The sequence below is a fragment of the Sphingobium sp. DEHP117 genome, assembly GCF_030867385.1.
Classification (GTDB): Bacteria; Pseudomonadota; Alphaproteobacteria; order Sphingomonadales; family Sphingomonadaceae; genus Sphingobium.
Window position 1 is genome coordinate 56,802 of sequence record NZ_JAPFBJ010000004.1, and the last position, 55,602, is coordinate 112,403.

The 55,602-nt window shown below is 61.7% G+C and carries 56 protein-coding genes, 3 pseudogenes and 1 other annotated feature (2 of these 60 running past the window's edge); of the genes and pseudogenes, 41 read left to right on the forward strand and 18 right to left on the reverse strand.

Going from position 1 to position 55,602, the window contains the following annotated elements:
• A protein-coding gene (gene moaA, locus OOT33_RS16250) for a GTP 3',8-cyclase MoaA (protein WP_373690598.1) crosses the window boundary here: on the reverse strand, nt 1-581 show its 5' portion. It extends 313 nt beyond the left edge of the window; only the first 581 of its 894 coding nucleotides appear in the window; the start codon lies at nt 579-581; its stop codon lies off the left edge, out of view.
• Between the two features lie 101 nt (nt 582-682).
• On the opposite strand from moaA, the gene istA (OOT33_RS16255) reads away from it, so the two are divergent.
• From istA (OOT33_RS16255) to OOT33_RS16265, 3 genes are all read left to right on the forward strand, one after another.
• Nucleotides 683-2,182: an IS21 family transposase gene (gene istA / locus OOT33_RS16255; RefSeq protein WP_184081891.1), complete on the forward strand. Its 1,500-nt coding sequence runs from the start codon at nt 683-685 to the stop codon at nt 2,180-2,182.
• A 20-nt stretch (nt 2,183-2,202) separates the two neighbouring features.
• A complete protein-coding gene (gene istB / locus OOT33_RS16260) occupies nt 2,203-3,018 on the forward strand; it encodes an IS21-like element helper ATPase IstB (RefSeq protein WP_037556858.1) in 816 nt (271 codons plus the stop codon).
• A 389-nt stretch (nt 3,019-3,407) separates the two neighbouring features.
• Nucleotides 3,408-4,382 carry an alpha/beta fold hydrolase gene (locus OOT33_RS16265; RefSeq protein WP_307751046.1) on the forward strand — a complete coding sequence of 325 codons (975 nt, stop codon included), beginning with the start codon at nt 3,408-3,410 and terminating at the stop codon, nt 4,380-4,382.
• Between the two features lie 88 nt (nt 4,383-4,470).
• On the opposite strand, the gene OOT33_RS16270 is transcribed toward OOT33_RS16265, so the two are convergent.
• Both OOT33_RS16270 and OOT33_RS16275 read right to left on the reverse strand, forming a co-directional pair.
• Entirely contained in the window at nt 4,471-5,595 is a 1,125-nt protein-coding gene (locus OOT33_RS16270; RefSeq protein ID WP_197423807.1) for a serine hydrolase, read from the reverse strand.
• Between the two features lie 287 nt (nt 5,596-5,882).
• Nucleotides 5,883-6,431, reverse strand: coding sequence for a MarR family winged helix-turn-helix transcriptional regulator (locus OOT33_RS16275; RefSeq protein ID WP_052182396.1), 549 nt, complete (start codon nt 6,429-6,431; stop codon nt 5,883-5,885).
• A 192-nt stretch (nt 6,432-6,623) separates the two neighbouring features.
• On the opposite strand from OOT33_RS16275, the gene OOT33_RS16280 reads away from it, so the two are divergent.
• From OOT33_RS16280 to istB (OOT33_RS16310), 7 genes and pseudogenes are all read left to right on the forward strand, one after another.
• The gene (locus OOT33_RS16280; RefSeq protein ID WP_307751047.1) at nt 6,624-9,533 is read left to right on the forward strand and encodes a Tn3 family transposase; all 2,910 of its coding nucleotides are present in this window, start codon (nt 6,624-6,626) and stop codon (nt 9,531-9,533) included.
• Nucleotides 9,534-9,674: 141 nt separating this feature from the next.
• Nucleotides 9,675-10,541, forward strand: coding sequence for a recombinase family protein (locus OOT33_RS16285; RefSeq protein ID WP_006953933.1), 867 nt, complete (start codon nt 9,675-9,677; stop codon nt 10,539-10,541).
• A gap of 88 nt (nt 10,542-10,629) precedes the next feature.
• Nucleotides 10,630-10,977 carry a hypothetical protein gene (locus tag OOT33_RS16290; RefSeq protein WP_037556848.1) on the forward strand — a complete coding sequence of 116 codons (348 nt, stop codon included), beginning with the start codon at nt 10,630-10,632 and terminating at the stop codon, nt 10,975-10,977.
• A gap of 37 nt (nt 10,978-11,014) precedes the next feature.
• Complete coding sequence (locus OOT33_RS16295) at nt 11,015-11,194, forward strand: hypothetical protein (protein WP_037556847.1); 180 nt, start codon at nt 11,015-11,017, stop codon at nt 11,192-11,194.
• Nucleotides 11,195-11,313: 119 nt separating this feature from the next.
• Nucleotides 11,314-11,903: pseudogene (locus tag OOT33_RS16300) on the forward strand (IS3 family transposase); the annotation flags it as partial.
• Nucleotides 11,595-11,709, forward strand: a sequence feature (AL1L pseudoknot). It overlaps the preceding pseudogene by 115 nt.
• 115 nt (nt 11,904-12,018) lie before the next feature.
• Nucleotides 12,019-13,512 carry an IS21 family transposase gene (gene istA / locus OOT33_RS16305; protein ID WP_011950768.1) on the forward strand — a complete coding sequence of 498 codons (1,494 nt, stop codon included), beginning with the start codon at nt 12,019-12,021 and terminating at the stop codon, nt 13,510-13,512.
• A complete protein-coding gene (gene istB, locus OOT33_RS16310) occupies nt 13,509-14,276 on the forward strand; it encodes an IS21-like element ISSsp5 family helper ATPase IstB (RefSeq protein WP_007686288.1) in 768 nt (255 codons plus the stop codon). The genes istA (OOT33_RS16305) and istB (OOT33_RS16310) overlap by 4 nt, the downstream gene beginning before the upstream one ends.
• Before the next feature lie 123 nt (nt 14,277-14,399).
• Here the strand turns inward: istB (OOT33_RS16310) and OOT33_RS16315 are convergent.
• The 4 genes and pseudogenes from OOT33_RS16315 to OOT33_RS16330 all read right to left on the reverse strand — a co-directional run.
• Nucleotides 14,400-14,978, reverse strand: a pseudogene (locus OOT33_RS16315) (radical SAM protein); the annotation flags it as partial.
• A gap of 62 nt (nt 14,979-15,040) precedes the next feature.
• Complete coding sequence (locus OOT33_RS16320) at nt 15,041-15,523, reverse strand: MarR family winged helix-turn-helix transcriptional regulator (RefSeq protein WP_017184796.1); 483 nt, start codon at nt 15,521-15,523, stop codon at nt 15,041-15,043.
• Nucleotides 15,524-15,698: 175 nt separating this feature from the next.
• Complete coding sequence (locus tag OOT33_RS16325; RefSeq protein WP_017184795.1) at nt 15,699-16,691, reverse strand: PhnD/SsuA/transferrin family substrate-binding protein; 993 nt, start codon at nt 16,689-16,691, stop codon at nt 15,699-15,701.
• A 2-nt stretch (nt 16,692-16,693) separates the two neighbouring features.
• Entirely contained in the window at nt 16,694-17,881 is a 1,188-nt protein-coding gene (locus tag OOT33_RS16330) for a Gfo/Idh/MocA family protein (RefSeq protein ID WP_017184794.1), read from the reverse strand.
• A gap of 183 nt (nt 17,882-18,064) precedes the next feature.
• Between OOT33_RS16330 and OOT33_RS16335 the strand changes: the two genes are divergently transcribed.
• The 9 genes from OOT33_RS16335 to istB (OOT33_RS16375) all read left to right on the forward strand — a co-directional run bounded on the left by OOT33_RS16335 (nt 18,065) and on the right by istB (OOT33_RS16375) (nt 25,681).
• Complete coding sequence (locus OOT33_RS16335) at nt 18,065-19,348, forward strand: Rieske 2Fe-2S domain-containing protein (RefSeq protein ID WP_225900033.1); 1,284 nt, start codon at nt 18,065-18,067, stop codon at nt 19,346-19,348.
• Complete coding sequence (nadC, locus tag OOT33_RS16340; protein ID WP_017184792.1) at nt 19,348-20,211, forward strand: carboxylating nicotinate-nucleotide diphosphorylase; 864 nt, start codon at nt 19,348-19,350, stop codon at nt 20,209-20,211. Before OOT33_RS16335 ends, nadC begins: the two co-directional genes overlap by 1 nt.
• A gap of 80 nt (nt 20,212-20,291) precedes the next feature.
• Complete coding sequence (locus OOT33_RS16345) at nt 20,292-20,606, forward strand: 2Fe-2S iron-sulfur cluster-binding protein (RefSeq protein ID WP_037478039.1); 315 nt, start codon at nt 20,292-20,294, stop codon at nt 20,604-20,606.
• 106 nt (nt 20,607-20,712) lie between these two features.
• Nucleotides 20,713-21,945, forward strand: coding sequence for an NAD(P)/FAD-dependent oxidoreductase (locus OOT33_RS16350; protein ID WP_017184790.1), 1,233 nt, complete (start codon nt 20,713-20,715; stop codon nt 21,943-21,945).
• A 235-nt stretch (nt 21,946-22,180) separates the two neighbouring features.
• On the forward strand, nt 22,181-22,465 hold the full coding sequence (locus tag OOT33_RS16355; protein ID WP_230461513.1) for a hypothetical protein: 285 nt from the start codon (nt 22,181-22,183) through the stop codon (nt 22,463-22,465).
• A gap of 10 nt (nt 22,466-22,475) precedes the next feature.
• Nucleotides 22,476-22,874 carry a hypothetical protein gene (locus OOT33_RS16360; protein WP_225900034.1) on the forward strand — a complete coding sequence of 133 codons (399 nt, stop codon included), beginning with the start codon at nt 22,476-22,478 and terminating at the stop codon, nt 22,872-22,874.
• A 139-nt stretch (nt 22,875-23,013) separates the two neighbouring features.
• On the forward strand, nt 23,014-23,283 hold the full coding sequence (locus OOT33_RS16365) for a hypothetical protein (protein ID WP_017184787.1): 270 nt from the start codon (nt 23,014-23,016) through the stop codon (nt 23,281-23,283).
• A gap of 168 nt (nt 23,284-23,451) precedes the next feature.
• Nucleotides 23,452-24,966 carry an IS21 family transposase gene (gene istA / locus OOT33_RS16370; RefSeq protein WP_041378971.1) on the forward strand — a complete coding sequence of 505 codons (1,515 nt, stop codon included), beginning with the start codon at nt 23,452-23,454 and terminating at the stop codon, nt 24,964-24,966.
• Nucleotides 24,953-25,681: an IS21-like element helper ATPase IstB gene (gene istB / locus OOT33_RS16375; protein WP_011950403.1), complete on the forward strand. Its 729-nt coding sequence runs from the start codon at nt 24,953-24,955 to the stop codon at nt 25,679-25,681. Before istA (OOT33_RS16370) ends, istB (OOT33_RS16375) begins: the two co-directional genes overlap by 14 nt.
• A gap of 131 nt (nt 25,682-25,812) precedes the next feature.
• Here istB (OOT33_RS16375) and OOT33_RS16380 read toward each other — a convergent pair.
• Nucleotides 25,813-27,102: pseudogene (locus tag OOT33_RS16380) on the reverse strand (hypothetical protein); the annotation flags it as partial.
• A 110-nt stretch (nt 27,103-27,212) separates the two neighbouring features.
• Between OOT33_RS16380 and OOT33_RS16385 the strand changes: the two are divergent.
• Nucleotides 27,213-28,178 carry a lytic transglycosylase domain-containing protein gene (locus OOT33_RS16385; RefSeq protein ID WP_037515329.1) on the forward strand — a complete coding sequence of 322 codons (966 nt, stop codon included), beginning with the start codon at nt 27,213-27,215 and terminating at the stop codon, nt 28,176-28,178.
• Nucleotides 28,179-28,216: 38 nt separating this feature from the next.
• On the opposite strand, the gene OOT33_RS16390 is transcribed toward OOT33_RS16385, so the two are convergent.
• Together OOT33_RS16390 and OOT33_RS16395 are read right to left on the reverse strand one after the other, a co-directional pair.
• Nucleotides 28,217-28,711 carry a hypothetical protein gene (locus tag OOT33_RS16390; RefSeq protein WP_017184784.1) on the reverse strand — a complete coding sequence of 165 codons (495 nt, stop codon included), beginning with the start codon at nt 28,709-28,711 and terminating at the stop codon, nt 28,217-28,219.
• Between the two features lie 151 nt (nt 28,712-28,862).
• Nucleotides 28,863-29,303 (reverse strand): hypothetical protein, encoded by a 441-nt coding sequence (locus OOT33_RS16395; RefSeq protein WP_242496067.1) that lies wholly within the window; start codon nt 29,301-29,303, stop codon nt 28,863-28,865.
• Between the two features lie 369 nt (nt 29,304-29,672).
• Between OOT33_RS16395 and OOT33_RS16400 the strand changes: the two genes are divergently transcribed.
• The 19 genes from OOT33_RS16400 to OOT33_RS16490 all read left to right on the forward strand — a co-directional run bounded on the left by OOT33_RS16400 (nt 29,673) and on the right by OOT33_RS16490 (nt 49,061).
• Complete coding sequence (locus OOT33_RS16400) at nt 29,673-29,993, forward strand: TrbC/VirB2 family protein (protein ID WP_017184782.1); 321 nt, start codon at nt 29,673-29,675, stop codon at nt 29,991-29,993.
• A 59-nt stretch (nt 29,994-30,052) separates the two neighbouring features.
• On the forward strand, nt 30,053-30,343 hold the full coding sequence (gene traL / locus OOT33_RS16405; protein WP_017184781.1) for a type IV conjugative transfer system protein TraL: 291 nt from the start codon (nt 30,053-30,055) through the stop codon (nt 30,341-30,343).
• Between the two features lies 1 nt (nt 30,344).
• Nucleotides 30,345-30,926 (forward strand): type IV conjugative transfer system protein TraE, encoded by a 582-nt coding sequence (locus OOT33_RS16410; protein ID WP_017184780.1) that lies wholly within the window; start codon nt 30,345-30,347, stop codon nt 30,924-30,926.
• Nucleotides 30,923-31,759 (forward strand): type-F conjugative transfer system secretin TraK, encoded by an 837-nt coding sequence (locus OOT33_RS16415; protein ID WP_017184779.1) that lies wholly within the window; start codon nt 30,923-30,925, stop codon nt 31,757-31,759. Before OOT33_RS16410 ends, OOT33_RS16415 begins: the two co-directional genes overlap by 4 nt.
• 4 nt (nt 31,760-31,763) lie before the next feature.
• Nucleotides 31,764-33,101 carry a TraB/VirB10 family protein gene (locus tag OOT33_RS16420; protein ID WP_017184778.1) on the forward strand — a complete coding sequence of 446 codons (1,338 nt, stop codon included), beginning with the start codon at nt 31,764-31,766 and terminating at the stop codon, nt 33,099-33,101.
• Nucleotides 33,088-33,963 (forward strand): DsbC family protein, encoded by an 876-nt coding sequence (locus OOT33_RS16425; RefSeq protein ID WP_017184777.1) that lies wholly within the window; start codon nt 33,088-33,090, stop codon nt 33,961-33,963. The genes OOT33_RS16420 and OOT33_RS16425 overlap by 14 nt, the downstream gene beginning before the upstream one ends.
• Entirely contained in the window at nt 33,960-34,970 is a 1,011-nt protein-coding gene (locus OOT33_RS16430; RefSeq protein ID WP_017184776.1) for a TraV family lipoprotein, read from the forward strand. The genes OOT33_RS16425 and OOT33_RS16430 overlap by 4 nt, the downstream gene beginning before the upstream one ends.
• Nucleotide 34,971: 1 nt before the next feature.
• Nucleotides 34,972-37,557: a type IV secretion system protein TraC gene (traC, locus tag OOT33_RS16435; RefSeq protein WP_017184775.1), complete on the forward strand. Its 2,586-nt coding sequence runs from the start codon at nt 34,972-34,974 to the stop codon at nt 37,555-37,557.
• Between the two features lie 3 nt (nt 37,558-37,560).
• Entirely contained in the window at nt 37,561-37,914 is a 354-nt protein-coding gene (locus OOT33_RS16440; RefSeq protein ID WP_017184774.1) for a hypothetical protein, read from the forward strand.
• Entirely contained in the window at nt 37,907-38,596 is a 690-nt protein-coding gene (locus OOT33_RS16445; protein WP_026002700.1) for a type-F conjugative transfer system protein TrbI, read from the forward strand. The genes OOT33_RS16440 and OOT33_RS16445 overlap by 8 nt, the downstream gene beginning before the upstream one ends.
• Entirely contained in the window at nt 38,577-39,110 is a 534-nt protein-coding gene (locus OOT33_RS16450) for a S26 family signal peptidase (RefSeq protein WP_017184772.1), read from the forward strand. Before OOT33_RS16445 ends, OOT33_RS16450 begins: the two co-directional genes overlap by 20 nt.
• A complete protein-coding gene (traW, locus tag OOT33_RS16455) occupies nt 39,107-39,763 on the forward strand; it encodes a type-F conjugative transfer system protein TraW (protein ID WP_017184771.1) in 657 nt (218 codons plus the stop codon). The genes OOT33_RS16450 and traW overlap by 4 nt, the downstream gene beginning before the upstream one ends.
• On the forward strand, nt 39,763-40,032 hold the full coding sequence (locus tag OOT33_RS16460) for a hypothetical protein (protein WP_017184770.1): 270 nt from the start codon (nt 39,763-39,765) through the stop codon (nt 40,030-40,032). Before traW ends, OOT33_RS16460 begins: the two co-directional genes overlap by 1 nt.
• Nucleotides 40,032-41,051, forward strand: coding sequence for a conjugal transfer pilus assembly protein TraU (traU, locus tag OOT33_RS16465; protein WP_026002699.1), 1,020 nt, complete (start codon nt 40,032-40,034; stop codon nt 41,049-41,051). Before OOT33_RS16460 ends, traU begins: the two co-directional genes overlap by 1 nt.
• Before the next feature lie 11 nt (nt 41,052-41,062).
• Nucleotides 41,063-41,809, forward strand: coding sequence for a type-F conjugative transfer system pilin assembly protein TrbC (gene trbC / locus OOT33_RS16470; protein ID WP_017184767.1), 747 nt, complete (start codon nt 41,063-41,065; stop codon nt 41,807-41,809).
• Nucleotides 41,806-43,671, forward strand: coding sequence for a conjugal transfer protein TraN (locus OOT33_RS16475; RefSeq protein ID WP_017184766.1), 1,866 nt, complete (start codon nt 41,806-41,808; stop codon nt 43,669-43,671). The genes trbC and OOT33_RS16475 overlap by 4 nt, the downstream gene beginning before the upstream one ends.
• 271 nt (nt 43,672-43,942) lie before the next feature.
• Nucleotides 43,943-44,758: a conjugal transfer protein TraF gene (locus OOT33_RS16480; protein WP_026002698.1), complete on the forward strand. Its 816-nt coding sequence runs from the start codon at nt 43,943-43,945 to the stop codon at nt 44,756-44,758.
• Nucleotides 44,759-44,823: 65 nt separating this feature from the next.
• Nucleotides 44,824-46,224 (forward strand): conjugal transfer protein TraH, encoded by a 1,401-nt coding sequence (locus OOT33_RS16485; protein ID WP_037515325.1) that lies wholly within the window; start codon nt 44,824-44,826, stop codon nt 46,222-46,224.
• A 29-nt stretch (nt 46,225-46,253) separates the two neighbouring features.
• Nucleotides 46,254-49,061, forward strand: a complete 2,808-nt coding sequence (locus tag OOT33_RS16490; protein ID WP_017184763.1) for a conjugal transfer protein TraG N-terminal domain-containing protein — start codon at nt 46,254-46,256, stop codon at nt 49,059-49,061.
• Nucleotides 49,062-49,064: 3 nt separating this feature from the next.
• Here OOT33_RS16490 and OOT33_RS16495 read toward each other — a convergent pair whose 3' ends face one another.
• Nucleotides 49,065-49,274 carry a hypothetical protein gene (locus tag OOT33_RS16495; protein ID WP_017184762.1) on the reverse strand — a complete coding sequence of 70 codons (210 nt, stop codon included), beginning with the start codon at nt 49,272-49,274 and terminating at the stop codon, nt 49,065-49,067.
• A gap of 115 nt (nt 49,275-49,389) precedes the next feature.
• On the opposite strand from OOT33_RS16495, the gene OOT33_RS16500 reads away from it, so the two are divergent.
• Nucleotides 49,390-50,565 carry an AAA family ATPase gene (locus OOT33_RS16500; RefSeq protein WP_026002697.1) on the forward strand — a complete coding sequence of 392 codons (1,176 nt, stop codon included), beginning with the start codon at nt 49,390-49,392 and terminating at the stop codon, nt 50,563-50,565.
• Nucleotides 50,566-50,607: 42 nt separating this feature from the next.
• Here OOT33_RS16500 and soxR read toward each other — a convergent pair whose 3' ends face one another.
• From soxR to OOT33_RS16535, 7 genes are all read right to left on the reverse strand, one after another.
• The gene (soxR, locus tag OOT33_RS16505) at nt 50,608-51,177 is read right to left on the reverse strand and encodes a redox-sensitive transcriptional activator SoxR (protein WP_081095122.1); all 570 of its coding nucleotides are present in this window, start codon (nt 51,175-51,177) and stop codon (nt 50,608-50,610) included.
• Between the two features lie 167 nt (nt 51,178-51,344).
• Nucleotides 51,345-51,545, reverse strand: a complete 201-nt coding sequence (locus tag OOT33_RS16510; RefSeq protein WP_017184759.1) for a hypothetical protein — start codon at nt 51,543-51,545, stop codon at nt 51,345-51,347.
• A 149-nt stretch (nt 51,546-51,694) separates the two neighbouring features.
• Nucleotides 51,695-51,970, reverse strand: a complete 276-nt coding sequence (locus tag OOT33_RS16515) for an HU family DNA-binding protein (RefSeq protein ID WP_017184758.1) — start codon at nt 51,968-51,970, stop codon at nt 51,695-51,697.
• Between the two features lie 378 nt (nt 51,971-52,348).
• On the reverse strand, nt 52,349-53,413 hold the full coding sequence (locus tag OOT33_RS16520; protein ID WP_011950412.1) for a PIN domain-containing protein: 1,065 nt from the start codon (nt 53,411-53,413) through the stop codon (nt 52,349-52,351).
• A 99-nt stretch (nt 53,414-53,512) separates the two neighbouring features.
• Nucleotides 53,513-54,487, reverse strand: coding sequence for a CBASS cGAMP-activated phospholipase (locus tag OOT33_RS16525; RefSeq protein WP_011950413.1), 975 nt, complete (start codon nt 54,485-54,487; stop codon nt 53,513-53,515).
• Between the two features lies 1 nt (nt 54,488).
• Nucleotides 54,489-54,908: a hypothetical protein gene (locus OOT33_RS16530; RefSeq protein ID WP_011950414.1), complete on the reverse strand. Its 420-nt coding sequence runs from the start codon at nt 54,906-54,908 to the stop codon at nt 54,489-54,491.
• Nucleotides 54,909-54,914: 6 nt separating this feature from the next.
• Complete coding sequence (locus OOT33_RS16535) at nt 54,915-55,217, reverse strand: hypothetical protein (protein WP_156842021.1); 303 nt, start codon at nt 55,215-55,217, stop codon at nt 54,915-54,917.
• A 320-nt stretch (nt 55,218-55,537) separates the two neighbouring features.
• Between OOT33_RS16535 and OOT33_RS16540 the strand changes: the two genes are divergently transcribed.
• Nucleotides 55,538-55,602: the 5' portion of a hypothetical protein gene (locus OOT33_RS16540; RefSeq protein WP_017184756.1), read on the forward strand. 550 nt of this gene lie beyond the right edge of the window; the window shows 65 of its 615 coding nt (coding positions 1-65); it begins with the start codon at nt 55,538-55,540; its stop codon lies beyond the right edge, outside the window.

A 55,602-nucleotide genomic window follows, 5' to 3' on the forward strand; every position in this document is an offset into this window, starting at 1 on the left:
AGCGACGGAATCAGGACATATTCGCGCGCCAGCCGACGTTTCACGAGGTCGAGGGGCAGATAATGATTGGTCCGGTCTTCTTCCACCGCACCCAACGGCATCGTCTCGATCAGCGAGAGATCGAATCCCCGTTCGCCGCACCAGCCAACCATTGTTCCGATTTCATCTTCGTTGAGCGCCTTGAGCGCAACCATGTTGATCTTCACGGCGAGGCCCGCGTCTTGCGCGGCGGCGATCCCGGCCAACACCTGGTCCAGGTCGCCGCGCCGGGTGATCGCCCGGAAGCGCTCGTGGTCGAGGCTGTCGAGGCTGATGTTGAGTCTGCGAATGCCATATCGATGGAGGTCGCGCGCGACTGTGGCGAGCTGGGTAGCGTTGGTTGTCATCGTCAGCTCATCAAGGCCGTTGCCGATGTGTTGGCCGATCGCCTCCACCAACCCGACGATGCCGCGACGGACCAGAGGCTCGCCACCGGTCAGGCGGATGCGTCGCACACCTCGCGCGATCAGGGCATCGGCCAGTTCCGCCAGTTCCTCCAGGGTGAGGAGGTCCTGGCGCGGCAGGAACTCCATGCTGTGCATGGCGGTGACAAACCAGGCCAATGGAGCGCCGGCGTTTTGCTGAGCGCGGCGGTGTAAAAACCGGCCATTGGATAAGGTTGCTCTTTTTGGAGCGGCCAGGGATGTTTGCCGTGGAGGTCTACGCAGCGGTTCGCCGTTTTGTGTTTGTGGAAGGGAACAGTCAGCGTGAGGCGGCGAAGGTCTTTGGCCTGAGCCGTGATACGATTGCCAAGATGTGCCGGTTCTCGCTGCCGCCGGGCTACACGCGCACGAAGCCGGTGGCGAAGCCGAAGCTGGGGCCGTTGCTGCCGGTGATTGACCGGATCCTGGCGGAGGACCGGATAGCGCCGGTGAAGCAGCGGCACACGGCCAAGCGGATATTCGAGCGTTTGCGCGACGAGCATGGCTATGGCGGTGGCTACACGGTGGTGAAGGATTACGTTCGGCAGTGCCGAGCGCGCAGCCGCGAGACGTTCGTACCGCTGGCGCATCCACCGGGCCACGCGCAGGTGGATTTTGGCGAGGCGGTGGGGGTGATCGGCGGCGTCCGGCAGAAGGTGCATTTCTTCTGCATGGACCTGCCTCAGTCGGATGCCTGCTTCGTGAAGGCCTATCCGGCGGAGACGACCGAGGCTTTCCTCGACGGGCACGTTTCGGCATGTGCGTTCTTCGGCGCCGTGCCGTGCTCGATCCTGTACGACAACACGAAGATCGCGGTCGCGAAGATCTGCGGTGACGGCAAGCGCGAGCGCACCCAGGCCTTCACCGGACTGGTCAGCCACTACCTGTTCACCGATCGCTTCGGGCGCCCCGGCAAGGGCAATGACAAGGGAAAGGTCGAAGGGCTGGTCAAGCACGCGCGGACACACTTCATGGTGCCGATCCCGCAGGCGGCGAGCTACGACGACTTTAACGCGGAATTGGAACGCCGCTGCCGCGCTCGGCAGGAAGAGCGGGCCGGACGGCACAGCCAGACGATCGGCGAGCGGCTCGTGGCCGACCTGGCTGCGATGCGTCCCTTGCCGTCAGGGACGTTCGAGCCGTGCGAGACGCGGATCGCCCGCGTATCGTCGACAGCATTGGTGCGCTACCGGACCAACGACTACTCGGTTCCGACCCGCTACGGCTTCCAGGACGTGGTGGTGAAGGGCTTCGTCGATCAGGTCGTCATCCTGTGCGGCAGCGAGGAGATCGCCCGTCACCCGCGCTGCTATGGCGAGGCCATGTTCGTGGCGAACCCGCTCCATTATCTGGCGCTGATCGAGACCAAGCCAGGAGCACTCGACCAAGCTGCCGCGTTGCAGGGCTGGGACTTGCCCGAGGTGTTCCAGCATCTGCGTCACCTCCTGGAGGCGCGGATGGGCAACAAGGGCAAACGCGAGTTCATCCAGGTGCTGCGTCTTCTGGAGGCCATCCCGATGGAGGTGGTCACCTTGGCGATAAACGAGGCGATCCATATCGGCGCGATCGGCTTCGATGCGGTCAAGCAGATCGCGCTGGCGCGCATCGAGCGCAGACCCGCCCGGCTCGATCTGGCCTCCTATCCGCACCTACCCAAGATGGAGGTAAAGACGACCCGCGCCGCCGACTATGCCACGCTCCTGCCGGAACTGGCAGCATGAGCAGGGCAACGGACGACAAGATGCCGGCCGGCACCACGGCAGGCACGCCTCAGGTTCTGCTGACGCATCACCTCAAGCAGCTCAAGCTGCCGACGGTACTGCGCGAGTATGAGAAGCTGGCCCGGGAATGCGCGCGTGATGGCGTCGATCATACCCGCTACCTGCTGCGCCTCATCGAACTGGAGCTGATCGACCGGGAACGCCGCACGGTCGAGCGCCGGATCCGTGCCGCCCGGTTCCCGGCGGTGAAGAGCCTCGATACCTTCGACTTCACGGCCATCCCCAGCCTCAACAAGATGCTCGTCCTGGAGCTGGCGCGTTGCGAATACATCCTGCGGCGGGAAAACATCATCGCGCTGGGTAACAGCGGCACCGGCAAGACCCACGTCGCGCTCGCGCTGGGCCTGGCGGCCTGCCAGAAGGGCTTCACCGTCGCGTTCACCACCGCCGCGGCGCTGGTGAACCAGTTGATGGAAGCCCGCGACGAAAAGCGGTTGCTCAAGATGCAGCGCGACCTTGCCGCCGTGAAGCTGCTGATCGTTGACGAACTGGGCTACGTTCCGCTCTCGCCCACGGGCGCGGAACTGTTGTTCGAAACCTTCTCGCAGCGTTACGAGCGGGGATCGACGATCGTCACCTCCAACCTGCCGTTCGAGGACTGGACCCAAGTTCTGGGGTCCGAGCGGCTCACCGGAGCGCTGCTCGACCGGCTCACCCACCACGTCAGCATCCTCACCATGAACGGCGACAGCTACCGCCTCAAGCAGTCCGCCCACCGCCGCCGCGCTGCCGGGGCGGAGCAAAACCAGGCCACTCCCGCCCACGCCACCGACTGACCCGCCGCAAAACGGCAAATATGCAAAGGGCCCCGATCGGGGCCCTTTGCATATCATCCGCGCTCATCTTCAATGGCCTGCTTTTACTCCGCCATCATGGCCTGGAATCCGACCGCCGTTGACACCTTGACTGGAGTACGGTAATACGCAATTATAGTTGGATAACTAAGGATATGGCCATGGAGAGAGGATTGCCGACAAAGGCGCTATGGGATCGCCTTCCCGAAATCGTTCGCTTCCGCGATCAACCGGGGATGACGGAGACCTACAGTTTTGCGGGCGCCGAGGGCACGACCGAGCTGGAAGGCCAGCTGTTCCGGCAGAGAGCGCGGCCATCTAAGGCGGTCTATTTGTTCATGCACCCCACAGCCACGGCCCAGCTGCTCCCAATGCCTGAGGCGCTTGCCGATGCGGGGTTGCACGTACTTTGCGCGTCGAGTCGCTACCCGAGAAACGATAGTGCGCTGATTATGGAAAAGGTCGCCTACGACATGGGCCAGTGGGTGCGCCACGCGCGCGAGTCGCTGGGTTATGAAAAGGTGATCCTGGTGGGATGGTCGGGCGGCGGCTCGCTATCGCTGTTTTATGCGGCCCAGTCTGAACATCCGACAATCACCCACACGCCCGCCGGCGACCTTTATGACCTGACAGCAGCGCGGCTGCAGCGGGTTGACGGAATAGTCCTCATCGCCGCCCACCTCAGCCGGGCGGAAGTGCTGACCGAATGGCTTGACCCCTCCGTCATCGACGAATTCGACCCGGACACGCGCGATCTCGAATTCGATATCTATAGTCCGGACTGCCCGAACAAACCACCATTCACCGCTGACTTCATCGCCGCCTTCCGCGAGAGGCAGCGGGCCCGCAATCGCAGAATTACCGCCTGGGCCGAGGAAATGCTTGCCACGCTCCGTCGTCGCAACGACGGCGAAACCGAACGCGCCTTCGTCACGCACCGCACGATGTGCGACGTGCGCTGGATTGATCCGACGATCGACCCCAATGGACGCGCGCCGGGGGCATCCTATCTTGGCAATCCACGCACGGTGAACGTGGGACCCGCTGGTTTGGCGCGATTCTCAACCCTGCGCTCGTGGCTGTCGCAATGGTCCTACGACCTATCCAACTCCAAGGCTGCCGTTAACGCGACAAAGATCCATCGGACCCCTGTGCTGCAGATCGAGAATGAAGCGGACGACGCGGTTCCCGCGAGCCATAATCCGATCATTCACAACGCGCTCACCGTTGCGAACAAGGAATTTGTGAGCATCAAGGGCGCGACCCATTTCTACCAGGGCCAGCCCGAACATGTCAGCGCTTGTATCGACGGGATCATCGACTGGAGCCACCGCAACGATTTGTGATCTGGCCGCCGCGATCGACGCGGCGCCTCCGCATTTTCGCTGCGGCGCGGCCGGCTTACGCCGGCCGGTCGCGGATTCCTTGCGGGGATCAGTTGTAGACGGCGTCCCGGATGTCGGACACGAACTTCCCCGACATACCCTCAAAGGCCGTGTTGGTCATGGCCACGACCGTCAGCGCGTTTGCACGATCGATGAACCAGCTATTGCCGTATCCGCCGGCCCAGTGAAGCGTTCCGGGAGACTGCGGCGACGGGACGGCGTGCGGATCTGCAAGCACTGCCCAGCCGAAGCCGAAGCCCCAACCCGGCCCGCAGGCCGCAGCCTGAGGTCCGAGCTGATCGGTCGCCATCATCTCGACTGTTTCAGGCTTCAGGATCGGACCACCCCCGAGCCGGATGGTTTCCAGAAAGTGCAGGACGTCGCCCGCAGTCCCCACCATCCCACCCCCGCCTGACGGATAGGAGTTTGGATCCAGGATACGGCTCGGCGCGAACGTTAGCGACCCGTTGAAGGCATCCAGAGGCACTACCATGCCGTCCGTGATGCGGACGGGAACGGATTCGCTGTTGAAGTAATTCGTCGCGAGCCGCTCAACATCCGCAACGGCAAAGCCGGTATCGACGATACCCAGCGGATCCGTGACCAGTTTGCGCACAGCATCGCGTAGCGAACCACCGGTAACGCTCTCAACCACCCCTCCCATCACATCCATGCCAAGGGAATAGCGAAAACCCGACCCCGGTGCGGCGGTAAGCGGGGCGGCAGCCAGGCGCCGAAGATTCTCGGATAGCGACAATCCCGGTTGATCCAACCCGTCGGAGACGTCGAGGCGACGATAATGGCCATCGCTCCCTTCCTGAAACGGATAGCCGAGCCCCGATGTGTGCGTGAGCAGATGGCGGATCGAGATGACCGGAACCGATCCATCGGACAGGCGCGGCTGAAAGTCGGGCAGGAAGCGCGTCACTGGATCGTCCAGCCTCACAACACCATCCTCGATCAGGCGCATCACGGCGGCGGTGACAAAGGGTTTGGTCACCGATGCAAATCGGAAAATGCTATCCGTTTGCATCGGCTTTTGCGATTCACGGTCTGCAAATCCCGCCGCGCGGCGATAGGCGATCTTGCCGCCCCGGGCGACGATCACGACCGTTCCCACCAAACGATTGTCGGCGAGAGCATTGTCTATCGCGCGATCCAGGCGATCGGACACATCCGCGCCTTTAAAGGCTGATGAACTCATAAGTTCAAACTCTCCCGATACTCTCGCAGACCGGACGCGGCCCGCACCTAAGCGATTGCAGTCATCAACCGCGCGGTGGAGAGCGACGACGATTCGGTCGGAGGCAAGGCCTGACCATCAGCACACCTCTCCACGCAACCTTCACGTCGCAGACCGCCACCGTGCAGTTCCTTAGTTATCTAACCATTAGTGATGTAAGTATCGGCGCGCAACATTGATGTGGGGCATCCATGGTGGCGAGGACACCCACTATCGCATCAGTCGCCTGCCTCATGAGTGATGCCGGCGACCCCTCGGTCCTCTCGGCGCCGCCGACCCGGCTTCGCGTCGGGCTCCTCGGGGGAGAGGCTCCGAATCGCAGCTTCTAGATTGGTCTGCAGCTCGCCCAATAGGGCGATCTGGAGATCCGCTTCGCGGCGCGAAATGCCGGTCTTAGCGATATCCCCAACTTCGATGCCAATGGGCAGAAGCTTCCTTTTCAGCTCGTGACCGTAAGGGGTGAGGAAGATGTTGATCTTCCGCTTGTCCGCCGCGTTGCGGACCCGGGCAACGATTCCCCGTTGCTCCATGGAAGCGATCGCCGAAAGCGTGGTCGGCTCCATCGTTCCAACAAGGTCGGACAGTTCCTTCTGGGTTAAGCCGTCCTGGTCCCACAGGACGCGCAAGAAGTACCACATGCCCAGGGTGACGCCGAACTGCTCGATCTTCAGCTGTAGCAGCTTTTGCATAAGTCGATGCGTGAGTCGGATTTGATATCCGATACTCAGGTCGAACGGCAGGTTGATTTCCCCGCTATCTCCGCTCATCGAAATCGGCCCTGCATGACCCGAACCATCGGGCCTGTTGAATGTCGAAACCAGCGTGCATTCCTTCTTGGCCCAGTCGGCCCCAAGCTGCGATTTTGGCCAAGTCGGAGAACGTTTTGGGAACGTGGCATTCGGTATTGACGATGGAAATCATAGAAGAGGACAGTTCGCTCCATCATAGGGAGTGGGTTGATGGATCGGAGTATTCCGGGCGGGGATTTGATCGGACGATGGAGCCTGAGCTTTGCCGATATTGATTTTGTAAATTCGAAGCCGGCCCTGACGCGCCTTGGCCTCGCCGCGCAGCTGAAATTCTTCGCTTCCCTGGGGTTTTTCGCGATCGATCCCGGCTCAATCCCTACCGATGGCCTCTCGTATCTGGCCGAGCAACTCGGTGTCGAGGCTGGCGAGATAGCCGGTTATGACTTTTCCAGTCGGACAGCACGACGGCATTGTGCGGAGATCCTGATCCATCTTGGATATCACCGCATGAAGCGGGTGGATCGCGCGCAATTGACGGAATGGATTGCTGGCGAGCTGTGCCCGGGCGGCCAGTCGATCAATGCCATGCTTGAGCATGTTTTCCTGTGGTGCCGGGACCGGCGTATTTATGGGCCGTCGCGCAAGGAGCTTGAACGTGTCGTTCGCTCACAACGGCAAGATTATCTGGACACCTGGCTGATCGGAACCAGTGATCGGCTTTCGTCAGATGCGGTGGCGTTATTGGAAGCCTCGCTTGCCGATCCGGACAGCTCGACCGGATTCAACAGGATGAAGGGTGACGCCGGACAGGCAACGCTCGACAACATTCTCGACGTGACCGAGAAACTCGCCTTTATCCAGAGACTTGATCTTCCCCATGATCTCCTGACGGCTACGGGCAAGCCATGGGTCGATCAGATTGTTCGCCGCGTTGCCGGTGAAAAGGCCTCGGAGATGCGCCGGCATGCGCCGGCGCGACAGCTCGGCCTTTATGCGATTTATCTAATGTCGCGGGAGGCGCAACTCACTGACGCGATGATCGACCTGCTGATCGAAACCGTTCACAAGATCGGAACGCGCTCGAAACGCAAGGTGGTGGGCGATATCGCGAAAGACATCGAGCGGGTCTATGGAAAGGAGCGCCTGCTGGTCGAGATCGCCAGCGCCTCGATCAATGAACCATCGGGGCGCATCTGCGATGTCATTTTCCCGATCGCCGGTAAGGCCAAGCTGGCGGCGATCGTCAAGGAGAGCCATGCGAAGGGCGCTCTGGACCGGCGCATCTACAAGGTGATGCGTGGTTCCTGGGCCAATCATTACCGGCGCATGCTGTCAAGCCTGCTTTCCGTACTTGAGTTCCGGTCGAACAACGCGGTGTGGCGGCCGGTCCTGGCGGCCCTCGACTGGATCAGGAGCAAGGTGGATGGCGGATGCCGCTTCGTGCCATTGCAGGATGTTCCGATCGATGAGGTGATTCCAGCGCGATGGCGCAGTTCCGTCATTGATGACGATGGGCGGGTAAACCGGATCAGCTATGAGCTTTGCGTCCTGACGCAACTGCGCGACCGCATCCGCTCCAAAGAAATCTGGGTGGTCGGGGCGGATCGCTATCGCAATCCCGATGACGATCTTCCCAAGGACTTCGAGATCAGGCGAGATGCGTACTATTCCGGCCTCAGCCTGACGCCAGATGCGCAGGCGTTTTGCGCCTCGATCCGGGAGGAGCTTGAACGGGAACTGTTGCTCCTCAATGCCAATATTCCACAAAACGACAAGGTCCGGCTCCTGTGGCGCGGCGACAACCGGATATCGATTACACCGTTCAAGCCCTTGCCCGAACCGAAGGGTCTCGCTTCGATCAAAAGCGAGATCGGTCAGCGCTGGCCGATGACCGGACTGCTGGACGTGTTGAAAGAGGCTGCTCTGGACACGGGATTGATGGATGCTTTCGAAACGTCGGCCTCGCGGGTTACCCTGTCGAAAGCAGCCTTGGCTCAGCGTCTTTTGCTGTGTCTCTATGGCTTGGGCACGAACGCCGGGCTCAAGCGGGTCGCTGGCGCAACACCCGATGTCAGTTACGAGGAATTGCTGCATGTCCATCGCCGTTTCATCCACGCGCCAGCGCTGAGGGAGGCGTGCGCGCGGGTAGCAAACGCGACACTGGCAATCCGCAATGCCGCAGTATGGGGAGATGCGGGCACGGCATGCGCGTCCGATTCAACGAAGTTCGGCGCGTGGGACCGCAACCTGATGACGGAATGGCACGCCCGCTATGGCGGCCGTGGCGTCATGATCTACTGGCATGTGGAGAAGCGCGCGACCTGCGTTTATTCCCAGCTCAAGCGGTGCTCTTCCTCGGAGGTCGCCTCCATGATCGAAGGCGTGCTACGCCATTGCACCGACATGGAAATCCAGCGCCAGTACGTCGATAGCCACGGCCAGAGCGCAGTCGGCTTTGCGTTCTGCCGACTCCTTGGATTTGAGCTTGCCCCGCGGCTGAAAGCAGTGGCACGCCAGAAACTGGCCCTTCCCCAAGCCGGCATGCGCACGCGGCTTTCCAATTTACTGCCGATCCTCTCCAGCCCGATCGACTGGGACGAGATCGAGCAACAATATGACGAAATGGTCAAATATGCCGCTGCCATGCAATCGCGCACCGCCGATCCGGAAGCGATCCTGCTCCGGTTTGCCAGAGCCGAAGTGATGCACCCGACCTACAAGGCGCTGAGTGAACTCGGCCGCGCGGTCAAAACAATCTTCCTATGCCGGTATTTGCGTCAGGAGGCATTCCGCCGCGAGATCCACGAAGGGCTGAATGTGGTTGAGAACTGGAACGGCGCTAATGGTTTCGTGTTCTTCGGCAAGGGCGGCGAGATCGCCACCAACCGCATCCATGAGCAGGAAATCTCCGTTCTGGCGCTACACCTCCTGCAAGCGTCGCTGGTGTATGTGAACACCCGCATGCTTCAGACCGTACTGGTTGAGCCGAAGTGGGCGGGGCGGATGACGCCGGAAGATTATCGTGGTCTCACGCCGTTGATCTACAGTCATGTGAACCCTTATGGCCGCTTCGACCTCGACCTGAACGACCGGATTGATTTTGGACGGCTTGCAGCGTGAGGCGGCTGATCGGCCTATAACATTTGGGTACACCCAGAGTGATAGGGCCGAGTGACACCATTCGTCTGTCACAAAAGGGTGGGTTTGCGCTCAATGTGACGATACACTGCAAGAGCCACCCTAATGTGACGGATTTTGCACTTGGCTCGTATCGGATATGCCCGCGTCAGCACCACGGACCAGGATCTGGATATCCAGATTGGCCGCCTCAAGAATGCAGGTTGCGAAATTATCCGTTCCGAGACCGGATCGGGGGCCTCGCGGAGCGGGCGCACGGAACTGGAAACGATCATGCAGTTTATGCACACCGGCGACGAGCTGGTCGTGCTGCGGCTCGACCGGCTCGGCCGCTCCACGCGCGATGTCCTGAACCTGGTGCATGAGCTTGATGAAAAGGGAGCTTCGCTGCGCATCCTTGAGCCAGAGGTGACGACGGCGGGCGACATGGGGCGAATGGTCATCACCATACTCGGCATGGTCGCCGATATGGAGCTGAAGTTCATCAAGGATCGTCAGCGCGCCGGGATCGAAGCGGCGCGCGCCGAAGGCGTTTACAAAGGCCGGAAGAAGAACGTCGATGACGATGAAATCCGCCGTCGCCTTGCCGCCGGCGCCAGCAAGGCCCGCGTTGCCCGCGACCTGAAGGTCTCACGAATGACCGTCTATCGGGCGCTCGACATTATTCCGTCACAGACCAAACTGCCGGAAAAGCCGCCCACTGCCAGCATCGCCCTGCATCTGATTATCGAGAACTTCAACAAGCGTGGAAGAGGTAGAAAACCCGCTCGGGAGCGGATTGAGGCGATGCTGGAACGCGACTACGCCATGGTAAAAAACGGCAATTGTGATTACAAACTGACCGTCGCCTATGACCCCGATCCGGATGGCATTTCCCTTGATGAGGAAATCCAAAGCCTCCTCTCCGAGATGTTCAACATCGCAGAGAGCTACAATTGCTCCATGGAAGCCGATATCTACGAGGTCGGTGGTCAGCAACGGTCCTGGTAGAATCAATCAAGCGTTCAGTGTTCGTTCTTCAACCTGGCCAAAATCGCAGCTTCGGGCCGACTGGGCCCAATTGTCTAAACGCAAGGTAATGATGCTTCGCGCTTTCCCGCTCCCCACCCTCGCGCGCACGGCGCTGTTCGCCGTGTTGGCATTGATGCTGGTCTTGCGGGTCGGGCCGCTCTGCGAGGCCGTTGCCGTCGCGGCCGTTCCGAGCGCGGCGACGATGGTCGATTGCGAGGGCAAGAGTCATCGCGCACCAGACAACAAAGCACCCGCGCCAGCCTGCTCGATGCCCTGCGCCAGTGCCTTTCAGGGCGAGCCGATCGCTCACGTAGCGCCGCTCCCCTTCGCCGCTATCGTTCCCTGGCCCGGGCGCCAGGCCAATCTGGCCGGGCTGGCCCGCGCGCCGGCGACGCCCCCTCCGCGAGCTGCGTGACACCGACCAACGCACTCAATCAATTTCGGAGATATTAATGACCACGATCAAGATCATCGGCGCGGCCATCGCGCTGACTCTCTCGACCACCGCGATGGCCGCTACGGCCACTTGTTGCGCCGATATGGCGTGCTGTAAGGAGGGCGCGGACTGCTGCAAGGATGCCAAGAAGGCCGGCGATCATGCCGACCATTCGGGCGAAGCGCAGCACCGCTAAGGATATGGGGATGGGGGCGGGCGACCGCCCCCATCCTTCTCCCGCTAATCCTTGCAGGCCGAGGAGTGAAGCGCCCCGGGTTTTCCGGAGGCTCCGATTTATGAGAAGGAGCTTTCGTTATGAGTAGAACCCGGAACAAGTTTTCACCTGAGATCCGCGATCGTGCAGTGCGTATGGTTGGCGAACATCGCGCCGATTACGGTTCGGAGTGGGAGGCGATGTCTTCGATTGCCGCCAAGATTGGCTGTACGGCCGAGACGCTGCGCCGCTGGTGCCGCGAGGAGGCGAGCCGACGAGCGGGGCCAGCGGCGCTTGCCGCTGATGAGAAGGCCAGGATCAAGCTGCTCGAGCGCGAGGTAAAGGAGCTGCGGCGCGCGAACGAGATCCTGCGCAAGGCATCGGCGTATTTTGCGCTGGCGGAGCTCGACCGCCGCGAGAGGTGATGATGTCGTTCATCGACGCGCATCGCGAGGACTTGGGTATCGAGCCGATCTGCCGCGAACTGGCGATCGCCCCGTCCTCCTATCGTGAACATGCTGCCCGTCTGGCCGACCCCGCCAGGCGTTCAGCACGTGCCCGGCGCGATGACGACATGCGCGAGCATATCAAGCGCGTGCACGAGAACAGCTTTGGCCTCTACGGCGCGCGCAAGGTCTGGCATCAACTGCGCCGCGAGGGTATTTCGATTGCCAAGTGCACGGTGGTGAGAACGGCGGAGCAATATTCGACCACGGTAGCGGCGGGATAGTCCTGCTGCGGGCGGCGTAAAAGTCGTCCACCTTGAAGCCTTTCTGCCGAGTCAGGGAGGTGTGGGGATCTACAGCGTGGAACTTTATCTTCAGGTCCGTCTGGCTTGCGCGGATGGCATGAGCCAACGGGCGGCGGCGAAGCGTTTCAATGTGTCGCGCGAAACGGTACGCAAGATGCTGTCGTTTTCATCGCCGCCGGGTTACCGGCGCCAGTCCGTACCGCAGCGCCCGAAGCTGGACGGGTTTGTGGCGATCATTGATGGATGGCTTGAGGGTGACCGCAGTGTCCCGCGCAAGCAACGCCATACGGCGAAGCGGGTATTCGACCGTTTGCGCACCGAGCATGGTTTCACCGGCGGCTATACGATCATCAAGGATTACATCCGGGAGCGCGAACAGCGCAGCCGGGAGATGTTCGTGCCGCTGGCGCACCCTGCGGGAGATGCGCAGGCCGATTTCGGGGAAGCGCTGGTGGAGATCGGCGGGGTGGAGCAGAAGGCCTACTTCTTCGCGCTCGATCTGCCGCACAGTGATGCCTGCTATGTGCGGGCCTATCCGGCGGCGGTGGCGGAGGCCTGGGTGGACGGACACGTGCATGCCTTCGCGTTTTTCGGCGCGGTACCGCGCTCGATCGTCTATGACAACGATCGCTGCCTTGTGACGAAGATCCTGCCCGACGGCACGCGGCAGCGTGCCACGCTGTTCAGCGCTTTCCTGTCACATTACGTGATCCGCGACCGCTATGCTCGCCCGGGCAAGGGGAACGAGAAAGGCAATGTGGAGGGGCTGGTAGGCTATTGCCGGCGCAACTTCATGGTGCCGATCCCGAAGTTCCCGACCTGGGAGGCGTTCAACCTGTGGCTGGAGGAGCAATGCCGCAAGCGCCAGCAGGACAAGGTGCGCGGGCAGAGCGAGACGATCGGTGAGCGGCTGCAGCGCGATCTCGCGGCCATGCAGCCTCTGCCCGCTACACCCTTCGAGGCCTGCGATCAGAAAGGCGGGAGGGTCTCCTCGCAATCCCTGGTGCGCTACAGGACCAACGATTATTCGGTTCCGGTGGCCTGGGGCCATCAGGAGGTCTGGATCAGGGCCTATGTCGATGAGGTGGTGATCGGCTGCCGCAGCGAAGTCATCGCCCGTCATCCTCGTTGCTATGCCCGCGAGGAGGTTGTCTTCGACCCGCTCCATTATCTCCCGCTGATCGAGCAGAAGATCAACGCATTCGACCAGGCTGCGCCTTTGCAGGGCTGGGACCTGCCCGAAGCGTTCACGACACTGCAGCGGTTGATGGAAGGGCGCATGCACAAACATGGCAGGCGCGAATATGTGCAGGTACTGCGCCTGCTGGAAACGTTCACCCTCGCCGATCTCCAGGCGGCGGTCGAACAGGCCATCGATCTTGGCGCCATCGGCTTCGATGCCGTCAAGCACCTCGTCCTGTGCCGGATCGAACGCGTACCGCCCAGGCTGGACCTGGACGTCTATCCCTTCCTGCCACGCACCACGGTCGAGAAGACCTTTGCCAGAGCCTATCTGAGCCTGCTCTCCGACCGGCAGGAGGCCGCATGAGCGATCAGGCCCCGGAGATCCTTCTCGCTCACCATCTCAAGGCGCTCAAGCTGCCTACGTGCCTGCGTGAGCATCACAAGCTCGCGCGGCAATGTGCCGCTGAAGGCGTCGATCATATCCGCTTCCTCGCCCGCCTCGTCGAGATGGAAATGATCGACAGGGAGCGTCGCATGGTCGAGCGGCGCATCAAGGCCGCGCGCTTCCCCGCCGTCAAAAGCCTCGACAGCTTCGACTTCGCCGCCATCCCCAGGCTCAACAAGATGCAGGTGCTCGAGATGGCGCGCTGCGAGTGGATCGAGCGGCGTGAGAACGCCATCGCTCTGGGGCCATCAGGCACCGGAAAGACGCACGTAGCGTTGGGGCTCGGACTGGCAGCATGCCAGAAAGGACTGTCGGTGGGCTTCACCACCGCGGCAGCGCTGGTCAGCGAAATGATGGAGGCCCGCGACGAGCGCCGTCTTCTGCGCTTCCAGAAGCAGATGGCCGGATACAAGCTGCTCATCATCGACGAACTGGGCTTTGTGCCGCTCTCCAAGACCGGCGCCGAACTGTTGTTCGAGCTGATCTCCCAGCGTTACGAACGCGGCTCCACCTTCATCACCAGCAACCTGCCCTTCGACGAATGGACCGAAACCTTCGGATCTGAGCGTCTCACAGGCGCGCTCCTCGATCGCCTGACCCATCACGTCAGCATCCTCGAGATGAACGGCGAAAGCTATCGCCTCGCGCACAGCCGGGCCCGCAAGGCCAAAACCAGACCCTGAAAATTACACCAATGCCGGGGGGAGTGGCCCTCGGGCTACGCCCTCACGCCACTCCCCCCGGCATGTAACACGATGGCCTGGTTTTACGCCGCCGAATGGCCGACTTTTGCTCCGCCGTTGACACATTGTTCCGATTTCATCTTCGTTGAGCGCCTTGAGCGCAACCATGTTGATCTTCACGGCGAGGCCCGCGTCTTGCGCGGCGGCGATCCCGGCCAACACCTGGTCCAGGTCGCCGCGCCGGGTGATCGCCCGGAAGCGCTCGTGGTCGAGGCTGTCGAGGCTGATGTTGAGTCTGCGAATGCCATATCGATGGAGGTCGCGCGCGACTGTGGCGAGCTGGGTAGCGTTGGTTGTCATCGTCAGCTCATCAAGGCCGTTGCCGATGTGTTGGCCGATCGCCTCCACCAACCCGACGATGCCGCGACGGACCAGAGGCTCGCCACCGGTCAGGCGGATGCGTCGCACACCTCGCGCGATCAGGGCATCGGCCAGTTCCGCCAGTTCCTCCAGGGTGAGGAGGTCCTGGCGCGGCAGGAACTCCATGCGCTCGGCCATGCAATAACGGCAGCGCAGGTCGCACCGATCGGTGACGGACAGGCGGACATAAGTGATCGTTCGGCCGAAACGGTCGGTCAGGCTGCGCCAAGGCTTCCCTCTATCGGGAGTTGGAGTGGCCGTGAGGCCTTCCCGTTCAGCCATGGCGCACACGTCCCTCCCTGTTCATGGCCTGTTGCCCCTGATCCAGGGATGATGTGGAGGAGTCATCCTTCGTCAGCAGGCTTCGCAGGCAGCCTATCAAATTCGGCAGCGAGATTGGCTGATATGCGCTCGAGGACCGATCGACAGATTTCAACTTCGCGCGGCTCGATGCCAGCAACAGCGACCTTGTTGATGTCGATCGCGTATTGCATCAGCTCCTTTTCGAGCGCACGGCCATGATCTGTAAGAGTAATCCGCAATTTTCGACGATCATCCTTGTCCTTGGCGCGTTGCACCAGCCCTTGCCGAAGCATGGCGTTTATCATGGCGACCGTCGTATTTTCGGTGACGTTAGTCATGTCGCTCAGATATTTTTGGGTCACCCCGTCCCTGAGCCATAGGACACGAAGATAGTACCAGAAACCGGTTTTGAGTTCGTGCTTGGCCAAATAGGCACTCAAGAGCCGATCGAACCGTCGGTGGCAGCGCCGAACCTGATAGCCCAAACTCAGTTCCGGATCGAGTTTGGGGGCGTGCTTCGACATCTGTTCACTCCTGACGGGTTCAACCGATCCTCCACTCGCACAGACGCCGCACGAACGCATCGCAAAACCGTACCCGGCACCCGAAACCCATATTCCTATGATGGTCCTCGGGATATTAAACGTGTCCCGAGGACCATCATGTGAGCAGTAGACTGGCCTCGTGCAGGATGGTTTCTTAGATGCGGAACTCGGCGAAAGTCTCGGGCGCGAACATCTCTTCTATGGTGAGCTGGCGGGGCGACAGGCCCTGCTCGTGATGGTAACGCGTGAATGTCTCGATGACGTGGCGGTTCTTTTCGATGCCATAGGGCCACCATTCCCTGCCCATCGTAGCAATAGTGTCCTCCACTGCGGCGATCTGCCATGGCAACATCGTTTTCAGCGATGCCGACACCAACAATTGTTCATAGCTCAACCGCTGGGCTTCTACGAATGCCTTGTAAAGCGCCTGAGCAATCCATCGATTCTTCTCATACACGTCTCGCCGGATGGCCACGACATGCATGATCGGGAAGATTCCTGTCTTCGCGAAATAGGCTTTTTCAACGTCCACAAAATTGGGGAAGAGGCGCCGAACCTTGCCCGGCTCCGAATAGAAGGTCGACGGCGCCCGCGCAGTATGCAGCGCATCGATCTCTCCATCCGCCAGCATGCGCTTCAAGGTCTGGGTGGGTCCGATCGGCTCGACCTTGAACTTGTCGGGTAGATTGAGCTTCAGCTTCTCCTCGCGCCCCGGCTCCTCTTCACCACCCGTGACGTAGGTGACCGACGCAGGATCAATGCCATACTCGTCCTGCAGGATGCCGCGGATCCAGACCGGAGCCGTCATCTGATATTCAGGCACGCCGATCCGCTTGCCGACGAGATCCTCGGGCTTTTCGATGCCGCTTTTGGCGGAGACGAAAATGCAGGAGTGGCGGAAGAAGCGCGAAGGAAAGACGGGAATGGCGATGAAGCCAGGATTCTCGCGGCCCAGGGTCACGCAATAGGACGACATCGACAGTTCAGCGACATCGAATTCTCGATTGCGCAGCATGCGGAAGAAGGTTTCCTCGACATCCAGAACCTGAAAGTTGAGGTCGATGCCGTCGGGCCGGACCGCGCCCGTCTGGAGGGCTTCGGTGCGGTCATAGCCCCAACAGGCGAGGGAAAGGCTCAGTCTGGTCATTGTCACGGTTTCTCCGATAGAGTGTCGAGAAGTTGGTTGGGCGCTACGTCCGTATTGCGTCGGCTCGATTCGAGGAGCGCGACGCAACAGGCCATGGTATCAAGTCCCCAGCGCCCGTCATGGATCGGGCGGCGAATGCCTAGGCAACCGCCGACAAACTCGTCGATGACTTCCTTGCGCGGCAGGGCAGGGGGCTCGATCGGCTGGAAATCGCGTTCGGTGTCCCCATAAATTGAGAGCCCCTTGGGCGACAGTTTCAGGTCCGCGCGGTCGCAGCTGACGATGATGAAACCGAAATGCTCATGATGCGGCGCTGGCGTGTCGGCAGCGACAGCCGGGACGCCGTATGTGCGCTTCAGTTTGGCTTCGATTTCATCCTGCGATGATAGCGTCGCAAGCCTCTTACGCGCCTCGCCGTAGCGATCCGGGTCCTTGTCATAGCCAAGCTCCGCTATCCACCCCACCAGTTCGTCGCTGTCATAATGCGCATATCCGCTATAGGTCAGCGACGCTGCAGCACCGGCTTCAAATGTCACCAGCGCCGTATAGGCGCCTTCGCTCGGGCGGCTGCTATCCCAGTTGGCGGCGACGGCGCGAACAGATGAAACGGGCTGCCCGACAAGGCGGCGCACGACATCGATCTGGTGCGCCGCTTGGCTGTAGACGACGCCGCCGCCACGGGCGCTATCCAGTTCTTCCGGACGCCTGGGCCGGAACATGAAATCGGTGAAGTTGAGCGCCGTGACCATCCGCACGGCACCGAACCTGCCTGAGGCAACCAATTGCGCGGCAGCCTGTACGGGTGCATCGAAGCCGTGGCTGGGTCCGACCACGAGCACCTTGCCGGCATCGGCGGCGGCGCGCTCTATACGCGCGCAATCTGCAAGCGTTGTCGCCATCGGCTTTTCGACCAGCACATGCTTTCCAGCCCGCAGAGCGGCGATGGCCTGCTCGGCATGCAACTCATGCGGGGTGGCTATATAAACCGCATCGATAACCGGCGAATACAAGAGCGCGTCGAGCGTATCGAACGCCGGCGCGCCGAATTCGTCCGCGAAGCGTTCCCGAGCTTCGCGGCGCAGGTCGAAAGCCCCGGCAAGCGCTACGCGAGAATCGGCCTTCAGCGCGGGCAGAGTGAGCATGAAACCCCGGCCGAGCCCAATGATTCCTAGTCGCAACGCATTTGCCATTCTTTGCCTGCCGCTCCCTTCAACCCGAAAATCAGGCTTGAAAAAGCCATTACTACGATATAGAAGTAATTTCAAGGGCGCATCCTGAGGGTGATTCGTCTTCGTGCCAAGCCAAAATGAGGAGGGTAGCTAATGACTCCGGAACAAAATGATCTGCTTTGCCGTGTGGAGGGCGAGGCCCCAATGGGGAAGCTGATGCGGCAGCACTGGTTGCCCGCCTGCATGATCGAGGACGTCGCCGAGCCAGACGGCACGCCGTTGCGTGTTCGCTTGCTGGGTGAGAACATGGTCGTGTTCCGCAATACGGAGGGGCGCATCGGTGCGCTCGACGAGCTGTGCCCGCACCGGCGCGCTTCCCTTGCCTTCGGTCGCAACGAGGAATGCGGCCTGCGTTGCCTTTATCATGGCTGGAAATTCGATGTGGACGGCAATGCCGTCGACATGTCTTCCGAGCCGGTCGATGCAAAGCTACGCGGCACGATGAAGACCAAGGCATATCCGGTGGTAGAATCTGCTGGTTTCGTCTGGGTGTGGATGGGTGACCCGGAAAATGTCATCCCTTTCAGCCCGCCGAACTGGTCGGCCGCGCCGGCTGAGAAGATCAGCATCGTGAAAATGCATGGCGGCTGCAACTGGGCGCAGGTTCTCGAAGGGTCGATCGATTCGGCGCACAGTTCGAGCCTGCATTCATCGAACATGCCGACGGCCACCGAAGTAAGCGGCTCGACGGCTACGGACACCGCGTGGCTTCGCCCGTCGGCCGACAAGGCGCCCAAGATTGAAGTGCAGAAAACGCCGTTCGGCTTTCGTTATGCTGCTATCCGCAAGCCGATCATCGATGCGGACAAGCAGGACTATGTACGCATGACTCTGTTCCAGGCTCCGTTCACGGTGCACATCCCGTCCAACGACCAATATCATCTGTCACAGATGCTGGTTCCGATCGACGATGTGAACACCATGTTCTATTGGATCGCCTGGCATCCGACGAAGGGCATCAGTCAGGATGCCTGGCGCAAGTTCTGCGGGGCGGAGATTGGCAAGGACGTCGAGCCCGTTACCTTCAAAAAGCGGCGCAACGCCGAAAACAACTATCTGCAGGACCGGGCCCTGATGAAAGCCGGCGACTTTACCGGCATCTACGGCATTCCCTGTCAGGACATGGCGATGTGGGAATCGATGGGGCCGATCGCCGACCGCAGCGAGGATCTGCTCGGCTCGAGCGACAAGGCGATCTTCACCTTCCGCACCCAGATGTATCGCGCCGCCCAGGCTGTTCAGAAAGGCGAGCCGGCACTGGGTGCTGTAGAACCGCGCGTGCCACTGGCGAAGCTCATGTCGTTCGAGGGCATGGTCCCCAAGGGCGATGACTGGCGGCTGATCAACGTCTCCGAGGAGGAGAGGCGCTTGACCGGCGTCTTCGCCGACAAGGAAGAAGTTGAAGATCTGGCGGACGCGGTTTCCTGATGCGTGAGTCGGATTTGATCGCGGGCCTGGATCAGCAACAACTCGACAACTTCGTCGATTATGTTCTGAGTGAGGATCTGGGGAGCGGAGACGTCACGAGCCGTGTGTCAGTCCCCGCCAGCGCGCGCTTTTCCGCCGTTCTGGCTGCCCGGCAACCGATAGTGGTTGCCGGGCTCCAGCTGGCAGCCGCGTTTTTCGGTAAGCTCGACCCCGAGGTCGCTATCGAATTCCTGGTGCAGGATGGGGACAATGTTGCCGCTGGGCAGCCCCTCATGCGAATTGCGGGAAGCGCGCAGCTCATGCTCGCGGCCGAGAGGTCCGCTCTCAATACGCTCCAGCACCTGACCGGCATCGCGACGGTGACGCGATCTTATGCCGAAGCGATCGCCGGTACGGATTGCGTCCTTCTCGATACGCGCAAGACAATTCCCGGTCTTCGGGCGATCGAGAAATATGCCGCCAAGGTGGGCGGGGCGCGGAATCATCGCATGCGTCTGGATGACGGTATCCTGATCAAGGACAACCACATCGCCGCCGCTGGCAGCATTGTCGAAGCGGTCAAGGCTGCGAAAGCCGCCAATACCGGGCTGGAAGTCCAGGTCGAGGTTGACGGGATCGAACAAATCGAGCCTGCGCTGATGGCGGGGGCGGATCGTCTGCTTTGCGACAACATGTCTCCTGCCAAGCTCAAAGAGGCCGTCGCCCTTGTCGGCGGCCGCGTCCCCATCGAAGCGTCAGGCGGCGTGCGGCTCGATACGATTAGGGAAATCGCGTCGACTGGCGTCGATTTTGTATCAGTCGGGCGCATCACCCAAAGTGCTCCCGCGGCCGATATCGGATTGGACTACGCGCTTTCCCCATGAGCCTTGCGCGCCAAGGCGGCGTGGAGGTTTTTCAGTCGATAGCAGACTGCCAAAAAGCATATTTGGAAATTAGAGGACTAATGGAGATTACCGTTACAACGCGCACTGGCGAGCGCGTGACCGTCACACCGAATGGCGCAACCACGTTACTGGAAGCGATCCGCGACGCAGGCATCGACGAGTTGCTTGCATTGTGCGGAGGGTGTTGCTCCTGCGCAACCTGCCATATCCAGGTCGATGAAGCGTTTCTCGATCGCTTGCCACCCATGAGTACGGATGAGGACGATCTTCTGGACTCGTCCGAGCACCGTTGCTCAAGATCTCGGTTATCCTGTCAGTTGACTATCTCTGATGCTCTGGACGGACTTTGCATCACGATTGCGCCGGAAGATTGAGGGCACTTGAGTTCGCAAAGAGAGCTCAATCAGGCTCTTGCCGTTAACCGACGGCGTGACAAGCAAAGCACGGCTTATGTAATCCTGTAAGGAAGCTATCTATCCCATGAGCGAGCGGTACGATGTTCTTATTGTTGGGGCCGGGCATGGGGGAGCTCAAGCCGCGCTCGCGCTGCGCCAGCATAAATATGCGGGAAGTGTGGCACTGCTGGGAGATGAGCCAGATCCGCCATATGAACGCCCGCCGCTCTCCAAGGAATATTTCTCAGGCGAAAAGAGCTTCGAAAGAATTCTCATTCGACCTCAGGCAATCTGGGCCGAGCGCGATATCGAGTTGCAGCTCCTGCGACGGGTTGTGGCCGTCGATCCGGCGGAGCAAAATGTTGTGCTCTCCGACGGAAGCCGCATTGGCTATGGCAAGCTGATCTGGGCAACTGGCGGTGCGCCTCGTCGCTTGAGCTGTTCGGGAAGCGATCTCATGGGTGTCCACAACGTCCGCACTCGTGCTGACGCTGACCGCATGCTGGCCGAGACGCCGAAAGTGCAGAATGTCGTGGTGATCGGTGGCGGGTATATCGGCCTCGAGGCGGCTGCGGTACTCGCCAAGCTCGGCAAGCAAGTGACGGTGCTGGAAGCGATGGATCGTGTGCTGGCAAGGGTCGCTGGTGAACCGCTTTCTCGTTTTTATGAGGCTGAACATCGGGCGCATGGCGTTGAGATCCATTTGAACGCCAAAATGGATTGCCTGATTGGACATGATGGATGGGTAACGGGTGTCCGGATGTCTGACGGCTCGGTCTTACCCGCAGACATGGTTGTCGTCGGCATCGGGATCGTTCCGGCCGTAGAGCCATTGATCGCGGCGGGTGCGGCAAGCGGGAACGGGGTAGAAGTCGATGAATTCTGTCAGACTTCGTTGCCGAACATTTACGCGATCGGCGATTGCGCGATCCATGCCAACCCCTTTGCTGGCGGTCAGCGGATCCGGTTGGAGTCAGTTCAGAACGCCAATGACCAGGCCATAACGGCCGCCAGGCATATTGCTGGTGACGCCGCGCCGTACCACGCCGTTCCCTGGTTCTGGTCGAACCAATATGATCTCAAGCTCCAGACTATCGGGCTTAGCTTGGGATACGATGAAGTCGTCGTGCGGGGCCAGAGCGCAGCGCGCAGCTTCACGCTCGTATATCTTAGCAAGGGTAAGGTGCTGGCCCTTGACTGCGTCAACTCTGTGAAGGACTATGTTCAGGGTAAGGCACTCGTTATCACGCAGGCCACTCCTGATAAATCTGTACTTGCAAACCCTGAGATTCCTATCAAGTCACTTTTGGTGAGTTGATAGAACTGTTGTTATAATAACAATTCTGATAAATTTCTGAGTATATACAAAATTAACTGAAACTTTCTCTTTACACATGTGAAGGTTTTTCTTGTATTTTCTAGAATCAGTTTGGCAGTACATAGACATAGTTGATATGTATTTTTGATTTCGGGTGGCCGGAATTGCATGTTTTGCGACGAAAAGGCAGGTCGTGCCTGCCCGTACTGATTTGCCGCTTACGATGGATAGCATCATGCACGCCTCCGTCCTTATCATCCTGCATGAGGGTCATAAGATGCTCCAGGTCCACGCAAGCGAGGCGGCTTCCTGGAAGGCACTCCTGGGTTTTGTAGAGCAGCAATGGCAGGCCCGCTTCGGTTCGCTTTTGCCACCTCTGGACGAAACGAAGCGGATTGAGGCGTTTTTCAAGGATGAGGGGGATTACCTGATCGGCAAGGTGGACGTATCGGAAATCCGGCAACAAATCGAAGACCAAGACAGCAACGTTCCCGATGCCGGGGAGCAGGTCCGTATTTGAGTGCCTCATATTGGGCGACAGCATCGGGCTGGGGACCGCACGCGCCATCAACGCGAAATATGCCCCCCAGTGCGATGTGCTAGCGGCCGAGCGTGTGCATGCACATCAGATACTTGGATGGCGTTTCCCAACGAAGAAGTACGGCGCATGCGTCTTTTCGGTCGGATCCAACGACGATGCAAGGTCTGATCTCGCCGCCAGGCTGACGAGTATCCGTATCCGGACCATCTGCCATCGGGTCATTTGGCTTCTTCCTTACAGTCGTCAACATGCCTACATTGTGAACTCGGTCGCTGCGACCTATGCTGATGAGACGATCGATCTGCTGCGCTTTCCGACGCGGGATCGGATACACCCGACGCGCTACGACCTCGTAGCGCGGGTACTACTGCGGTCGGACCCGGACTGACGCGCACGCATCTTCTGCATCGCGTTGCAACGCCGACCTTTGGCATCTGTGCATCTCAGATGAGGCAAGTTCCAATTTTGCGGTACCTGATACTCCGATTAGCCTTTGTGCACGATTATCGGCTATACAGGTTGCTGAGATGCGATATCTGACGGCGATCGAACTGGCGAACTGGATGGCGCTTTATGTCGCTGCCGGTTCGTGCTGCGTGATCGCCATGGCGCTCTCCTGCGCGACGACAATGGTGGAAGTGGTTCGCGAGCGCGGCTGGTCCAGCGTCAATTCCCTTCGGTCCGCCATCCTGTTTGTCCCGAAAATATGGTGGCGCTGGCAAAAGCTGTACCTGACTTCCATGCCTGTGACGCTCGGCATCGTCATTCTCTTCGCCACATCGATGCGCTGGAGCTAGGCGCCCGCCGCGCGACGGACGATAGCGCCGATGCGGCCCGTTTCCACATCCGCCGGTGTGGATCGGCGTGCAAAAAGGACCCCGTTAGCGGGGTGATCGGCGTCTAAAAGGGACCCCTCATTTCGATGGTTTAAGCAGCCGGCTGGATTTTCAGGCGGCGAGATCGGGATGTTGATTTTGGAGACAGTGGTTCGGATTCGGCGCGAGTATGCCGGCGGCAAGGCGATCAAGGCGATCGCGCGGGATTTGCATGTGTCGCGGAAGGTGATCCGCAAGGCGATCCGGGCGCCGGAAGGCGCATTCGACTATCAGCGCAAGGTTCAGCCACTGCCTAGGATCGGGCCGTTTCAGGATCGCCTGAACACACTGCTGGAAGAGAACGAGGTGCGCGGCAGGCGCGAGCGACTGCGGATGACGCGGATACATGATCTGCTGGAGCGCGAAGGTTTTGAGGGTTCCTACGATGCCGTTCGGCGCTACGCGGCGCGCTGGAAGGCCGACCGGCGCAAGGATGCCGGCGATGGTGTCACCGCCTTCATCCCGCTGATGTTCAAGCCGGGCGAGGCCTACCAGTTCGACTGGAGCCATGAGGATGTGGAGATCGCCGGCAAGCCGATGCGCGTGAAGGTTGCGCATATGCGGCTGTGTGCATCGCGGGCGGTCTATGTCCGGGCCTATCCGCGCGAGAGTCAGGAGATGCTGTTCGACGCGCATGCGCGCGGCTTTGCTTTCTTCGGCGGCGTGCCGGGCCGCGGCATCTACGATAATATGAAGACGGCGGTGACGAGCGTGTTCACGGGGAAGGAGCGGGTCTTCAACCGGCGGTTCCTGATCATGACCGACCATTATATGGTCGAGCCCACCGCCTGCTCGCCGGCGGCGGGATGGGAGAAGGGCCAGGTCGAGAACCAGGTGCAGACGATCCGGGGCCGCTTCTTCCAACCCCGGTTGCGGTTCGCCAGCCTCGACGAGCTCAATGGCTGGCTGGAGGCCGAGTGCCAGCGCTGGGCGGAACGACAGGCACACCCGGAACAGGGCGAGCTGACCGTGGCGCAGGCGCTGGAGATCGAGCGATCGGCACTGCAGCCGATGCTGGGACCGTTCGACGGCTTTAACGAGAGCGAGCATGCGGTGACGGGCACCTGCCTGATCAGCTTCGATCGCAACCGCTACTCGGTTCTCTCGACGGTGGCGCGGCGGACGGTGCAGGTCCGGGCCTATGCCGACCGCATTGTCGTGCGCTGCGGCGAGGAGGTTGTCGCCGAGCATCCCCGCTACTTCGGGCGCAACCGCACGATCTATGACCCCTGGCATTATCTGCCGGTACTGGCCCGCAAGCCCGGAGCGCTGCGGAACGGCGCGCCCTTCCAGGACTGGGATCTGCCGCCGGCGCTGGCGCGCCTGCGCCGCAAGCTTGGCAATGGCGACGATGCCGACCGCCGGTTCGTCCGTGTGCTGTCGGCCGTGCTGACCGATGGTCTGGAGCCGGTCGAAGCGGCCGTCCGCGAGGCATTGGCGACCGGCACGGCGAGCGACGACCTGATCCTCAACATCCTGGCGCGGCGCCGCGAACCGCCGCGACCGCTCACCATCATCACCTCCGAAGACAGCGCCTTGCGCCATCCGCCGATCGCCGACTGCGCCCGTTACGACCAGCTGAGGACCTTCGATGCAGCGGCATGACATGATCGAGGCGATGCGCGGGCTTGGGCTCAAGGGCATGGCGGGCGCGTTCGACGATGCGGTCACCACCGGCCTTCAGCGCCAGCGCACCACGATGGAGATACTGACCGACCTTCTGCGCGCGGAAGCAACACATCGCCATGCTGCCTCGATCCGATACCGGATGGCGGCCGCCCGGCTGCCGGTCGTGAAGGATATCGATGCGTTCCGGTTCGAGGGCACGCCGATCAACGAGGGGCTGGTGCGTTCGCTGCACAGTGGCGCGTTCCTGCCCGCTCGGCGCAACATCGTCCTGGTCGGCGGCACGGGCACCGGCAAAACCCACCTGGCCATCGCCATCGCCGCCAATGTCGTTCGCTCGGGTGCGCGAGGCCGCTACTTCAACACCGTCGATCTGGTGACCCGCCTCGAAGAGGAGGCCAGGATCGGCAAGAGCGGCGCTCTCGCCGCCCAGCTATCCCGCCTCGACCTGATCGTGCTCGACGAACTGGGATATCTGCCGTTCGCCCGCTCGGGCGGCCAGTTGCTGTTCCACCTGATCAGCAAGCTCTACGAGCAGACCAGCGTCATCATCACCACCAACCTCGCGTTCGGCGAATGGCCCACCGTGTTCGGCGATCCCAAGATGACCACCGCGCTCCTTGATCGCGTCACCCACCATTGCGACATCGTCGAGACCGGCAATGACAGCTGGCGCTTCAAAAACCGCAGCTGATCGCCCCCACCGACCTCCGATTAAAAGATGCTTTGCGCTGCGCGCGCCTCCGGTCGGGCTCCGCCCTCCCTACGCCGCGCGCAGCGCAAAGGCGCGTGTCCGATCAACCTTGCGCCATCGTGAAAGGGGGTCCCTTTTGCGCGCCGATAGGGGGTCCCGTTTGCACGCCGATTGACATCCGCCGGTGATACACACACGAGTGGACCAATTTGCGCCATGCGCGGATGAGTGACAGCTTTTGCGGCTAGATACGTCTCATCAGTTGATCCCATGGCTTCCACGATGATCGACCTGATCTCGCCGGTTTCGCGAGAGCGCAGTTCCAGGATGAAGTCAGGCCGGCAGGCGCCGATCGGCGTAAGTGTGTCGAAAACCGGTTTCTCAATGGTGAGGTCGATTCCGATGCGATCGAACGTCCATTGGAGTTTGATCAATTCGCGGAGCACTGCGCGTTCAAATTCGGAATCTACCGGAACGAAGCGTTTCCCTGAGAAAATAGGCTGGGCGTAGGCACGGAGCGGCGCATACCCATGGGCTTCAGGATATTCCCCAGCAACGACGATCGTCAGGTAAGGCCCCTTGATCTGGTTTCCACGGATCGACGGCGATTGGACGCGATTGGCGAGGACAACCGGATCGCTTCCCGGCACATATATGGTGGAGCCGCGGACATCCTGAGCAAATAGGGCCAGGAACGCCTGCGGAGCATGGCCGCGGGGCCAGCCTCGGGCAAGTTCACGCAGACGCGCGTACATGCGTCGGCTGTGTAGCGCCTGAGCATGCGTCCAGAACGCGCGACCCAGTTCAATGCCTGGCGCGATTTCGACTTTTCCGGCCGCAACGGAGAGCACGCGGAATTCGGTTTTGATGGAACGCTCGGCCGTATCGAACGATGGAGGCAGGCAACGATTCAAGCCGGAAAGAGCAAGAAGCCGCCAAAGCAACCGCGCCAGGCGCGGGATCGATGCCTGACGGGTACGATCATCGGTGCTGTCCTCCTCGGGACGTTGGGCAAGCTTCTCGGGCGCGGGGCGCAGAACCTCGAAATAGCCGGCGGGCGGTTCCGCAGGGCTTTCCTGTGTCCACACTTCGGTGATGCGGTTTGTTGCCTGTTCGCGGAAAAACGGGCAATCGGGTTGATGCTCGGGCCGATCAGTGCTCGTAAGACGCCGCAGGTAGTAGGTTTCAGCTTCCGAGAGGAAGGCGGGAGTCAGGATGGGCGGCGGTTCACCTGGCGGCAAGCAGTCACAGGCGATCCACTTTTCGCCGATGCGCGCTTGCTGGACGAGCATGATCCCCGCTTCTTCATCGGCCCGGGCACCTTGGCCGATGTACCAGCGAACCAGGGCATTCCGAACGGCCTCTGGAAGAGGAATTCGGCCCTTTCCGCAGCCATTGCTGTATCGCGCGATCAGCCACATTTCGCTCTCGCAAGAGCTGTGCGGCCGGCCGTCAGAGTGTCTCGGGGCGGATTGACAAGATGGACTCGGCTGGCGTCCATTTTCCTCGGTTCAAGAATGGGGAGGTCGTCATGCGTGCTTTTTTCTTGGGTGTCGCCACCGTCGGCCTGATCTGTTCCGTCGAAGCGCCCGCCGTCTCGAGGCCTGAACACGCGGTCCGAAGCGTCCAGCTCATCGCGATGGGCGCCCCGGTGAAGCAAGACGTCGCGGCGCCGGCTGCGCCAGTTCGGGATCTGCCAGATGCGACACTGTTGCCGCCGGTTGGGGACTTTCGGGTGCATGACCTCAGTCGGCAATGGGTGGAATTCCAGATGGCGAACAATTTCATGGACACAAATCCCCGGTCGGCGCCTGCCGATGCCGAAGATCCGTTCGCCCATGTGGGCGTCGCGCAGTTGGGCGCGATGGCGGTCGAAGCACAGCTCCCGCCTGCATCCAGCGTGCCTGTCCCGCTCTGGATGCGAGGCGGCGCCATGTTCGCGTCGGCGGCTTATCATTATGTGCCTGGCTGCTCTTCGCCGGGTTACCGGCCGACCGGATTTCTGACGTCCGATGCCGAGATGCGCCGGGCTAGTTACTACGACATGATGAGCAACATCGCATGCCAATATGGCATTCCGGTTGGCCTGTTCGATGCCATGATCATCCGGGAAAGCCGGTATCGGCCCGACGCTTTCTCGCGCAAGAACGCATTCGGGCTCACACAGTTGATGCCCGACACGGCAGTTGCACTGGGCGTCAACCGTTACAGCATCAATGAGAACCTGCGCGGGGGCGCGAAATATCTGCGCCAGCAGCTCGACCGTTTCGGCCACTATCATCTCGCGCTCGCCGCCTACAATGCAGGACCGGGGCGGATTCGGAATGGCCTGGTCCCGCAGATCCCTGAAACGCAAGCCTATGTGGACAATGTTCTGCTCAACTGGTCGCGATTGAGCGGGATCGGGCGCCAGGCGACAATCATTTCGACGACAGCCGGCCCTAACACGCAGCTGCGCCCAACAATCGGAAGGAAGGCGTCCGTCTCGACATTCTAGCCGCATGGTTTGCTGATCCATGTCCACGAACAGTTCGGCTAGAGGTCGAAATCGTCGCCATGGGTGAGGCGATTTCTGCGCTCATGAATAGCTTGGACCTCCTCGGTCACCTTCTTGATCAATGCGTTTTGGAGCGACGGGCTCCAGGCCAGCCTGATCTCGGTTCCATCGAAGCCACCCAATTCCTCGAGCACATCAATCATTCGCTCAGGCGCGCGCACGCATATGTCGCAGAGCATGAAGACAGCCGTCGAATAACATTTCTGATAATATTCATCGAGACCTTTGAAGGTTTTCAGGCACACATATGCGTGCACTAGATTCATGCCGAGCGCGTGCAATATTGTTTCAAATTCAGGAAGCGTCATGGTGACGCGTTTTTCGGGCTTGCTGTGCAGCAAAACGCCCAGCCTCGATTTGCTGATACCGGTCAGGTGGGCGAGTTTGCGTTGAGTTGCTTTCTTGCAAGCCATCGCCCGCAGGATCAGAGGCACATAGTCCCTCTGCAGCTCGTCGCCTTGGGCGAGCTCCACAACTTACGCCCCTAACTTGGCAAGAGATGTCATATCGATCCCCCAATGCCGTTCGGATGGGGAAGACAATCATAGCAGAAAAGCCAATGCAAGCGTGGTTTCGACCAGATTTGTCCGAACCGAAAGGCTAACGCATTGGTGACCGCGCTTGTTAGTGCCGGGACCCCTTGAATGGGCCGGTCTCGCGAGGTTGATCGAACTCGTCCAACTGGAGCTTGGAAATCACGCGAGCTGCCCGCTGCTCGACTATATAGTTGAATAAAAGGGCAGAAAGAGCGTCCCCAACAGAAATGTTGGTTTCGAGTCTTGTTTCGAGCAATTCTTTTATTCTCTCAAGATTTTTGGCACTCGTCTCCGTAATCTCTAAATGGATCTGAATGCTTCCGCCTGTAGGGACAGCCACCAGATGGCGCTTTAGGTTCTCCGCATCCTCATCATCTATCTTTTCTATTCCTGGAACGCGGCTGTTCACGAGATTTTCGAGCGTCTGATAGCACTTAGTACTATTAGAATGAAGGCGAAGGCTCTCAGTCGTGAGATGAAAGAAGCGTTCGGAGATATCCAGTGTAAAGTCTCGTGAGTCAGCGCCCATAGTGCCCACGTCCTGAACTGCCCTCATCCATTAGAGCCCGATCGATGGTCGGTTGCCTTGCCGGGATTATGAACAGGCAATGGTTAATATCTGACGAGTCTTGCGCCGCGAATCTACCGCGAATGAAGCCTGTCCGCAATTGCAGGGCATAACGCCCCGTCAACCCGGCCAATTTGCCCCATATGACGGGGCAGGATGCCCTGATCACCGGGACACGGTGCCCCATTTTCATCACCGACATCGAACATGATCGAAAATTTTCCCGATTCGGGAGGGGGCTGATCCCATACGTCGTTGCGGTGCGGCGATGTGATTGGCCAGCTTTGTTTGGGCGCGGTTCCGTCGCGTCTCCAATCGAAGGAAATCCACATGCAGTCTGTCCTCCAAAAGAGCGGACACGCGGAGCTGGCGATCCTCGCCCTCGCCGTACTCCTGTTCGCTTTTCTCTTCTTCGCCGGTCCCGCCTTCGCCGGCGCCGACACGACGTTCAACACCGCGCTCACTAAGTTCACCGACTTCCTCGAGGGATCCGGCGGCAAGATCATCACGGTGCTCAGCCTCGCCGGCGGCGTGGTCGCCCTCGCTTCGGGTCGCTTCTCGATGGGGCAGATCGCGATCCCGGTCGGCGTCGGCGTCGGTGCCGGAACCGGCGTGCCGATCGTCACGTCCACCGTGACCGCGACGATCTGAACCGATCCCAGGCCTGTGCGGAGTAGCAGCTCCGCCCAGGTCCAGGAGGGGGTGGTGCAATGGCCGCAGACAAGTACGTCATTCCAACTCATCTCGACGATCCCGAGCTGATCGGGCTGTGGACGCTGGATGAGTTCCTGGCGATGGTTATCCCATTCGTCTGGGGGATCCTGTCTCAGCACATCCTTATCGGCATGCTTCTTTCGGGGGCGGGCTGGTGGGGTCTCAGAAAAGCTAAGGCAGGCCGGGCGACGTCCTGGCTGCTTCACCTGGCCTATTGGCATCTTCCGGCCGGCTTCACCGGCCTGAGAGCCACGCCACCCTCATATCTTCGACTGATGGCGGGGTGATATGGAACTTTCCTACAGCCATACGAACAGCCAGCGGATCCTGCGCCAGCGCAACATTCTGGCCGTCGCCGCGGTGGCGCTCGCCGTGATCACCCTGCTGCTCTGCACGGTCAGCCTGTCGCGCGACCGCGAGGTGGTGCTGCAACCAGTGCTGCGTTCTCCGCTGACGGTCAGCTCTGCCGGCGTCAGCCGCGAATATCTGGAGATGATCACGCGCGACACGGTCGTGCTGACGCTCGATCGCAGCCCGCAGAACCTCGAATACTGGATGAATGCGGTGCTCGACATTGCGAGCCCGCGCACGCAGGGCAAGATCAAGGCCGACCTGCTCAAGATCGTCAGCGAGCAGCGCGGCTCCTCGATCTCGCAGTTCTTCACCATCCAGAAGATGGAGATCGACACCAGGAACCTCCGCTCGGAGGTGACCGGCGAACTGCACACGATCGTCGGCAACAAGGTCATCTCCAGCGAGAACCGCACCTTCCGCTACGACTGGGAATATTCCGGCCTGTCGCTGAAGCTGGTGGGCTTCGGGATGGTGAAGACCGGCTCCGCGAAAGACCAACAGGGGAGCTCATCATGATGCCGGTCTATGCTATCGGGAGTGCCGCGCTCGGCACTGCCTTCCTCTCGCGCGTGACTTGCCACGCGAGCCGCTTCATCGGCGCAAGCCTCGTCGCCCTGGCGGTCTTCCTCATCGCCGAGCCGGCCTTCGCCGATCAGACGATCATGGCGAGCGACAGCGCGCAGGTTGATTGCACCGCGTCGGCCAAGGATCTGACCCGCATCAGCCTCGTCGAGGACGAGTTCGCGAGCGTGTCGAAGATCTCGACCGGCAATCCGCAGGACGACTTCTCGGTCGTCAACGAGCCGGTCCGCGGTGACATCTACCTGTCTGTGCCAGACGGGTTTGGCCGACCCGCGCTTTCCTTCTTCGCGACCAGCAAGCGCGGCTACGTCTACAAGTTCGTGTGCCGGATCAGCGGGGACCAGGCCGCCCAGGTCTTTGTTTCGAACCCTGCGATCGCCAACGAAAAGGCGGCCGAGAATGGTCCCGCCAATCAGCTGGGACCCCAGGATGCCGCCGTCGAGCTTGTCCAGGCCATGTATTCGAATGCCGTCGCCGATGGCTACGAGATGCGCCAGCGCACCCTGCGCCCCGTCTATGTTGGCACTCTCAAGGTCCAGATGATCGCCGAATATCGGGGTTCCGAGCTGACCGGCCGGGTGCTTCGGATCGAGAACAAGGGTGACCAGAGCGTCGAGCTTACCACAAGCATGGTCGCTCCTTCGAGCGCGCTCGCCGTCTCGATCGCCGACACCAAGCTCGCACCGGGCAAGGTCACCACGGCCTACCTCGTCTCGCAAAATGGTCCGAGCCCCTTGGCTGGCCAAAATACTCCTACGGGAAGGTGAGGATATGGCTCTTTCCGATTTCCTGAAGCGCAGTCGCCGTCCTCTCGACGGCGGCAGCGAGGGCGGCACCGAAGAGGGAGTTTCCCCGCTGTCGGGCGATCTCGGTGCCAATGACGCAGTCCGCCGCCGCCAGCGTCTGCTCCTCGCCGGCGTCGCGGGCGTGGGCCTGGTCCTTTCGTCCTTCTGGATCTTCGGCGGCGACGGCGACAAATCGAAGGAGACCGACGACGGCGTCAGCGAGGTCGACGTCTCCACCAAGGATCTCGTCAACCGCAACCTCTCCCAGCAGGAATGGATGGCGCTTTCGGAGAACCGCTTTCAGTCGACAGAAAACCAACTCAAGTCGATCGACGGGCAGAATAGCCGGCTCGAGGCGCTGACCGCGCAGGTCGAGGCGCTGAAGGGCCAGAATCAGGCGATGCAGGCCGATGGCCAGCGGGTCCTGTCCGCCTACCAGGCCGAAAACGAGCAACTTCGCCGGCAGGTCGCTGATCGCCGGACTGCCGCAGCACCGGCGCCCGGCCCGGCCGCAATGTACGGGCCCTATGGTCCGCAGGCCTATCAGCGACCGGGCGCGCAGGGCGGAACGCAAGCGGCGGCTCCGATCGCTTCGGCCGCGGAAGTGAAGCTCGTCAACTTCACGACGACGGATAGCGGCAACGCCTCCCGCATTGCCAAGGGCAACACGGTCTATACCGACAGCGTCAACTATCTGCCGCCCAACAGCTTCGCGCGTGCGAAGGTGATCGTGGGCGTGGATGCGAGCGCGGGGGTCAACAGCCAGAGCGATCCCTTGCCCGTCGTGCTGCGTGTGACGGGTCCGGCGCGCTCGGTCTACCAGAACGGCCGCCTGCTCACGACCAAGATAGAGGGCTGCCTCATCAACGGCGCGGCGCGCGGCGACCTCTCGAGCGAGAAGGTCTACGTCAAGCTTCAGAAGATGACCTGCCCGCAGCCCGGCGGCCGCTACGCGGTCTCCGAGGTCAAGGGCTTCATCGCCTTCGGGGGTAAGACGGGCGTGCGTGGCCGGGTGGTGTCCCGCGAAGGCTCGCTCGTGACCCAGGCCTTCCTGGCGGGCCTTGCTGGCGGCTTCGGCCGTGGCTTCTCGGCGAATGCCAACTCGGTCTTCCAGGGCACCAACATCACGACCAACGGCCAGCGCCAGAAGCTCTCGACGGGCGACATCCTCGAGGGCGGTTTCGGCGAGGGCGTCGCCCAGACTGGCGACATGGTCTCCAAATATCTGATCGAACGCGCCGAGCAATACCAGCCCGTGATTGAGATGCCGACCGGCATCGATGTTGAGATTGTCTTCCTGGAGGGTGTCTATGTTCGCAATTGATCGTCTGCGCGCGCTGGGCCGCCCGTCGCGCCTCGTCCTCACCACGCTCCTCGGGCTGAGCGTCGCCGGCATCGCGCTCGCGGCCGACACGAACAGCCCGGAAGACCGGGTCCGGTTGCTCCTAAAGACGCGGCTGCCCAAGACACCGGTCACCGCTATCGATTGCGGCAAGATCAGCGGCCTTTGCGAGATTACCGCGGGCGCCAACCTGTTCTACGTCGATACGGGCGCGCGTTTCCTCGTCATCGGCCGCGTCTATGACATGCAGACCCGGCAGGACATCACGGCCGCCCGTCTGCTCGAGATGAACCCCGACATGCTCGTCGGCGCAGCCGCGAAGGCCAATGCGGCGGCAAATGCGGGCGGCGAAGACGATACTTCACAGCTCGCTGCGGCAACGCCGGGCCGGGTGGAGAAGCCAGTCCGCCCTGCGACGCCGCAGAAGCTCTCGCTCGCCGAGCTGCCCCGAGACGGTGCGATCGTCTGGGGCAATCCTTCGGGCCAGACGATCACGGTCTTCACCGATTTCCGCTGTGGCTATTGCCGGGCGCTCACCAGTGTCCTGAAGGACATGAACGTGCGGGTCGTCGAACGGCCGATCTCGGTGCTCGGAAGCCGCGATGTCGCCGACCGCGTCTACTGCGCCAGGAACCGGGAGGCCGCGCTGCATGCAGCCTATGCCGGAGAGGAAATCAAGGCAGGACCTTCCTGCAACACCTCGGGGCTCGATGCGAACGAGGCCTTCGCCCACCGCCATGGTCTCAGCGGCACGCCGGTCATCGTGCGCGGCGACGGTGCGGTGATCGAGGGCTACCGGCCGCGCGCCTTCCTCGAGAATTGGCTCAAGGGAGGCCAGTCGTGATCCGGCGGTCCTTGGTTGGGCATGGCGGCGGCCGCCGTCGTCTGTGGCTGCCGGGTGTGCTCGGGTTGACCAGTCTCCTGGCGCTCAATGGCTGCGCCAGTTTCGGCGGCAATGTGCGCGGCAGCTTTTCCTGCGCGGCGCCCGACGGCATCTGCGCGCCGAGTTCGACGATCGACGACAGGGCGCTTGCGCTCATCTCGGCGGACCCTTCGGACGGCGATGCTCTGCCCACCGGCAATATGCGGCAGCCGATGCGCGGGAAAACCAATCGCGTGGCGATGGGCCAATCCGCGCGCCTTGCCTCGACCGATGCCGGACGCAGCCAAGAGAAGGTGCTGCGGATCGTCTTTCAGCCCTATATCGACGAGCGTGGCCGGCTCCACGAGGCCAGTGCGGTCCATGCGGTCGTCGCGAGCGGGGAATGGCGGCAGCAGGCTCTGATGCAGGCGTCCATGCCGGCGCGGGCGTCGGCGGTGGCACCAGACATCCAGGAATCGCTTGGTGATGCGGTCGACCGCATCGATCCGCCGCTGACAGGCTTCGCCGACAGCGATCCGAACGGACCGGACCCGGCGGCCGTTGCGGCTGCCCGGGCGCGCAAGCCTGATCCGGCCCCCGATCCGGTCAGTGCGATCAAAGCGGATGTCAGGGCGCGTCTCGCTCCCAGGGCGCCAGCGACATCCGGTTCGGGAACGGCGGCGGCTTTGAGCCATACTCCGCCGGCTGCCGCTTCGACGGTGCCTCATCCCCCCTCTGATGCACCGGCGAGCGGCAGTCCCGAAGCCAAGGCGGCCTCGGCACCCGCTCCGCAGCCTATGAGCGCGACCGGCGCGGCGGCGGTCGCGCGCGTGAAGGCCGATCCCCACTATCAGGAGGTCGCCAATGGCGCGGCTAAGGATGCCCGGGATGCCGGCGTTGCGCAGACCGGAGCGGCAGCCGCGCCGGCGGCGATCGGCGCGACGGTGAAGGCCGCGAACTTCCCTGCTGCCGTGCCGGAGGACAAGTGAGATGGCGGGGAGCTTCTTCGAGAGCCTGCTGTCCGGGATCCTGGGCGACGCCAAGCGGCCCGACGCCGAGCGGCCGGAGTTTGGCGTGCCGATGCTGGCGCATTGGCTGCCCTATCGCAGCTATGATCCCAAGACCGGGATATTCTACAACAGCGCATCGCGCGGCTTCGTGATCGAAGCAGCGCCGCTCGTCGGCGCGGACGAACGCACGGGCGAGATCCTGACCCAGTTTCTCTCGGAGGCGATTCCTGCCCCCGGCTGTCTGCAGTTCCACCAATGGATGAGTCCGCGGATCGGCGAGCGCCTCTCCAAATGGTATCTCCCGCGCTATTCCGCGCGCGGCGTCTATGAGCGCATGGCCAAGCACCGGGTCGACTTCCTGACCGACGGGGTCTGGAAGTCGCTTTCGGCCGACGCGCCCTTTTCGCTTCGCAATCACCGCGTGGCGATCTCCTATTCGACGCCCGAGAGCTCGAGCGTGACGGCAGAGGAGATCGTCGCCGTCATGGACGGCATCATCTCGGCGCTTGCCTCGATCAATGTGTCGGCCAGGACGATGGATCCGCAGGCACTCATTGCCTGGATCGACGACATTACCTCGCCGACTACTGCTGCCGGCGAGGACGTGGTCAGCTATAATCCGCTCGATCCGATCGCGGACCAGGCAATCCGCCGGGACGTCGAATTGCATATCGAGTCTGACCGGATGCTGCTTCGCACCGAGCGATTCCGGCCCACCGGCAAGACCATCGACGAAGCGCCGGAGATCGGTGAAATTCTGCCGGACGTCTTCGACGTCCGCTCGTTCTCGGTGCGCAACCTGCCGGCACGCTGGGCGCCATGGGACGTCGCCCGGCTGATCGGCGACATGTTTACCGACAAGCTGCGCATGCCGTGCCCGGTCGCGACCAATCTCTGTGTCGAATTCCCCGATCCGATGGCCGCGAGCAACAAGGCCAGCTTCAAGTTCATGCGCACAACGAGCCTGGCCGATTCAAAATCGTCGCGCTTCCTGCCGCAGCTGCGCGATCAGAGCCAGGAATGGCGCTATGTGAACGACGAGCTGCGCCAGGGCCGCAAGCTCGTGCGCGTCTTCTTCAGTGTCACCGCCTTCTCCCCGAAGGGCCGGGGGGACGCGAACGAACGGGTACTCAAATCCGTGTACCGGGCAGCGGGCTGGGATCTTCTCGACGATCGCTACCTGCAGATCATGGGTCTGCTCTGCGCGATGCCGATGACGATGGCCAACGGTCTCGCGCGCGATCTCGAGCGCATGAAGCGGATGCGCACATTGCTGACCACGACCGCCGCTAATCTCGCCCCCATTCAGGGCGAGTTCCTCGGGAGCCAGGTGCCCCATCTGATGCTGATCGGCAGACGTGGTCAGCCCTTCTTCTGGAGCCCGTTCGAGAATGCGGCCGGCAACCACAATGTCGCTGTCTTCGGCAAGTCGGGCTCCGGCAAATCGGTGACGCTGCAGGAGCTGTGCGCGTCATTCTGTGGCGCCGGCGCCCGCGTTGTCGTCATCGACGACGGACGCTCGTTCGAGCATTCCGCCAAGCTCCAGGGCGGCGCTTTCGTCGAGTTCACGATGGCTTCGGGCTTTTGTCTCAACCCGTTCAGCATGATCGACGAGGAACTCGCGGCGACCGATGAGGACTATCTCCTCGACTGCATGGCAATGCTCAAGGCCATCGTGAACCAGATGTCGCGCCACATGGATCGGCTCAACGATACCGAGCGCGGCCTGATCGACGGCGCAGTCAACACGGTCTGGGCGGAGAAGGGGCGGGCTGGTTCGATCGATGATATCATCACCGCCCTGGATGCGACCGGCAACCAGCAGGCCACCGATCTTGGCATAGCTATGCGGCCATTCTCCTCCGCCGGCACTTATGGCCGCTTCTTCCAGGGCGAAGTGTCCTTCGAGTTGTCGGCCCAGCTCACCGTTTTCGAACTCTCCGATCTTTCGTCACGTGAGGAACTGCGCAGCGTAGTGCTGGCCGCGATCATGTTCATGTCACAGCAAATGATGCGTAAGGTCGACCGTTCGATCCCCAAGGCGCTATTCCTGGATGAAGCGTGGCAGATGATGCGCGGCGGGGCGATGGCCGAGTTCATCGAGGCCTTTGCGCGTACCTGCCGTAAATATTATGCGTCGCTCATCACCGCGACCCAGTCGCTCAACGACTATTACAAGTCTGCGGGTTCGATCGCCGCCCTTGAGAACAGCGACTGGTTCGTCATTCTCCAGCAGAAGCCGGAGACCATCGCCGACTTCAAGAAGCATGATCGTTTCGAGATGGACGACTATACCGACGCGCTGCTGCGCTCGCTGAAGATCAACGGCCGCGAATATTCCGACATTCTGATCAAGGGGCCAGAGACGTTGGCGGTCGGCCGCCTGGTGCTCGATCCCTTCTCGTCCACGGTCTATTCCTCCAGTCCGGCCGTCTACGCCGCCATTGAGGATCTCGTCACGCAGGGCCTCACCATGGATGAGGCGATCGAGCGGATCGCCTTCCCGGACAACCCGGAAAAATGGGCCTCTCACGAGGATCCCGAGCTCGCGCAAGCGGCGGAGTGAGCCATGGCCAGCAGCACAGAGCCGAGGGTACAGCCATCCGCGCCGCCGTCGATCGACGCGCGCGCGATGCTTCATTTCACCCTGTATTTCGGCGGCTTCCTCGCATCAACGCTGCTCATGACCTGGGGCCTGTTCGCGCTGTTTTTTCTCGCCCTTGGCGGCTTCTCGCTCGATGGCCTGATGAACCAGCTCAACAACCTCAGCACCCGCTACGTCATCGCGACCCCGGATCGGGTCGCATCGTTCAAGACCATCTTCGCCGTCGCACATCTCATCCTTTCCGTGGGGCTCATGGTCCTGCGGAGAGGCAGGATCCTGCCTTCGGCCCGATCGCAGGGAGACCCCCGCCATGGCTGAGCAACCCGAACTCGACCTTCCCGCGCCACCGGTATCGCCAGCAGCGCCAGCGAAGCCCAGACGAACATTCTTCGCTGGCTTCAGCCGTATGCAGATCCTCGCCGGGCTGATCCTTCTGGCCACTGTGGTCTGGGGCATGTGGGTCACCAAGACACTGGTGACGCCCAAGCAGGATCATATCGTCTCGGCGCGGCTCTCCTCGATCGTCGGGGAATATGTGCAGGCGCAGGCGCGCTCGACATCGCCTCCGGCGCAGGTCGAGGCCGAGATGCGGGGCTTCATGGCGTCGCTCGACAAGGAACTGCAGCGGCGCAGTGCTGGCGGCCAGATCGTGCTCGTCGGCGAAGCCGTGCTCACGAAGAACGTGCCCGATATAACCGACAGCCTCAGACAATCGGTCTACGCCTCGGGCGTCCCGCGGCCGCGCCAAGCTTCGGCCGAGGAGCTGCAGCAGATGAATGCCCAGGCGATGGCGGCCGCGAGACCCCAACTTGCAGCCCCGGCTCAGATGCCGGGCCAGATGCCCGGGGCTGCTCCTCCGATCGATCCCATGATGGCCGCACAGGGCATGGCGGCGCCAGGAATGGTGTCTTCAGGGCAGCAGCAGCCGGTTCCGCAATATGCTCCGCCAGCTGCGCAAGTTTCGACCTTCGGAGGCTCCGATGGCATCGGCGGCCAGTGAGGCGCGCCCAAGCTGGCGGCCACGCACGCGGCTATGGCTGTTGTTCGGCCTGTTCATCGCGGGCAGCGTTCTGCTCAGCGCGATCAGCGCATGGCGCGACGATCATCTGCTGCTGATCAACACGACGGGTTCGCTTCCGAACTGGGCCTTCCTCATCCAGCGCCACAAGCTGCCGGCGCGCGGAGACTATGTTTTCTTCGACCCGCCGCCAAGCACGCTCCTGCGTCGCCACTTCGGCGCGAAGCCGCGGATGTTCGGCAAGATCGTCTACGGCATGCCGGGCGACACGATCAGCCACGTTGGCCGCCAGGTTGCGGTGAACGGCCACCTCGTCGCGCAGATGAAACCGCTCACACGCTTTGGTGAACGCCTGACGCCGGGCGCAACCGGCCCGGTGCCGCAGGGATGCTATTTCGCGGCTACGCCGCACAAGGATGGCTTCGACAGCCGCTATGCCGAAATCGGCTTCGTATGCGCGCGCCAGGTCATAGGAACCGGGGAGCCGATCCTATGAGGGTGCTCATCTCAGGCGGGCTGGCCATCGCCGCAACGGTCGGCGGGTTGATCGTCGTTGGGCCGATGCGGTCGGAGGCCAAGGACTATGGCCAGGCCGCGCAGGCGTTCCCGGTCATCGAGCCCGATCTGCTCTCCACCATTGAAAACCGCCTGCGCCGCGCAGAGGCAAGCGGCGAGCTCGCCCGGACCAACGAGATGTTCGCCAAGCGCGTCGAGGCGAAAGTTCGTCGACCCGATCCCGTCACGGGGGTCACCCCGGCCCGGACCGCCCGGAGCTGGGACTTCGATCCGTCGGTCACGATGGAACGCGACATCCGCGACCAGAAGGGCAACCTGATCGCCCCAGCGGGACAGCGGATCAACCCGCTCGACTTCGTCTCGATCCGTCAGGACCTTGTCTTCATCGACGGTGACGATAGCGAGCAGCTCGCTTGGGCCACGACGCGCTACACGGACCTCAAGGCGAAGATAATCTTCGTGCGTGGATCGCCGGTCGAGCAGATGACCGCGAAGAAGCGGCGTTTCTACTTCGATCAGCAAGGCAAGCTCACTTCCCGCTTCGGCATCGAGCATACGCCAGCCGTGGTCACCCAGGCTGGCAAGGTGATGCGCGTCTCCGAGGTGGTGTTGAAGTCCGGGAGCCCGGGCTGATGCCGCTGTGGCTCGACATGCTCCGAACGCCGATGGCGGCACCCGAGACTCGCGATCTTCGGCGGCTGCGCCGGATCTGGCAGGTTCTTTGCCTGCTACTGGCCGCCAGTGTCGCGGGCTTGCAGCCGTTGATGCGGATCAGCGGTCAGGCGGCGCCCTGTGCGATCGCGTCGCTGCTGGCGGCCACGCTGTTGACCACGGCGCTTTACCTCGCGCGCAAGCATCGCGCGGACACCGCCTTTCTCGAACCTGCCGGGGAGGATCAGTGATGCGCGGCTTTCGATCAGCTCTGCGGCTTCTCGTCATGGCGCTGGCAGCCTTCTTTCTGGCGCCGAGCGCACAGGCGGCAGGGCCGACCTGTCACGGGAAGTTCGTCAATCCGATCACCGACGTGTGTTGGTCTTGCCTGTTCCCACTCTCGGTCGGCGGCCTCAAGATCTGGCCGAGCGGCCGGCCGGATACGAGCAATCCCGCTTCCCCGATCTGCTTTTGTGGCAGCCCGCTTCCCAGGATCGGCATCTCGGTCGGCTTCTGGGAGCCGGTGCGGCTCGCGGACGTCACAATGAAGCCCTGGTGCTTTCCTAATCTCGGGGGTGTGCGCATCGCGCCGGGGTTCGACATCGGCCAGGGCTATCTGGCCGGCCCCTCGATGGTGGGCGGCCGCTCGCAGAGCACGGCCAAATGGCACGTGCACTGGTACGTCTATCCGCTGCTCTACTGGATGGAGATCCTGACCGACTTCGTCTGCTTCGAGCAGGCGAGCTTCGACATCGCCTATATGACCGAGGTCGATCCGCTCTGGCAGGACGATAGTCTGACGGCGCTGATCAATCCGGAAGCCGTCGTCTTCGCTAACCCGATCGCCCAGGTCGCCTGCGCCGGCGACTGCATCGCCGGGACCGTCCACCTGCCGCTCGATCCGCTGTTCTGGTGTGCGGGGTGCCAGGGCAGCATGTATCCGCTCAACGGCAACGTGCCGTCCTCGATCGGCCATGTTCAGTCCTCGCGGCTCGCACTGTCGCGCTTCGCCTACAAGATGCACCGCGAAGCTCTTGCCTGGGGGACGATGGGCTCGGCCGGGCTCTGCAAGAAGTACCTCATGCCGATCATGCGCAAGCAGCAATACCGCTTCCAGATGGTCAATCCGATCCCCACCGTGAGCGGCCGCTTCGCCTGCTCCACGATCGGGGCATCCACCATGCCGCCTGACGCAGGTCGCGCCTATCCCGCCGCCGGCGAGGACATGGGCTACCTCGTCTGGCGCAAACGCAATTGCTGCGTGCTGTAGGGGGCCGTCCAATGCGCAAATACCTCTGGGGCTTCGCAGCGATCCTTGGCTTGGCGAGCGTGACGGCCTTGCTCGCGCAGACCGTCGACGGGATCGACGTCCAGGCGATCAAGCAGCGTTCGGCGGACCTACAGGCGGATGCCGAGGCTTTCGTCAACCATGTGAAGGATAGGGGCGACGCCTTCCGCGAGGACGCGCAGACCGTTCGCGACGCTGGCATGGAGAACATGCAGCGGGTCGCCAAGAGCGATCTGCCCAAGGGACCGGCAGGCCCCGTCGATTTCGACGAGATCGTGGCCGGTGCCGCGTCGAACGCGACGGCAGGGAAGGGCGAGGCGCCCCAGTTCATCGTCTTCGCGAGCCTGTCGATGCCACCGCAGTCGCTGCAGAAGCTGATCGGCGACACGGCCAGGGCCGGCGGGGTGGTCGTGTTCCGCGGCTTCCCCAACAATTCGATGAAGGAGTTCGCCACGAGCCTTGGCAAGATCATCGACCGGCAGGACGATTTCGCCAATGTCGGCATCGATCCGCGGCTGTTCCGCGCTTTCGATGTCCAGGCAGTGCCGACATACGTCAGTGTCTCGTCGGACTTCGATCTTTGCGCCGGCTTCTCCTGCCAGACCAAGCTGCCGCCCTATGATCGGCTCGTCGGCAACGTCTCGGTCGAATATGCGCTCGAGCAGTTCGCGGACGGTAATGGCCCGGGCGCACGGGTCGCAGCGGTTGGCCTCGCCAACATGCGCAAGGCCCATCCATGAGGGCGTATCTCGTCCTGGCTGCGCTCTTCGGCGTCGTTATGGCGAGTTCGCCCGCGCTTGCCCAGATGACGCTCGACGAGGCGCGCCAGGAGGGGAAGGCGCTGGGTACGGAGAAGCGCAACGATTCCACGCTGGTGCCGTCCAGCGATGCGCAAGCCGCCGCGGTCCCCGGCTATTCCGGCACGAGCTTGCCCGAAGGATCCTATTTCGACGATCCCGGTAAGCTTGAGTCCGACGCCCAGGCGGCCAAGTCGTCCAACGAGCAATATCGCATCACCACCGATGCCGATCACAGCCGGGCCACGTTCAGCAATTCCGAGATCCTCGCGACCACGGCGCGCGCGACATCGGTCGAAAACGATCCCTCGACCTATCTCGCTGGCGAGGAAATGGGCGGCACCAAGGGCACATGCGTGCCGCTGCCCGCCGCGCCGGGGAGCGCGGGCTATTATGAGGCGAGTTGCAACGCCGGCAGCAAGGTCACCACGGAAGCCCGGACCTGCAACGTCAGCCTTGACGTTCACACCGAGAAGCGGACGATCTACACCTATTACACGGGTCGGTTGAGCTTCCTGCCGACAGATGGCGGGCCCTATCCCGCCCGCGCGGCTTTTGACGACGAGATCGCCACCGGCATCTGCTGGGAAAGCCGCCCGATCGACTATTGCGACAATATGAGCGCCTATGGATATACTGCGGCGCCGACCTGCAAAAGCCTTGGCCACACCGCCGTCGAGGTCAAATGCACCGCCGAGGCCCAGGGGATCACGCCGGGCGAGTATCATCCGGGCTATGTGCTCTCGACCGGCAATTACTGGCTCACGAAGCAGGAAGAACCGGCCGTGCCGGTCATCACGCGCAACGAGGGGCTATGCGCCGCCAATGCCGGCGACCCGAACTGCACGCTCGAGACCGAAGTGTGCACGTCGAGCGACCCGGTCACCCGGATCGTCGACGGCGTTCCTGTCACCCAGCCCTGCTGGGCCTGGCAGCGGACCTATCAATGCCACCGGATCTCAACAGCCAATGACTGCGGTGATCTCGAGGCGAACGGGAGCTGCACCTATCTGCGCACAGAATGCCTTGACGAGGAGCCTGATGGCGGGCCCTGCAAAGTCGAGAACCGCGTCTACAGGTGCCCGACGCCTTCCGGAGGCACGAGCGATGCGCCGCAATATATCTGCGGCGACGACGTCTATTGCATCAACGGCGACTGCGAGCCGATCGTTCGCGAAGCGTCGACCGAGTTCAAGGACGCGCTCGTTGCGCTGCATGCGATCGACCAGGCGGGCAAGGAGTTCAACGAAGCCGATCTCCGGGTCTTCAGCGGCACGCGCGAGACCTGCCACAAGCCGGTGTTCGGCCTTATCAACTGCTGTGCGGGCAAGACGTCGGGTTTGTTGACGGTCGGCGCTGGCGCGGCTGCGCTGGCGGGCGGTCCCGCGGCGATCGCCGCGCTCGCGACCCCCTTCCTGGTCCTTTTCGCATGTTCACAGGACGAGATGAGGCTCGACATCAAGGACCGGATGGGCCTGTGCCATAATCTCGGCACCTATTGCTCGTCGAGTTTCCTCGGCATCTGCAGCACGCGGCGCACCGCTTATTGCTGCTTCGAGAGCAAGCTCTCCCGCATCCTCCAGGAGCAGGGCCGTGTGCAGCTCGGCAAGCCGTGGGGGGCGCCGAAAAAGGAACAGTGCATTGGCTTCACGATCGACGAGTTCTCGCGGCTCGACCTGTCGGTAATGGATTTCACCGAGGTTTATGCGGACTTCATGGATGCGGCCAAGCTGCCGGACGAAGTCCAGACCATGACCGAAATCCAGCAGAAAATTCAGAACTACTACGACCTCCACGGCAAGTGAGATGGGCCGATCCGATCTCCTTGCCGCAGGGGCCGCAGCGCAAACCCAAGGAAAGTGACCATGCCTATCCCTGTTCTCGAGCTGCCCCTCGTCCTGGCATCCCTGGCGCTGCAACCGTCGGCCCCAACGCCCCACCATCGTTGCGGTGGCTCTCCCGCGACCGTGGCCGATTGCTGCGTCCACCCCGCAGCCTGGGACAGTCTGACACCCAACCCACCGCTCGCACTCCCTTCCGCGCAAACCGCCTCAGCCGATGAAAGGACGAAGCGTGATGTCCCCCGTCGCTAAACTCTCGATGCTGCTCGCCCTGTCGATTGGGACTGCTGCTCCCCTGTTGGCGCAGGATGCGCCGCCGTCACGCGACACGATCGAGCAGAACCGGCCGGATGCTTTCTACTGCGGCGAGCGGAAGCTCGGACAATGGTTCTATTGCGACAAGCCCAGACCCTTGCCGCGCGAGGCGCAACCGTCGCCGCCGCCGAGCGCGGTCGACCGGATGGCGGCGATCACGAAGCAGCTCGACGAATTGAAGGCCAAGGCGATCCTGGAGCCGACCGAAGAGAACGTCATCGCCTACGTCCGCTTCCAGCGCGAGCAGCTCGACCGCGCCTCGACTTTCTCCGACGTGTGGCAGCGCGCGCTCTGGCAGAACCCCGACATCGACTACACGTTGCAAAGGCCCGTCTCGACGGTCGGCAAGCGTGCCTGGCTCGACAATCGAAAGGCCGATCGCGACGCGGTCCTGACCAACCTGGGGCAGCGCTACGGGCTGTTCTACTTCTTCGCGCAGAGCTGCGGCGCCTGTGAGCTGTTCGCCCCGATCCTTCGCTCGGTGACCGACAGCCACCGGATGGCGGTCATGGCCGTATCGATGGACGGGGGGCCGAGCCGCGATTTTCCGGAACATGTCGTCGATTCCGGGCAGCGGGCGCGCATGGGCGTGCCGGGCAATGAGACACCGGCGCTGGTCCTCTTCGACACGGTGACCAAACGGACCATTCCGGTTGGATACGGCATCCTGAGCGCCGATGAGATCATGGATCGCATCTTCACGCTCACGAACACGAAAGTGGGGAGCGATTACTGATGGGACAGGATCATCGCAAAGGGCGCGCCCGCCGCTTCTTCCGCTCGGCCGCCGGCTCGATGGCCATGATGGCCGCGCTCAATTTTTCCATCGTCGGGGTCGCGCGCGCCGACGTCGCGTCCGAGATGAACAACTTCTTCTCCGACGCGGGCGGCGCTGCCAACGTGACCGGCCCCTCGGCCTATCAGGGTCAGTCGGCCGGCTATTACTCTCTCGGCAATGTCTGGACGCGTTTCCCGCAGAAGAGCGTGCAGCCGTTCAATCTTCAGCTTCCGAGCGCCCGTGCGGGCTGCGGCGGCATCGACCTGTTTTCTGGAAGCTTCTCCTTCATCAATGCGTCCGAGATCGTGGCGATGCTGAAGGCGACGGCCAACAACGCGCTTGGGTTCGCCTTCAAGCTGGCCATCGATTCCGTCTCGCCCGAGATCGGTAAGGTCATGGACGAGTTCAGCCAGAAGGCGCAGCTCCTCAACCAGATGAACATCTCCAGCTGCGAGACCGCTCAGGCGCTGGTCGGCGGAATCTGGCCCCAGATGGATTCGACCCGGGCGACCATTTGCGAGGCGGTCGGCAACAGCCAGGGCGTCTTTTCCGACTGGGCCGCCTCGCGTCAGGGCTGCAACAACGGCAATCGGCGGGATTCGACAATCGCCGGGAACACCGATGCGTCGATGAAGGACCAGCTGGTCGGCGAACCGCACAACTATACCTGGGAGGCGCTGAAGAAGTCCGCCAAGTTCGGGGCGTTCGACCAGTCCTTCTCCGAATATATCATGACGCTCGTTGGTACGGTCGTGACGACGCCGTCGACGGACCCGAGCGTTGGCGGCAAGGTGGTGATGTTCGGTCCGGCGGAAGACGCCGTCGTCACTGCGCTGCTCGACGGCACGGCGGACGCGCCGCCGGTCAAGATGCTGAAGTGCAACGACGAGAATTGCTACGATGTCGGCGAACAGACCCTGTCGGTCCCGGCATCGTCGGCGCTGCGCCCGCGGATCGCCACGATGATCAAGTCGATGAGCGACAAGATCCGGTCGGACACGCCGCTCAACGCCGCCGAAAAGCAGCTCCTCAACCTCGCGACCGTGCCGATCTACAAGATCCTCGCCGTGCAGGCCTATGCCCACTATGCGCTGACCGACGGCGAGATCCAGACGCTGTCCGAGATTGTGGCCGTCGACCTGCTCTCTGCCATGCTCGACAATATGCTGGACCGGGTCGAGCAGGCGAAGGTTCACTACCAGACCTTCGACCAGGAGACCGCGACGCAGTGGAAGCAACAGATCGCGGCCACGCGCGCCAAGTTCAGCCAGCGGGATGTCCGTCTCAACAACAAACTGCAGGTGACGATGCAGATCATCAACCGCAGCATCATGCTGGAGTCTACCCTGCAGAACTCGATGACGCCGGGGATGGCGTCCGCGCTCAACTTCTCGCGCGGGCTGAACGCCCAAGGTCTGAATTAGTGCGGCTGAACTGAAGCGGGAGCGCGTCGATGCTGGAGGTCTTCACGGTCGGGGGCGGCGAGTATCTCGTAAACGTGTTCAACGCCGTCGCTGCCTGGTCAGGGGGAGGGGGCTACCGCTCGCTCCTGCGGGTCGTGATGGTGATGGGCCTCATCTACTCGCTGCTCGTTGTCGCCTTCACGCTTAACTACAAGGCGTGGATGAACTGGTTCCTCCAGGCGACGGCGATCTATCTTTGCCTGATGGTGCCCACGGTGAGCATCAAGGTGACCGACCGGATCAACCCGAGCCTCGCGCCATCGACTATCGACAATGTGCCGATGGGCCTGGGTGTGCTGGCGAGCTTTACGACGCAGGTCGGGGATTGGCTGACGCGGACGGCCGAGACGGTGTTCGTCATGCCCAGCGAGCTCAATTATTCGAGCAATGGCATGGTCTATGGCGCGCGCCTGTTCGACGCGACCCGCAATTTCGTTGTTCGCGACGCGGAGTTCTCGACCAACCTCGAAAACCATTTCAAGAACTGCGTGTTCGGCGACGTGATGCTCTATCAGAAGTCGCTCACGAACCTCGCCAAGGCGCCCGACCTGTGGGCCGCGATCGGGCCGGGCTCGGAAGCGCGCTCGCAGGAATGGCTGGAGCGCCAGGGCGACGGCACCGTTCAGAACTTCATCATCACCTGCCGCCAGGCCTACCAGGCGCTCGACGCGCAATGGGCGCCGATGATCGAGGCCAATGCTCCGATCTGGGGTAAGGAGGTCTATCCCAGGCTCAGCAACGCCCTGGCCGCCGACAAGCTCAAGCATGACGTGCCGATCGCGAACACGGCGTTCACCGGATCGGGGAGCAATTTCACCGAAACGATGCGGCAGAACACAGCGATCAACGCCTTCATGCAAGCACGCAACAGCATGGCTGGTGGGGCAGGCGCGGCCGCGATAGACACCTTCGCCCAGACGCGCGCCGACATCCAGGCGCGCAACACCTATAATTCGATTGCCCAGCAGGCGATGGCCTGGGTGCCGATCCTCAACATCGTCCTGACCGTCGTCTTCTTCGCGATGTTCCCAGTCATCTTCCCGCTGTTCCTCATGCCCCAGACGGGGGTTGGCACGCTCAAGGGCTATGCCATGGGCTTCTTCTACCTGGCTGCCTGGGGCCCGCTCTATGTCATCCTCCACATGATCTGCATGACAAGGGCGGAATCCGCGGCGAACGGCGTGGCCGGGGGAGGCGTGACGCTTGGAAGTTATGCCGGCATCGGCGCGGTCAACGGCGAGACGGCGACGATCGCCGGCTTCATGCTGATGAGCGTGCCTTTCCTCGCGGCCGGTCTTGCTCGCGGCGCGATGTCGATTGCTGGCCAGTCCATGTCGATGCTGGCGCCGGCGCAGAACGCGGCGGAGGCCGCCGCGCTCGAGCAGACCACCGGAAACTACTCCTATGGCAATGTGAGCTGGGCGAACTCGACTTCGAATATGCGGCAGGCCGATCAGTGGACCACGGCGCCGAGCTATATGAGCGGCGCCCCGAGCATGGGCTGGCGCCAGGATAATGGCGCGATGATCAACGGCTTTGGCAATGGTCAGGACGTCTTCGACACGTCGGGGGCCATTTCGCGCCTCGGCTTCACCCCTACCATGACGACCGGGTCGGTCGCGGAATGGCGGGAGATGGCGAGCGAGGCGCACCGACAGTCGCAGGCTTATGAGAATGCCGCGGCCGAGGTCCTGACCGCTACGCATGCCAACCGCAGTGCATTCGGCACCTCGACCGAGCGGTCGTCCGGCTGGGATTCGAGCAGCGGCCGGCAGGCGAACACGTCCGTCGATCAATTCGACCGGCGGACCGGGAGCAGCACGCAGGGTCTGGAGGAACGGGATACGATCTCTCAAGGTCAGCGAATATCTCAGGGCCATGATCGTCAGGCGCAGACGAGCGACCAGATCTCCGGGGTGGTGTCCGCAGGAACGGGACGGCAGACGGCTGGAGGGTCGGGCGGTCGCGGAGGAATTTTGGGCCGCCTTCCCGGCATTGGCGGCAGCGTATCGAAATCAGGGTCTCAGACAGATGCGCTAAGGCATGCGACTGACGAAACCCGCGGCAGCGACAGCGCCAACACATCCTCGAGTGGCGTGCGTGACGAACATTCGAGCGGAAGCGGCGCCTCGATGTCCGATGGGACCTATTCGCGCAGCGGTAGCTTCAGCCGGGCATCCGCCACATCATCGGCGTCGGCGAGTACGGAGGATTCTCTGGCGCTGGCAAAGTCGTACTCTGAGACGGCCCGGCGCCTTGAGGAGCTTTCCCAGCAGCTGTCACGCGACGCCAGCTATGCCGAGACGCATGGCATGCAGCTCAGCGAGAATCTGAGCCAGGATCTTGCGCAATGGTATCGCCGCCAACAGGTCGAAAATCCGGGGCTTGACGCGCCCGAGCTTTGGGCAACCGATCTCACAGACCAGCAGCGGCTTGTGCGCCAGGAGATGATCACGCGCTGGATGCATGACAAGCAGGATGGCATCCGGGCGGAGATTGCGGGGCGCCTCCACGATCCGGACCTGGTCGATGTCAATCGGCCGAGCGTGGGGAACGAGGCGGATGTCAGGGCCTCCTACCGGCCGCATGGTCCTGGGCGGCTGCCCGCCGGTCCTGGCGGCGGCGGGGATGTCGGCGCCGCTGCGATCATCGAGGCCGGCAAGGCAGAGCTGGGGGGCGACCGCGCTGCGGCGCAGACGATGCGAGGGCAGCGGGTTCAAGGGGCCGCTGATCTTGAGCAGGAGGTGAACCGCGACCACGATCGCGGATTCTTCCAAGACCCCAAGCTTCGCGAATAGAGCTTAGAGGATGTAGAACATCGCTCCCACGAGGCCGGCCATGCAAACGTAGGCGAGGGCGTAGCCTATTAGACCGCCACGAGTGGGGTTCCCGTTTTCGTCGGTGATCATTTCGATCTCAGGAATCTCTTCCTCGACAATCGCGTAGATGGGACCGCCGGACAAATCCTTCGTTCGATTATATGTGTCGAGGTCGAATTTTGGGAAGCGCATGCTTTCTCCTGTGACGGAGAATAGCGGTTGGGGCGCTTTTCCGCAACCCTTGAGACGCGACTTATAGCGAGATTATCAAGTTTACAAAAAAACGATAAACCACCATAACCTCGCTATGGATGCTCGTCGTAACCCCTTCGCGCCTGGCGCCGGCACTCGCCCTCCAGAGTTGGCGGGGCGAGATGCGTTGCTTGAACGCAACGCGGTCGCGCTCGACCGAATCCGCGCGGGGCGCGCGGCACGCCCGAGCGTCCTCTATGGACTGCGCGGTGTAGGCAAGACCGTTCTGCTCACGACGATGCGTGACGCAGCCGAGGGGGAGGGCATGGCTATCGTCGCCATCGAGGCTCCCGAGAACCGTTCGCTCCCCGGCATCCTCGTGCCTGCCCTTCGGGCGACGCTGCTGAGGCTCGATCGCATGAAGCAAGCTTCGGACGGCGTTAAGCGCGCGCTTCGCGCGCTGGCCGGGTTCGCAAAGCTCAAGGTCAAATATGACGATCTCGAAGTGGGACTCGATTTCGACGTCGAGCCGGGCCTGGCCGACAGCGGCGACCTTGAAGCTGATCTCGCCGATCTGTTGGTTGCAATCGGCGAGGCGGCGCGAGAGAAGGGGTCAGCTGTGGTACTCGTCATCGACGAGCTCCAATATGTGCCTGAAGAGCAATTGGCCGCATTGATCAGTGCGCTCCACCGGGCCAGCCAGAAGCAGCTTCCCATTACAATGATCGCCGCTGGCTTGCCGCAACTCGTTGGGCAGATGGGCCGGGCCAAGTCCTATGCGGAGCGACTTTTCGAGTTCGTCTCCGTCGGACCGCTCGATGATCACGCCGCGCGCGATGCCATTCGGCTTCCAATCGAGCGGGAAGGCGAAGCTGTCGATGATGCGGCGTTGGACGCGATCTGCGAGCAGACCCAAGGTTACCCTTATTTCCTCCAGGAGTGGGGAAAGCATAGCTGGGATGCAGCTGAGGCGTCGCCGATCACCCAAGACGATGTTGCGGCGGCAACGCGTAGCGCGCTCGCGGAACTTGACGCCAGCTTTTTCCGCGTTCGGTTCGATCGTCTGACCCCTGCCGAGAAGCGCTATCTGCGCGCCATGGCCACTTTGGGCACTGGACCGCACAGGTCGGGAGATGTTGCCGATGCCTTGCACGTGAAGGTTTCAAGCGTGGCGCCGACGCGAAACAGCCTGATCGCGAAAGGAATGCTCTATAGTCCCGCGCATGGAGATACAGCGTTCACCGTGCCCCTGTTCGATGCATTCATGCGAAGAGTGATGCCGGAAGGATGATTTTTGAAGCACCGCCCCGAACGACCGGGGAAGGGCACCAAGCTATGAGTCATCGTTCCCTTTTGTGTCTTGGTTAACGTCAAGAGTGGATTTGACCGCCGCCAAGGAGCGACGTTTGGTGCGAAAATGAACGGGGCTATCTTCATCATCACGAGGTTCACGAGCGAAATTCACCAAGAGGAGCTGAGGGCCTGACCCAACTGCGCCCAACCTGTCTTCGGGGTTTCGCAAGGGGCAGTCGGTGAGGGACATACAGCCGCATCCAATGCAGGTTTCGAGGCGGTCACGCAGCCTCATGAGACTAGCTATCCGCTCGTTCAATAGCGTACTCCACTCGGCACTGAGCCGACGCCAATCCGTTGACGTAACCGGCCCCTCTGGAATCCGGTCAAGAAAATCCTTTAGTTCGGAGAGCGAAAGCCCGACATATTGGGCGGTTCTGATAATGGCGATCCGTCTCAATACGGATCGAGGATACCGCCTTTGATTGCCGGCTGTGCGCTCGCCCTTGATGAGGCCTTTCGCCTCGTAGAAATGGATCGTCGAAACCGCGACTCCGCTACGTTGCGCGATGGCGCCAACAGATAGAGGACGTGTTTTGTCAACAGTCATTGCAAAGACTCGTTACCAAATGTCGGTGCTAGAGCACCGGCAAACTACTTCAGGACTCAGGATGTGGTCATTTCTCGACCGCGCAGACCAAGCCCGTGCCGTGCATCCGCCCCTACATCTACGACGGCGACTATAATCCGGTGCGAGGCGTTTGGTCACTCCCGGCTTTACGGTATCGACGTGCCCGAATTCAGCACTTGCTCTGCGTGCGGGACAATCCCTACGATAGCCGCGAGAATTTGCGTACCTTGCTCGCGAGGGGCAATGTCATGTACCGCCAGCTCGACATCGACCGCTACGAACGACCAATCCTGCAATGCTGGAACATGGATGGCGATCTGTCGTGTCAGCAGGTCCAGGCAGGTCACGCCGTTCGCCGATACAGGCCGTTGCAATGTTCTTCCCGGAGATTATCGCGTCGTTCGATCATTAAAGCCGCGAGTGGCGGTCTTGCGGGAAGCCTCTTGCGGGGAAGGGGGACGCCTCGATCTCTTGGTATCGAGGCGTCAAGCCCGCTTTAGCTGTTGAGCCGGTCCTTGACGGCCTTCGCCACGCTGAAGGAGAGTTTTTTCGACGCTGCGATCTTGATGGTTTCGCCGGTGGCCGGGTTCCGGCCTTCGCGGGCGAGAACGTCCTTGACCTTGAACTTGCCGAAGCCGTTGAGGCTCACCTCTTCGCCTTTGGCGGCGGCGTCAGCTATTGCGGCGAAGACGAGATCGACCGCCTTGCGGGCATCAGCCTTGGTGGCCCCGGTCGCACCGGCGAGATGATCGGCAAGGTCGCTATTGTTCATCATGCTGTTCCTTCTGCAATTTTTCGGGATTCCTCTAATAGTGGCGAGGAGCGTGCGGCGCTATCTCAATGCTCGACCTTATTGAAGGATTCCGGCTTATTGGCCGGACAGGCCATGAGCGATAGTTTTTGCCGGCACCTAGTGGCAAACGCCGGTATCAGGCGTGTCCATAGTTGCGAATTTCGCAGTTGCAATATTCTATGATGCAATGCACAAGAGACGGGCCTTTCAGGCATCCTCTCCCAACTATCAAGCCGCCTCCTTGTGGGCGGCTTTTTTCTACCCGAAACAGAGTCGCCGACTCGACCTGAACGATGTGATCCGGCTGACCATGTCGCAGAACTGCTTCTCGACCTCGAATCGTCTCATCCACGGACCCTATTTGTACATGTCGGGTGGATAGAGCGTCACATACTGAAAATCGCTGTTGCGAAACCGCAAGGCTTCAATCTCCTCGGGATTGCCTGCCTCGTCGACCGCGATCGACATGGCGACGTCGATGGTAAGCTCGATCTCGGTCTCCCCGCTCTCATCCTCGAACGGGATAAGCACCTTGTCCTCGGAATCATACATCGCTTCATCCCAGTTGGGATGAGTGAAAGACACCAATGCTGCGACCTCGATCGTGCCGACCACAAGGATTGATTTACCTGCCTCACTTGGTTTGAAGGCGGTGAGTTTTTTCACTTCGACCGAATTGACGGTGATCTCGTCGATCTCCGCATCCATGACGTCGCTACTGTGCAGTCCCCAATTCGTAAGTTCCTGACTGACGAGGTCGACGATCTGTTCCTCCTGCGTCTCCAGGAAGGGATCGAGTTGCGGCGCGGCCATCTCGAGGCCAAGCGCCGCGAACAGTTCGGGCAACGACTTCACCAGCGAAATATGCTTCGCAGACCCGACCGGGCCATCAAAGTCGCCATCGTTCGAAACGATGATCACCGGGCTATTTCTCGACGCCTCCTTCTTGAGGCACTCGAAGGCAAAGGCGTCGGGGAACTGGTCCTTCTTGCCGTCGCCTGAGAAGAAACCTTCCCCTGCCGCATAGGCGCTGAACACTGCCGACGGCTTCACCTCGTCGATCTGGAGCGTCTTGGCCTCCAGCGCATCGAACATCTGCGTAGTCGACTCATCGTAGATCGATTTCAGCTTTGCGCGAAGCTCCGGCCGCTTGAGCGCGGGAAGCGCAACGCCGGTCGCTCCCTCGACAATCTTCCGGAAATGCGGCTGGCTGATCTCCTTGATCGCGTCGAAATCACTCTGGATGTACTTTTTGGCAACCTCGGTGATGGTGAGATCGGTGGTCAACACCGTTATCAGACCGGCATCGACAAGATCGACGACACGGGCGATTTCAGGCCCGCCTGGTGGTTTGCCGGCACTGATGACGATGTTCGCATCCAGGAAGACCTTCGGCGTTCTTTTGGTCGTTTTCTTCGCCATCGTCAGAGTAGATCCGTGTTGAGGTCATGTTGGGCAGATGCTTGACGGACAGGCAGCATTTTCTGGAACGTAAGGCTTGGTCAGTCCGCCACCCGTCCCCTATCGAAGCATCGCTTTGAACGTGCTGCTCGCCGAGGCTCCCGCATAGGCGTCGCGCGCGAGCTGTCCCAGGATCTCGGCCGCTTTGTCGGTTGCCCGATCGAGCGCAAGTTCCTTCTGCTGCTGGAGCGAAGGCACCCTATCGATGCGGACGTAGCTCGAGCCCAGGACGGACTGCACGAGGTCGAGCGACAGGCTCTCCTGCGCCTTCATCGTCCTCGACACGAGCTCGTCTTTTGCGATCAGCATCACACCGCCGCGGCGCCTGGGCGCACGCGGCACATCCCATCGCAGCTCTCCTGCGGTCCCGACGCTGATGAGGTCGATTTCCTGGGGCGTGCGCCCATAGCGCCCAAGCGCCCGCATCAGGGCGATACTATCCGGAGCGTTCGCGATCAGTCCGCCGTCGACATAGGAATGCCCGTCGATCACATGGTCGGGGAAATAGGTTGGCGCCGCGGAGGTGGCGAGGGCAATGTCCCGTAGCGAGGTTCCTTCGAGCTTCGGTGACATGCCAGTGGTTTCGTATATTGCCGGCGCCCAGGCGCCGAAATCGACCGCGGTCACGATCAGGGGTGTCTTCAGGCCGGACAGGGGCGTCTTTCCCGCTTCGCCAAGAACGGCGTCGATCGTCTGCGCGAGGCCAGCCGCGTCATAGCGCGAGCGCGCCAGCCCCCAGCGACCGAGTAAACCCCGCTTCGGGAAGATCGCCTGGCCGTGCTTCTCAAACGCGGCGCCGATCACGGCTGGGCGAATGCCTTGGGCCAGGCCGATGGCCACGATGCCGCCGATCGAAGTGCCGGCGATGATATCGAAATGGTCTTTGATCGGCTTTCCGATCGTCCGCTCGATCTGTTCGAGGATCCGAACGGTAAAGAGGCCACGATACCCACCTCCGGTCAGCGCCAGAATGCGGAACCGTTTGGCCGGCTGCGCGCGCGCACCTTCCCTGATCCCGACGTCGCTCTCGGTCATATCAAGGGTTCACCACCGTCAGCCCGCTGACGCCGCTATGGTAGGGCTGCGGATAGTCGACGAAGACAAGATTGGTAGCGAGAGCCGAGGCAACGACCATCGTCGTCGCCTCGCTGACCGGGATCACGGCACCGGCCGGGTTGGTGGCGATCAGCTTCTGAGCCCGCAGACCAGGCCACAGCATGGCGGCCTTTTCGTCGAACGGCACGATATTATCGAAGCTGCGCACCATGCCGACATAGCCGCGCAGCGCATCGCGGTGGCCTTGGCGTTCACCCGCCGGGCTTTGCTCGATGGCCAGCAGCGCCTGCCCGAGGGAAACCGCGCTCAGGTGGATCTCTCGGGCAGGCAGCGCATCGATCGAGGCCGGCGCCTGACCCGTGATCCGGTCAAGCAGGCATTGGGTCGAAAGAAGATACATGGCCGCTTAGGCGCTGGCCTGCTGCCAGGAAGCTTCTCCGGATCGGACAGTGAATTCCTGGCTGCTGTCGTCGTCGCTCTCGACATGGACGAGCTTTCCGCGTGACGGCTGGAACTGCGTGGCGGCAAGAAATTCTCCGGCGGAAATACCGCCAGCGGCTGCCTTAATGACATTCGCCAAAGCCGCAACCGAGAGGATCACGGTCTGCTCTCCCTTGTCTTTGCCGACAAGCTGAACCGATCCGTCACGCGCACGCGCAAGCAGCTTGGTGAAGCTGTCACGCGCGGCGCGAATGGTGATAGTGGCCATCGGAGCCCGACCTTCGAGCAGTTTGCCGAGTTCAACCTCTAGCTGATGCTCTGGAAGGGAGCAGATCCTCTCGATTCCGGCTAGAAGCTGCACGTCCATACCAACCAACCTTCGCTGCCAATGACGATGGTTATAGGGCGTGGCCACAAAATGTCAATGATTGTGGCCACGGGGCAGATGCATCGATCAATGACGGCTGCGTCACTTTACCCTTCAGGTACCGGTCGGGTAAAGTGACACGGATGGCAAAACGTCTTTCGGTCGTTTCTGTGAGCGATTGGGGGATTCACAAGAGTCGTGCTTTGTGCTTGATTCGTTCCATGCTTCAGTTCGATCTCTTCGCGCCATCGATCCCAACCCCGGCGCCAGCACCAGTAGTTGGCCT

Bases quoted from the DNA above. Each gene is read 5' to 3' on its own strand.
- OOT33_RS16445 (WP_026002700.1), top strand. From the start codon at position 37,907: ATGGCTGAGCAACCCGAACTCGACCTTCCCGCGCCACCGGTATCGCCA.
- OOT33_RS16520 (WP_011950412.1), bottom strand. From the start codon at position 53,413: ATGGCGAAGAAAACGACCAAAAGAACGCCGAAGGTCTTCCTGGATGCG.
- traL (WP_017184781.1), top strand. From the start codon at position 30,053: ATGGCCGCAGACAAGTACGTCATTCCAACTCATCTCGACGATCCCGAG.
- OOT33_RS16395 (WP_242496067.1), bottom strand. From the start codon at position 29,303: ATGGGCGCTGACTCACGAGACTTTACACTGGATATCTCCGAACGCTTC.
- OOT33_RS16365 (WP_017184787.1), top strand. From the start codon at position 23,014: ATGCGATATCTGACGGCGATCGAACTGGCGAACTGGATGGCGCTTTAT.
- nadC (WP_017184792.1), top strand. From the start codon at position 19,348: ATGCGTGAGTCGGATTTGATCGCGGGCCTGGATCAGCAACAACTCGAC.
- OOT33_RS16355 (WP_230461513.1), top strand. From the start codon at position 22,181: ATGCACGCCTCCGTCCTTATCATCCTGCATGAGGGTCATAAGATGCTC.
- OOT33_RS16275 (WP_052182396.1), bottom strand. From the start codon at position 6,431: ATGAGCGGAGATAGCGGGGAAATCAACCTGCCGTTCGACCTGAGTATC.
- OOT33_RS16320 (WP_017184796.1), bottom strand. From the start codon at position 15,523: ATGTCGAAGCACGCCCCCAAACTCGATCCGGAACTGAGTTTGGGCTAT.
- traW (WP_017184771.1), top strand. From the start codon at position 39,107: ATGAGGGTGCTCATCTCAGGCGGGCTGGCCATCGCCGCAACGGTCGGC.
- OOT33_RS16335 (WP_225900033.1), top strand. From the start codon at position 18,065: ATGGGGAAGCTGATGCGGCAGCACTGGTTGCCCGCCTGCATGATCGAG.
- OOT33_RS16290 (WP_037556848.1), top strand. From the start codon at position 10,630: ATGATGCTTCGCGCTTTCCCGCTCCCCACCCTCGCGCGCACGGCGCTG.
- OOT33_RS16475 (WP_017184766.1), top strand. From the start codon at position 41,806: ATGAGGGCGTATCTCGTCCTGGCTGCGCTCTTCGGCGTCGTTATGGCG.
- OOT33_RS16350 (WP_017184790.1), top strand. From the start codon at position 20,713: ATGAGCGAGCGGTACGATGTTCTTATTGTTGGGGCCGGGCATGGGGGA.
- traC (WP_017184775.1), top strand. From the start codon at position 34,972: ATGGCGGGGAGCTTCTTCGAGAGCCTGCTGTCCGGGATCCTGGGCGAC.
- OOT33_RS16325 (WP_017184795.1), bottom strand. From the start codon at position 16,691: ATGACCAGACTGAGCCTTTCCCTCGCCTGTTGGGGCTATGACCGCACC.
- OOT33_RS16530 (WP_011950414.1), bottom strand. From the start codon at position 54,908: ATGTATCTTCTTTCGACCCAATGCCTGCTTGACCGGATCACGGGTCAG.
- OOT33_RS16420 (WP_017184778.1), top strand. From the start codon at position 31,764: ATGGCTCTTTCCGATTTCCTGAAGCGCAGTCGCCGTCCTCTCGACGGC.
- istA (WP_184081891.1), top strand. From the start codon at position 683: ATGTTTGCCGTGGAGGTCTACGCAGCGGTTCGCCGTTTTGTGTTTGTG.
- OOT33_RS16480 (WP_026002698.1), top strand. From the start codon at position 43,943: ATGTCCCCCGTCGCTAAACTCTCGATGCTGCTCGCCCTGTCGATTGGG.
- OOT33_RS16385 (WP_037515329.1), top strand. From the start codon at position 27,213: ATGCGTGCTTTTTTCTTGGGTGTCGCCACCGTCGGCCTGATCTGTTCC.
- OOT33_RS16500 (WP_026002697.1), top strand. From the start codon at position 49,390: ATGGATGCTCGTCGTAACCCCTTCGCGCCTGGCGCCGGCACTCGCCCT.
- istB (WP_037556858.1), top strand. From the start codon at position 2,203: ATGCCGGCCGGCACCACGGCAGGCACGCCTCAGGTTCTGCTGACGCAT.
- OOT33_RS16525 (WP_011950413.1), bottom strand. From the start codon at position 54,487: ATGACCGAGAGCGACGTCGGGATCAGGGAAGGTGCGCGCGCGCAGCCG.
- OOT33_RS16280 (WP_307751047.1), top strand. From the start codon at position 6,624: ATGGATCGGAGTATTCCGGGCGGGGATTTGATCGGACGATGGAGCCTG.
- OOT33_RS16295 (WP_037556847.1), top strand. From the start codon at position 11,015: ATGACCACGATCAAGATCATCGGCGCGGCCATCGCGCTGACTCTCTCG.
- istA (WP_041378971.1), top strand. From the start codon at position 23,452: ATGTTGATTTTGGAGACAGTGGTTCGGATTCGGCGCGAGTATGCCGGC.
- OOT33_RS16485 (WP_037515325.1), top strand. From the start codon at position 44,824: ATGATGGCCGCGCTCAATTTTTCCATCGTCGGGGTCGCGCGCGCCGAC.
- OOT33_RS16410 (WP_017184780.1), top strand. From the start codon at position 30,345: ATGGAACTTTCCTACAGCCATACGAACAGCCAGCGGATCCTGCGCCAG.
- OOT33_RS16425 (WP_017184777.1), top strand. From the start codon at position 33,088: ATGTTCGCAATTGATCGTCTGCGCGCGCTGGGCCGCCCGTCGCGCCTC.
- OOT33_RS16440 (WP_017184774.1), top strand. From the start codon at position 37,561: ATGGCCAGCAGCACAGAGCCGAGGGTACAGCCATCCGCGCCGCCGTCG.
- OOT33_RS16345 (WP_037478039.1), top strand. From the start codon at position 20,292: ATGGAGATTACCGTTACAACGCGCACTGGCGAGCGCGTGACCGTCACA.
- istB (WP_011950403.1), top strand. From the start codon at position 24,953: ATGCAGCGGCATGACATGATCGAGGCGATGCGCGGGCTTGGGCTCAAG.
- trbC (WP_017184767.1), top strand. From the start codon at position 41,063: ATGCGCAAATACCTCTGGGGCTTCGCAGCGATCCTTGGCTTGGCGAGC.
- OOT33_RS16460 (WP_017184770.1), top strand. From the start codon at position 39,763: ATGCCGCTGTGGCTCGACATGCTCCGAACGCCGATGGCGGCACCCGAG.
- OOT33_RS16490 (WP_017184763.1), top strand. From the start codon at position 46,254: ATGCTGGAGGTCTTCACGGTCGGGGGCGGCGAGTATCTCGTAAACGTG.
- OOT33_RS16330 (WP_017184794.1), bottom strand. From the start codon at position 17,881: ATGGCAAATGCGTTGCGACTAGGAATCATTGGGCTCGGCCGGGGTTTC.
- OOT33_RS16400 (WP_017184782.1), top strand. From the start codon at position 29,673: ATGCAGTCTGTCCTCCAAAAGAGCGGACACGCGGAGCTGGCGATCCTC.
- OOT33_RS16415 (WP_017184779.1), top strand. From the start codon at position 30,923: ATGATGCCGGTCTATGCTATCGGGAGTGCCGCGCTCGGCACTGCCTTC.
- OOT33_RS16515 (WP_017184758.1), bottom strand. From the start codon at position 51,970: ATGAACAATAGCGACCTTGCCGATCATCTCGCCGGTGCGACCGGGGCC.
- OOT33_RS16450 (WP_017184772.1), top strand. From the start codon at position 38,577: ATGGCATCGGCGGCCAGTGAGGCGCGCCCAAGCTGGCGGCCACGCACG.
- istB (WP_007686288.1), top strand. From the start codon at position 13,509: ATGAGCGATCAGGCCCCGGAGATCCTTCTCGCTCACCATCTCAAGGCG.
- OOT33_RS16265 (WP_307751046.1), top strand. From the start codon at position 3,408: ATGCCTGAGGCGCTTGCCGATGCGGGGTTGCACGTACTTTGCGCGTCG.
- soxR (WP_081095122.1), bottom strand. From the start codon at position 51,177: ATGACTGTTGACAAAACACGTCCTCTATCTGTTGGCGCCATCGCGCAA.
- OOT33_RS16495 (WP_017184762.1), bottom strand. From the start codon at position 49,274: ATGCGCTTCCCAAAATTCGACCTCGACACATATAATCGAACGAAGGAT.
- OOT33_RS16535 (WP_156842021.1), bottom strand. From the start codon at position 55,217: ATGGCCACTATCACCATTCGCGCCGCGCGTGACAGCTTCACCAAGCTG.
- traU (WP_026002699.1), top strand. From the start codon at position 40,032: ATGCGCGGCTTTCGATCAGCTCTGCGGCTTCTCGTCATGGCGCTGGCA.